Genomic DNA, 57,357 nt, shown 5'->3' on the forward strand with positions numbered 1-57,357 from the left:
CGAACTCGGGGAGTTCGACCGGCAACTCCTCGTCGGGGACCATGACGGGACCACACTCGGGGCAGTGGACGACCGGGATGGGCGTCCCCCAGTAGCGCTGGCGCGAGATCCCCCAGTCGCGCAGTTGGTACTGCGTGGTCCACTCGGCGCTCTCGACCTCCTCGGTGATCCGCTCGCGGGCCGTCTCGCTGTCCAGTCCCGAGTGCTCCCCGGAATTGACGAGCACGCCGTCGTCGGTGAACGCCGCCTCGCTCACCTCCGGCGCCTCCGGGACGGTCTCGCCGTCCCAATCGTCAGGTTCGGGGGCGATGACGGGCCGGATCTCGATGTCGTGTTTCCTCGCGAAGGCGTGGTCGCGCTCGTCGTGACCGGGGACGGCCATCAGCGCGCCCGTTCCGACGTCCGAGAGGACGAAGTCCGCGACGAAAACGGGGATCTCCTCGCCCGTGACGGGGTTGGTCGCGGTCAGCCCCGTCCCGACGCCGTTGGGTTCGTCGCCCTCGGGGTCGGCCTCGTGTTCGACGAACGTCCGGATCTCCTCGTCCTCCTCTGCCAGCCGCTCGCTGATCGGGTGGTCGGGCGCGAGCGCGAAGAAGGTCGCGCCGTGGATGGTGTCGACGCGGGTCGTGAAGGCCTCGACGCTGCCGTGGTCCTCGACCTCGAACTCGAGTTCCGTCCCGTCCTGGCGGCCGATCCAGTTGCGCTGCATCTGGCGCACGGAGTTGGGCCATCCCTCCAGGTCGTCGATCGATTCGAGCAACTCGTCGGCGTACTCGGTGATCTTCAGGAACCACTGTTCGAGTTCGCGCTGTTCGACGGGCGTCCCGCAGCGCCAGCAGAGTTCGTCCTCGCCCTCGACCTGCTCGTCGGCCAGCACGGTCTCGCACTCGGGACACCAGTTGACCTCGGCGTCCCGCCGCTCGACCAGCCCCTCCTCGTGGAAGCGCTCGAAGAGCCACTGGTTCCACCGGTAGTACTCGGGCGTGCAGGTTGTGATCTCGCGCTCCCAGTCGTAGCCGAAGCCCATCGACTTCATCTGCTCGCGCATCGTCTCGATGCAGTCGAACGTCCAGTCGCGGGGGTTGGTGTCGCGTTCCTTCGCGGCGTTCTCCGCGGGGAGGCCGAAGGCGTCCCAGCCCATCGGGTGGAGCACGTCGTCGCCGCGCATGCGGCGGTAGCGCGCGTAGGCGTCGGTGATCGTGTAGTTGCGGACGTGACCCATGTGGAGCTTTCCGGAGGGGTAGGGGTACATCCCGAGGACGTATCTCGGGTCCTCGACGTCGTCCGCCGTCCGATACGCGTCCGCCTCGGCCCACGCCTCCTGCCACCGGCGCTCGATCGCCGTGTGGTCGTAGTCCCGTTCGCTCATTATGTACGGATGAGCGAGAGCTCTCCCTATAGCTTTCCATCCGACTATTCGCCCGTTCCCTTCGGAACTCGGGTCCGAAAGCGGAGAGGACGTCGTCCGATCGGGAGTTCGCGTCCGACCGATCGACGACCGGACGACGACCGTTGTCCACGAAACCTCCCTTCATAGCCGCCGTATCGGTGACGCCAACCGGTTCACGGTTAACGGCCTTGCATTCTCCGGCCTAACCGTTCTCTGTTCGAAGGAAAAACGTTAGGTGAATCCCGCCGACGAATAATACATCTCATCGGTTCGGACGATGGAAACCGCGCTGTGAACGACTTGCTGGCGGCGACTGACTATGAACGCGATCACCTATGAGTGACGACGGACGAGCAACGAGACGAACGACCACCCGCCGAGGGGCGTTGGCGACCGCCGGTGCGAGCGCCGCGGGGCTGCTCGCGGGCTGTACCGAGAGCCGGGTCTTCGGCGGGGCGGCCGCGGGCTTCGACGAGGAATCGCTCATCGTCGGCTACCAGCCCTTCTACACCGAGTCGTGGTCGGCGCTGGTGATCCGCCACGCCGACCTCTGGGAGAAGTACCTCCCCGATCGCTACTCGGTCGCGAGTTGGGAGGTCGCCCTCCAGGGCGCGGTGATCGGAAACAAGATGATCTCCGAGCAGAACGACATCGGCTACACCGGCGACATGCCGACGATCACCGCGATCGCCAACGAGGAGACGGCGATCGACCTCGTCGCGCTCGCGGGCTTCTCGCGGGGCCAGCAGTGTAACCTCTGTTTCGTTCCCGCCGACGGCGACATCGAGGACCCGCAGGGCCTCGACGGCGGCGAGATCGGCGTCACCACCGGGACCTGCACGCACCGCTTCCTGCTCGAAGCGATCCAGGAGGAGGGCATCGACGTCGAACTCTCGGACCAGGGGATGCAGACGGTCGTGACCAACATCCGGGAGGGGAACCTCCCGGCCGGGGCCGGCTGGGAGCCCTCGCCCGCGCGCTCCGTCATCCAGGAGAACGACGCGCGATACCTCTTTACCGGCGCGGAGTACGACGCGAACGACGCCGCCGGACTCCTCATGCTGGACTCGCTGGTCGAGGAACACCCCGAGGCCGCGAAGGGCTGGCTCAAGGCCGAACTCGAGGCCAAACGGATCATGGCGACCGACCCCGAGCGGACGGTCGACCTGATCTCACAGGAGGGCCAGCTCCGTGACTACGACCGAGAGACGCTCCACGGGGTGCTCTACGAGAACATCGACGTCAACCCCGACGTTGAGCGGATGCTGTTCTACACCGACTACGAGGCCGTCGACGAGGCCGACCGCCTGATGCGCGAGGAGGCCCCCGAGTTCCTCTACGAGAACCAGGAGGTGATCTCGGGGGTCCCGCCCGAGGCGCGCTACCGGGCGGACGTCCTGCACGAGGCGGTCGCGGAACTCGAAGACGAGGTCGAGTGGAACCCGCTCCGGGAGGCGGAACGATGAGTACGAGCACGATCGACCGCCTCCAGCGCCGCTTCGGGGGCGAGGACCTCCCGACGCCCCCCAGACGGCTCCTCCAGGCGCTGTCGGTGGTGCTGTTCTTCGTCGCCTGGTCCGTGGCCGTCCGCGTCGGCTTCCTCGGGTTCGACAAGTTCGTCGGCCCCGAGACGGCCCTCCGGACGCTCACGGAGGCGCTGGCCGGGGCGTCGATGACCCAGGGCGGGGAGACGATCTACGAACACGCCGCCTACTCGGCGTTCCGGGTCGTCCTCGCGGTCCTGCTCGCGATGGCGAGCGCCATCCCGCTGGGGCTGCTCATCGGGACGAGCCGGCGCTGGGAGGACGCGCTGTTCCCGGCGCTCGAAGTGTTTCGACCGGTGCCGCCGGTCGCCTGGGTGCCGATCGCGCTGTTGCTGCTGCCGACGTTCCGAAGCGGCGTGATCTTCGTCGTCTTCGTCGGGGCGTTCTTCCCGATCCTCGTCAACACCATCGAGGGCGTCGAGACGGTCGAACGGGAGTACGTCCAGGCCGCCGCCAGCCTGGGCGCCGGTTCCCGGCAGACCTTCAGGCACGTGATCGTCCCCGCGACGATGCCCTCGATAGTCACGGGCGTCTCGCTGGGCGTGGGTCTGGCCTGGATCACGGTCGTCGCCGCCGAGATGATCGCGGGCGGCGTCGGCATCGGCTACATCATCTTCCAGGCCTACCGGCTGCTCGACACGCCGACCGTCGCGGTCGGCATGATCGCCATCGGCGCGCTGGGCTACGTCTCGGCCGCCGCCGTCCACCGCATCGGCCACCGACTCACCCGCTGGCAGGAGATCGACTGACTACACCACTACCATGAGCAACCAATCACGGACCACGAGAGAACGGACGGCCGAAACGGAATCGACTCCCGGCGCGACCGGCGCGATCGACATCGAGAACCTGACGAAGGTCTACGACCCCGAGGGCGAGAACGTCGTCGCGGTCGACGACATGGACCTCCACATCGGGGCCGAGGAGTTCGTCGCGCTGCTCGGCCCGTCGGGCTGTGGCAAGAGCACCGTGATGAACTGCATCGCGGGCTACCTCGACCCCACCGAGGGCGAGGTGATCGTCGACGGCGATCCGGTTTCCGGCCCCGACCCCAAGCGGGGGGTCGTCTTTCAGGAGAACCGCCTGTTCCCGTGGAAGACCGTCCAGGAGAACGTCGAGTTCGGCCCGCGGATGCGCGACGGCGTCGAGGAGGGCCGCGCCCGGGCGATCCTCGACGAGATGGGCCTCGACGGGTTCGAGGACGCCTACCCCTCGGGGCTCTCCGGAGGCATGCAACAGCGCGCGGAGCTCGCGCGCCTGCTCGCGAACGACCCCGACATCATGTTGATGGACGAGCCGTTCAGCGCACTCGACGCCCTCACGAAGGAGATCATGCAGAAGAAGCTGATCGAGGTCTGGGAGCGCGACAACCGGACGGTGCTGTTCATCACCCACGACGTCGAGGAGGCCATTCTCCTCGCGGACCGTGTGGTCGTCATGACCGCCCGGCCCGGCGGGGTCAAGGACGTCATCGACGTCGACCTCGACCGCCCGCGCGACCCCGAGGTCGTCACGACCGAGCGCTTCACCGAACTGCGCGAGCGCGCCCTCTCCGTGATCCGCGAGGAGGCCCAGCGCGCGCTCGAACAGGAGGAAGGGGCCAGATGAGGGCTCGCCAACGCCTCGTCCGGGCGGCCTCGATCCTCGCGGTCCCGGTCCTCTGGTTCGCGCTCGGTCGGTTCGGGATCGCGCCGGGACTGCCGACACCGCTGGAGGTGACGACGGCGTTCGCCGCCGAACTCTACCGCGCGGACTTCTGGATCTCGACGGTCCGCAGCACGATCCGCGTGCTCGCGTCGTTCGTCGTCGCGGCCGCGGTCGCGATCCCGCTGGGGCTCGCGATCGGCCGCTACACCGTCTTTGCGGACCTGACGTTCCCCGCCCTCGAGATGCTGCGCCCGATCCCGCCGATCGCGTGGATCCCGTTTACGATCCTCGTCCTCCCGGCGGCGGAGCTCTCGATCATGTTCATCACCTTCCTGGGGGCCTTCTTCCCCATCCTGCTGAACACGATCCAGGGCGCACGCGGCGTCGAAATCGAGTTCTCGCGGGCGGCCCAGTCGCTCGGCGCGACCCCGTTCCAGACGTTCAGACACGTGATCTACCCGAGCGCCCTGCCCGCGATCCACGCCGGCATGATCGTCGGGATGGGCCTGGCGTGGGTCAACCTGATCGCCGCCGAGATGGTCGCCGGCGGCACCGGGCTGGGCTTCCTGACGTGGTCCGCGTACACCAGCGGCTCCTATCCGGTGATCATCGTCGGCATCGTCACCATCGGCCTGCTCGGGGCGGTCTGCTCGGCGCTGGTGCGGCTGTTCGCCAACTGGCAGATCGGCTGGCAGGAGGTCGAGGCGGCGTGAGCCACTCCCGATCCCTCCCGCGACCCGCCCTCGAAAGCGCCGGGCCGGTGCTCGCGCTCGTGGGGTTCGCCCTCGCGCTCGGTGCTCTCGTCTACCGGACGCCGATCCGCGGCCCGCTGTATCGGCCGACGGTCCTGCCGAGCCGTCTCCCCCTCGAAGTCGCCGGGGCGGACCCCCTCGTGGTCCTCGCGTCGGTCGGGATCGGTCAGAGCTGGCTCTACCTCACGGGGCTGTCTGCGGCGCTGCTCGTGGCCGGCGTGCTCCTCGCGGCCGTCGGCTCCCGGCTCGGGACGGCGTTCGGCACCCTCCTCGCGGGCGGGGCGGCCGGCACGCTGGTCCGGGTGTCGGGCTGTCACTGCGGGGCCGGCTCGACGACGTATCTCTGGGAACTGCTCGTCTGATAGGCGTTATCGTAGACGTTCAGCGATTTTCTCTCCACGAATCGAACACCGGCCCCGGTTCGAGACGCGCCGTGTCTCCGGCTGGCTACGATGACCCCTATGAGCCGTGAGACCGGTCACACCCGTTCGTATCAGTAAAACAGCCGCGGCAGCGCGAGCGCGACGCCGTTGGTCCAGCCGAAGCCGTACTGAAGCGGGTACTCGCCGCCCAGTCCCTCGCCGGTGCCGCCGGTCACGTCGTACTTCTCGAGCATCTGGCCCGTCCGGTCGAACACCGCGCGGTTGAGGTCGAGCCACCGGCCCGCGATCCGTGTCGCCAGTTCCTCGTGGCCGTAGCCCGCCAGCCCGACGACCGCCATCCACTGAAGGGGGGCCCAGCCGTTCGGGGCGTCCCACTGCTCGCCCGACTCGGTGAGCGTCGTCACGAGGCCGCCCGGTCGGAGGAACCGATCTTCGAGGATTTCGGCGACCTCGGCGGCCTGCTCGGCGCTCGCCATCCCGGTGAACAGCGGCACCGCGGCCGCGAGCGTCCACGCGTCGCTTTGCTCGCCCTCGGCCCAGGCGTGATCGAAGTAGAACCCCGCCTCGGCGTCCCAGCAGTACCGATCGACCAGCGCCCGGCGTTCCATCGCGCGCTCGCGGTACTCCTCCGCCCGGTCGGCGTCGCCGGCCCGCTCGTGCCAGCCCGCCAGCGAGTACTCCATCCCGTAGAGGAAGGCGTTCAGGTCGACGGGGACCAGCCCCGTGGTGCGGATCGTCTCCATCCCCCCGCCGGCGAACCAGCGGCTGCTGAAGTCCCAGCCCGACTCGCAGGCCGCCCGCACGTCGCGGTACAGCTCCTCGGGCTCCCGGTCCGCGACCGCGGCGAGTTCGACGTCCTCGCGGTAGGACTCGACGCGAGGGCTCGGGTCGTCGTCCCAGTAGCGGTTGAGGACGCCCCCTTCGACGCCGACGACCCGGCGGTGGGCGTCGCCCGCACCGACCTCGGCGGCGCCGTCCATCCAGAAGTCGTACTCGCGTTCGAGCGCAGGGAGATGTTCGACGACTGCCTCGGGACCGCGCCTGTGCGCGAGCAGGTCGAGCACCCGGTGGAACAGCGGCGGGTTCGACCGGCTGGTGTAGTAGATCCGCCCGCCGTTCGGAACGAAGCCGAAGCGCTCGATCAGCGACGCGAAGTTCGCGGCGAGTTCCGCTATCAGGTCGAACCGACCCGTGACCGCGAGCCCCTCGGCGGCGAAGTAGCTGTCCCAGTAGTAGATCTCCCGGAAGCGTCCGCCGGGGATCACGCTCCGGTGCGGGAGTTCGAGGATCGTCTCGCCAGCGCGCGTCTGGACCGGATCGCGGATCAGGTGGTCCCACAGCTCGTCGATGTACCACTCCATCGAGACCGTCGTGGGGTCGCCCCCCGTGACGGGGTCCTCGGGGAGGACGAAGTGGTTCCTGACGAACCGTTCGAGGTCGAAATCGCCCCGACGGAACCGGTCGTCGATCACGTCGGGGTCGGTGGCGGGCACGCAGTCGACGAGCGTCTTCGAGTCGGGGAAGACGCCCTCCTGCTGGACCATCTCGAAGAGGGGACCGTCGAGTTGAGGATAGGAGGCATGAGATGGCATGGTTGGGGTTAATACGGGAGGCCGTTTTGTGTCTGTCGACTCTCCCTCGATCCTCCCGATCGGATCGGTAGTGATCCGTTCGGCCGTCGGCGGGTGCTACCCCGAGTCGCCGAGCAGCCCCTTCATGACGAACCCGTCGACCGCGTCCGTGACCGGCAACCCGCGCAGGTCGCCCTCGGCGTCGCGGTAGTCGTAGGCCGCGTCGTCGGGATCGAACCCGCCGAACACCCGGATCGACCCCCCCTCGCCGGCCCGCGCGAACGCCCCCCAGCCCTCGCGGTCGAACGCGACCGCCACCTCGTCGCCGTCGCGCTCGGCCCGCCGGGCGTCGTAGCGATCGCCCCCGGGGGTCAGCGCGTAGAAGCTCCCCCCGTGGATCGACTTGGCCCGATCGGGGATCGGGAACCGGACGACGAACTCGTCGTCGACCAGCGAGCGGTCGGTCGCCGCGCCGACCTCGGCGTCGACCCGGAGGATGCGGTTCTCGATCCGCGGGGCGACCCGACCCCGGCGCTCGACGTACTCCATGACGGCGGGTCCGAGCCCCGAGTCGGTCTCTCGAAGGACGTCGTTGTCCCGGAACGACTCGTAGCCCAGCGCGGTGTCCTTGACGTAGCCCGTCGTTCCGACGGTGTAGGTCCCCTCGGGGTCGAGTTCCTCGCCCGCCACGTAGACCTCGCCGACCGAGGCCTCCTCGTGGCCGCTCCACTCGTAGCTCAGCCCGCCGACCTGCTGGCGCTGGCGCGCGCCGAAGGGGTCCTCGGGGAGGTAGTCGATCCGGCCCTCGAGGGCCGAGCGGACCTCCTCGCCGGTCGCCTCGAAGGCGACCAGCGTGTCGGTAAAGGGCATGATCCGCAGGACGTCGTGCGCCGTCAACGTCCCCGGCCCGTAGGTGTTGTCCGTCCTGATTCGGCCGGCGGTCTGGAGGGCGATCTCGGTGTCCATCGTCTCGCGGATCGCGTCGGTGATGAGGTTGCCAAGGCGGCTCTCGCGGCCGTTGCTGGTCGTCCCCGAGGCGTCGAGTTCGACCGCCGTCTCGCCGACCTCGCGGGAGAGTTCCTCGTGGAGGTCGGCGTACTGGACGCGCATCCGGGCGTCGAACGCGGGGTCGGGTTCGACGCTCTCGTCGAGGTCGATGCGCTCCCACTCGACGAGGTCGCCCGCCGAATCCAGCGTCATCACGCCCAGGTGGGCGTAGGCGTAGCCGATCTCGCTGATGACCGTCCCGTGGTGGATCTCGGCCTCGTCGAACGTGATGTGCGAGTGCGAGCCGAAGATCGCATCGAGGCCGTCGACCGCCTCGGCGATCTCGTAGTGGGTGTCGTGGGCGACGTGCGAGGCCAGCACGATCACGTCCGCGCCCTCGGCTTCGAGACACTCGACCATCTCCTTCGCGGTCTCGACGGGGTCGCGCGCCTCGTACTCCTCGGGGTAGTTGGTGATGTTGTGGAATCCGCGGACGACGACGTTGAACACGCCGAGGGTGACGTCGCCGACATCGATCGTGATCCAGCGCTCGGTGCCCGGGATGGGATCGCCCTCCGGGGTGAACAGCGCGGAGTTGATCCAGGGGAACTCGCTGGACTCGAAGCGCTCGGTCGCGGTCTCGACGCCGTAGTCGAAGTCGTGGTTGCCCACGCCCGCGGCGGCGATGTTGAGTTCGTTCATGAACGCCACGTTGTGGGTCCCCTTCGTGAAAAACGAGACCGGCGAGGAGCCCAGTTCGTCGCCGCTGGTGAGGAAGACGGCGTCGTCGTGGGCGGCGAGTTGCTCGTCGATGACCGTCCGGTAGCGGGCGATGTTCGGCCCGTCGAGTCGGCCGATCCCGCTGTGGGTGTGGAGGTCGTGGACGATGGTGACCGTATCCTCGTCCCCGTCCGCCGCCCCGCGTCCCGCGAGCGCCGACCCCGCGAGGCCGGCGGCCGCCGCGCCCAGCACGGTCCGCCGGCTGGTCCGACCGCGCTTGCTGATCGTGCTGCGCTCGCGGGCGGGTTCGCCCCTTGTGGGTGCGTCCCGCTCGCACCCGCAGTCGTGGGACATCACCCCCACCAACGATCGCACGCTACTAGTATCTAGTACTTTCAGACGCCCGATTCTATGAGGCGTGCTACCACGATCCGAACTCGTCGTTCGGTTCGATCAGTACAGGACGTGTTCGGTGTCGTACGACCCGAGCCAGCGCGCCCACCCCTTCTGTGCGATCGACTCGATGCGCTCGAACGCCCGCTCGGTCCGTCCCTCGTACATGCCCGCCTCGCAGTCGATGTGAAAGAGGTAGTCCCCGAGGCGCTCGCCGCTGGGGCGCGATTCGATCCGCGAGAGGTTGATGTCCTCGTCGGCGAACGCCTCGAGCAGTTCGAGCAGGAGCCCGGGGTAGTTCATGCTCGGGTAGACGATAAAGGAGGACTTCCCGCCCGCCGCGGTGCGCTCGGCGGGCGGCGCGACGACGAGAAAGCGCGTGGCGTTCGAGTCCCGGTCCTGGATGTCCTCGGCGAGGATCCGCAGTTCGGTTCCGTTGCTCGAATTCTCGGGGTGGCCGATCGCCGCGACCGTGGGGTCCTCGCGGGCGAGTTCGACCCCGCGGGCGGTGCTCGCGACCGGTTCGAGGTCGGCGTCGGGGTACTCCCGGTCGAGGAACTCCCGGCACTGCGCGAGCGCCTGCGAGTGGCTCGCGACGGTCGAGAACTCCCCGTCCTGGGCGAGCAGCGCGTGGCGGATCGGCGTGACGATCTCCCGGACGACGCCGACCTCGTACTCGGCGAGCGCGTCGAGGCTCTCGGTGACGCTGCCCTCGATGCTGTTCTCGATGGGGATCACGCCCCGGTCCGCCCGGCCGGTCGCGACCGCCTCGACGATCCCCGTGACCGATTCGCGGAACTCGACGTCCCCGGCGACGGCGCCCGCCGCCCGGTGTGAGTACGTCCCGGCCGGTCCCAGCGTGACTGCTCTCATCGGGAGCGGGTTTCGCGGTCAGCGCCAAAAGGCCTCGGGTGGCGGCCCCCGTCCGAGCGCTTACGTCGGTGGGGCACGGCCTCGTGGGTATGGCGGAGTTCACCGACGCGACGCGGCGCTCGCTGCTGACGGCGACGGCGGGGCTGGCGCTCCCGCTCGCGGGCTGTCTCAGCGGCGACGAGGACCAACGACGGCCCGAGGAGGGCGAGGCCGCGGAGATCGAACCGGGCGGCGAGTTCGCGGTCGGGCTGCCGGGCGAACCCGAGGCGCTGAACCCGCTGACGGCGAGTTCGGCCCACACGAACGCGCTGCTCGACCTGCTCTACCAGCCGGGCGTCGTCGTCGAACCCGTGGGGTTCGAGGCGATGCCGTGGGTCTTCACCGACTGGACCGCCCGGGAGACCGACGGCGGAATGGAGGTGGACTTCAGCGTCCGCGAGGACCTCCGGTGGACCGACGGCGAGCCCCTGACCGTCGAGGACGTCCGCTTCACCTACGAGTACTACGTCGACCGGGGGCCTGAGCGGTTCTTCGCCGCGGTCGACCCCATCGAGTCGGTCCGGGAGGCAAACGGCGAGCACGACCTCACGCTCGCGCTCGACCGCGTCGTCGGCTCCTACGAGGTCGAACAGCTCTCGCTTCGGTTGCTGCCCGAACACGTCTGGCACGACGTCGAGGACCACGCTGCCCACGACCCCGAGGAACCGGTCGGCCTCGGCCCGGGCCGACTCGCCGCCGGTTCCGGTACGGAACTCGCGGTCGCCCTCGAAGCGGAGTGGCCGCTCGCCGCCCAGGGGTGGGTCGAGGACCACGACCTGCTGCTGGCGGGCGGCCCCTACCTCGATTCGATCCGGTTTCGGGTCCTCGAGACCGACGCCGCGGCCCACCGGGAGCTCCTGAACGGCGGGATCGACGCGATGTACGCGAGCGCGTTCGACGCCACGCGGGCCCGCGAGATCCACGACCGCGAGGAACTCGGCCTGGTCGAGGGGCGCGACGACGGCTACGCCCACTACACCCTCAACCTGCGGCGGCCGCCCCTCGACGACCAGGCGTTCAGACAGGCCCTGAGCATGGCGATGGACCGCCGCCAGTGGGTCGACGAGATCGCGCTGGGCTACGCCGTCCCCGGGAGCGTCGTCGTCCCGCCGGCGTTCGAGCACCTCCGTCCCGAGACGGCGGTCGGCGAGTCCGTCCAGCAACGCCCCGACGAGGCGGCCCCCGGCGCGACCCGGGCGCTGTGGTTCCGCGAGGCCGAGGGCGGCGGCCTCGACGTCGAGGCCGTCCGCGGTTTTCTCGAACGCGGCGCGGTCGTCTCCGGTTCCGGGGGCACCTACGCCGGACGCGAGTACCCCGGCAGCCTGAGCGACTTCGGCGAGACCGCCCGGACCGAGGCGGCCTACGACTACACGTTCGAGGAGGTCCGGTCGGACGTCCTCGAGGAGAACGGGATCGACCGCGAACTGTACGTCGACGGACGGACCGTCGAGGAGGTCCACGACGGCCCCCTCACGGTGCTCGCCCCGCCGGCCGACGAGCGCCCGCGGGTCCTCGAGTTCACCCGGGGCTACGTTCGGTCCCTCCGCCGATTGGGCGTCCCGACCGAACTGGCGGTCCTCCCCGCGAACTCGATCGCCGACCGGGCGTACCTCGACGCCGACTTCGACGTCTATCCGGGGGACTGGTCCGCCCTCTCGCCACACGGGACCTCGCTGTACGACCTCTTTCACAGCGACAACGCCCACGCCGAGGGGTCGGGGTCCACCTTCGCGTACAACGCCGCGGGCTACGGGCTCGACGGGTCGGCGGGGGCCGACGACGCCATCGCCGCGGCCCGCGCCGAACCCGACCGGGAGCGGCGAAACGAACTCGTCCGCGAGGTCGCAGAACGCATCTACCTCGAGGCGCCGACGCTCGTCCGCTCGTACCGGATCGAACAGTGGCCGGTCGATACGGCCGACTTCGCGGGCTTTCTGCCCGACGTTCCCGGCGTCGGGAGTTCGAACCTCTGGATGCAGTCGCTGAACGTCCACCGGCGATAGACCGATACGACCGCCAGGGGCGTCGGTTCCCTCCCGCCGAAAGACCACTGCCCGAGACGTGGGCTCTCGGGATCGGCTCGCGCTCGCGGCCATCCAGCCGCTCGTGTTCTCCCTCCTCTACCGGCGCCGATCCGAATCCACCGAATCCGGGCCGATGGTCCCCCACTCGGTATCCGGTACCACAGGGCTATCTCGCAGGGCCTCCAACCTCTAGGTCACTATGAACGAGAGCACCATCGTCCAGACCCGAATACCCGCGGATCGGTTCCTCCTGGCCGAGACGATGGCACGGGGACCCGATCTGGTGTACGAGGCCGAGCCGTTCGTCCTCTCGGACAGCGACCTCTTCCCGTACCTCTGGGTCCGGAACCACACGGACGTGGACTTCGAGGTCCACGCCGAGGGCGACCCCACCGTTCGCGCCGTCGAACGACTCGCGGCGTTCGATCACGAGATCCTCTACCGGGTTCATTGGAACCGACACGGGGGAGTCGGGGCCGCGGTGGAGGCGATCGTGGACGAGCCCTCGGCGGTGCTTCAGGCGTCCGGTCGGGACGGCGAGTGGGAGGTCAAACTCCGGTTCGATTCCAAGGCGGCCGCGTCGGCGTTCCACGACGCGTGCGCCGCCACCGACGTCAGGCTCCATATCTCGCAGGTGCACCGCGAGGACGGGCCGCGTACCAGCCAGTGGAGCCTGACCACCGGGCAACGCCAGGCGCTCGTTACGGCCCTCGAGATGGGCTACTTCGACGTCCCGCGGGGGGCGACCGCAGAGGAGGTCAGCGACGCGCTCGGGATCTCCGATGCCGCCCTCTCCCAGCGGCTGCGGCGAGCCACGACGAACCTCGTTTCGAACACGATCACGATCGGCGGGCCGACCGGGGTCGGCCATCCCGACGCGGCGGCCGACGAGCGAGCGGGTGGCTCGTGACGGTTCTCCGGACTACCGGTTGAGCGTGTGGATCGCGTGGCCCAGCGCGTTCTCGGCGGCCTCGTGGACCGCCTCCGAGAGCGTCGGATGGGTGTGGATCGTCGCCGCCACGTCCTCGAGGGTCGCTCCGAGTTCGATCGCCAGCCCGACCTCGGCGATCAACTCGGAGGCCTCGGGGCCGACGATCTGGCCCCCGAGGACGAACCCGCTCTCGGCGTCGGCGACGACCCGGACGAACCCGTCGGTGTGGCCCGTCGTGAGCGCCCGCCCGCTGGCGCGAAACGGCATCTGGCCGACCGCGGGTTCGAAGCCCGCTTCTTCGGCTTCGGTCTCGGTCATTCCCACCGTTCCGATCTCGGGCTCGGTAAAGACGGCCGCCGGTACCGCCTGGTAGTCCAGCGCGCTCGGCTCGCCCGCGATCACCTCCGCGGCGACCTGTCCCTCTTTCATTCCCTTGTGGGCGAGCATCGGCTCGCCGGCGACGTCGCCGACCGCGAAGACGTGCTCGAGATCCGTCCGCGCGCGGTCGTCGGTCGCAAGGAAGCCGCCCTCGTCGGGTTCGAGCCCGATGGCCTCCAGATTGAGGGTGTCCGTCACCGGCTGGCGACCGACGGCCACGAGCGCCTTCTCGCAGGCGTAGCTGGTCTCCTCTCCGTCCTCCGTTTCGGTGGTGACGCTCATCCCGTTCCCCGTCTCCTCCCACCCGCTTGCGGCCTCGCCGAGGCGGATCTCCACGCCGAGGTCCTCCATGGTGTCGACGACGGGTTTCGCGAGGTCGTCGGCGTAGCCCGTCAGCGCCTCCTCGAGCATTTCTACTACTGTCACGTCGGTGCCGAGCTTCGCGAACACACCTGCTAATTCCATCCCGATGTAGCCCGCGCCGACGATCACGAGTGAGTCGGGGACCGACTCCAGCGAGAGGGCGTCCCGGGAGCTCAGGACGTGCTCGCCGTCGAACTCGAAGCCGGGGATCTCGATCGGTCTCGAACCCGTCGCGACGATCGCGTGTTCGAACTCGATCGATTCCGACCCTTGGCCGTCGCCGCCGTGAGCGACCCGTGCCCTGTTCTCGCCGTCGAACTCCGCACGCCCTTCGACGAGGTTCACGCCGTTCGCCTTACACAGCTTCTCGACGCCGCCCGTCAGTTGGGAGACGACGCCCTCTTTCCACTCCATCATCCCGCCCATGTCGATGGCGGGGTCGGCGTGGATGCCCATCCCCTCTGCGTTTCCGGCCTCGTGGGCGACCCCCGTTGCCGTGATGAGCGCCTTCGAGGGGATGCAGCCGTGGTTCAGGCAGGTCCCGCCATACGCGTCCTTCTCGACGAGGGTCACGTCCAGATCGAGCTGTCCCGCCCGGATGGCGGCCACGTACCCGCCAGGGCCCGCGCCGATCACCAGTACGTCCGTGCCAGTTGCGATGTCTCCGACGACCATTGTTGTGTTACTCCAGCAGTAGCAGCGTTGGGTTCTCCAGGTACTCTATCACGCGGTTCGCGAACGCCGCGGCATCCGCGCCGTCGATCACGCGGTGGTCGATCGACAGCGACAGCGGCAGCGTGTGGGCGGCTTCCACCGATCCGTCCTCGACCACCGGCCGCTCGGCCAGTTCGCCCAGCCCCAGGATGGCGACCTCGGGGTGGTTGATGATCGGGGTGGCGTACTCGCCGCCGATCGCCCCGAAGTTCGTGATCGTGAACGTCCCGCCCTGCATCTCCTCCCGGGTTATCGAGCGCTCGCGGGCCTTCTGGGCCAGTTCGTTGACCTCCGAGGCGAGTTGCAGGATCCCCTTCTCGTCGACGTTTCTCACCACCGGCACCATCAGTCCGGCGTCGGTGGCGACGGCGATCCCGACGTTGTAGTAGCGCTTGACGACGATCTCCTCTGCCTCCTCGTCGAGGGCGGCGTTCATCTCGGGGAACTCGCGCAGGGCGGCGACCAGCGCCTTCATCACGAACGGCACGTAGGTCAGGCGAACGCCCCGCTCCTCGGCGCGGGCTCTGAGGTCCGCACGCGTCCCGACCAGCCCCTCCACCTCGGCGGTGTCGTGGTGGGTGACGTGGGGCGCGGTGAACTTCGAGTTCGCCATCTGTCGGCCGATCGTCCGGCGGATCCCGCGGTAGGGGACGCGCTCCTCGCGCTCCTCGCGTTCGCTCGGCTCCTCGGCGGCGACCGCCTCGGCGTCGGCGACCTGCGCCGCCCGTTGGGCCTCGGCGTATTCTCGCACGGCCTCCGGCGTGACGAACGCCTCGCCGTCGCGTTCCTCGCTCGCGGGCACCCGGTTCAGGTCGATCCCCTCCTCCTCGGCGAGCCTTCGGGTCGCGGGCGCGGCCAGCGTCCGCTCGCGGTCGGCGGCTTCGAGGTCGGCGGTGCCGGATGCCGGCTCGCCGCCCGACTCGTCCTCGCCGGCTTTTCGCGTGGCCGACTTGAGTCCCTCGTCGAGCCGTTTCGGTCCCTCCGCGTCCGTCTCGTCTCCCCCTTCCGCGGCCTCGCGCACGTCGCGTTCGGTGATCCGGCCGCCCGGTCCCGACCCGGAGACGCTCGCGATGTCGACGCCGAGTTCGCGGGCGAGTCGGCGGACGTTCGGCGGGGCGAAAGTCCGTCCTGCGGGCGTTTCGACTTCGTCGCTCTCCCCGTCGCCGATGTCCGCGGGCTCCTCGCCCACCTGCTCTTGGGACGCCGTCGGCTCCTCGGTGTCGGCGCTCCCGGTCGTCTCTTCTCCGTCCTCGCCCTCGACCGCGAAGGTGATGATGACGGTCCCGACGGGGACGACCTCGCCCTCGTCGGCGCGGATCTCCTTTACCGATCCGTTGACTGGCGAGGGCACTTCGACCACTGCTTTGTCGGTTTCGACCTCCGCGACGGGCTGGTCTTCCGTGACCTCGTCGCCCTCCGAGACCAGCCACCGGACGATCTCACCCTCCGCGACGCCCTCGCCCACGTCGGGCAGTTTGAACTCGCGGACCATCAGAACTCGATGGCCTCCCTGATGCCCTCCTCGATGCGGGTGGACTCGGGCAGGTAGTAGTCCTCGAGCGCGTACAGGGGAAACGGTGTGTCGAACCCGGTGATGCGCTTGACGGGCGCTTCCTGATAGACCAGCGCCTCCTCCTGAATCGTGGCGGCGATCTCCGCACCCAATCCCGCTGTTTTGGGCGCTTCGTGGACCACCGCGGCGCGTCCGGTCTTCCTGAACGACTCGACGATCGCCTCCTCGTCGAGCGGCGAGAGGGTGCGTAGATCGACCACCTCGACGTCGATCTCCCCCTCCAGATTCTCGGCGGCGTCGAGGGTCGCTCGGGTCATCGCGCCCCACGTGAACACCGAGACGTCCGAGCCTTCGCGCCGAACCGCCGCCTCGCCGAGGGGCACCTCGTAGGACTCGTCGGGGACCTCTTCCCTGAATGCCCGGTAGATGAGTTTGGGCTCGAGGAACACGACGGGGTCGGGGTCGCGGATCGCGCTCGTGAGCAGGCCCTTCGTGTCGTACGGCGTGCTTGGGACCACCACCTTGAGGCCGGGTTCGTGGACGTAGAAGGCCTCCTTCGACTCGGAGTGGTGTTCGGGCGCGCGGATCCCGCCGCCGTAGGGCGCACGGAGGGTCATCGGACAGGTGTACCGCCCGCGCGAGCGCGTCCGGAGGCGGCCCATGTGCGAGACGATCTGGTCGAACGCGGGGTACATGAACCCCGAGAACTGGATCTCGGGGACGGGTTTCAGCCCGTAGGCGGCCATCCCGATTGCGGTGCCGACGATCCCCGATTCCGCTAAGGGAGTATCGATCACTCGGTCCTCGCCGAACTCGTCGAAGAGCCCCTCGGTCGCGCGGAAGACCCCGCCGTTCTTGCCGACGTCCTCGCCCATCACCAGCACGTCGTCGTCGGCGCGCATCTCCGTCGCCAGTCCGTCTCTCACCGCCTGTACCAGCGTCAGGTTCTGTGTCTCGCTCATTCAGTGGTCCTCCAACAGTGCCGCGTCGCCGTGTGTCTCGCGGATCTCCCGGAACCATGCCAACTGTTCCTCCAGCCGTCCGGGCATCTCCGCGTAGACGTCCGCGAACATCTCCTCGGGGTCGGGTCGCTCGACCGACTCGGCGGCGTCGATCGCGTCCGCGACCTCCTCTTTGACTTCGGCCTCGATCGCGTCGACTCCCTCCGCATCGAGATAGCCGTTCTCGAGCAGGAACGTCTCCAGTCGCGGGATCGGGTCCTTCTTCTTCCACTGCTCGACCTCGCCCTCCTCCCGGTACACCGAGGGGTCGTCGGCGGTCGTGTGCGCGCCAAAACGGTACTGCACCGCCTCGATCAGGGTCGGCCTGCGTTCGCCCTCGCCGGGTGATTTCGCCTTCTCGACCGCGTCGCGGGTGACCTTGTACACCGCGAGGGGGTCCATCCCGTCCACCTGCACGCCCTCGAAGCCGTAGGCGCTCGCCTTCACCGCCAGCGTCTCGCTCGCCGTCTGGCGCTCCCTGGGGACCGAGATCGCCCACTGGTTGTTGTTACAGAAGAAGACGTTGGGCGTGTCGAACACCCCCGCGAAGTTCAGCCCCTCGTGGAAGTCGCCCTCGCTCGTGGCCCCGTCCCCGAAGTAACAGATCGCGGCCGTCTCCTCGCCTTTGAGCTTCGCGGCCCACGCGTAGCCGACGGCGTGGGGGATCTGGGAGGCGATCGGGACCGCGACGGTGAAGATGTTGGCCTCCTCGGGGATGGCGTTGCCGTCCTCGTGGCCCATCCAGTAGAGCAGGGTCCGCTCCAGCGAGAGGCCACGCACGAGGCCGGCGCCGTGTTCCCGGTAGCTCGGAAACAGCCAGTCGGACTCGTCGAGCGCGTGTGCGCTCGCGACCTGTGCGCCCTCCTGACCCGATAAGGGAGGATAGGTCCCCATCCGCCCCTGGCGCTGGAGGCTCACCGCCCGCTGGTCGAAATGGCGGGCCAGACGCATCTGGCGGTAGATCTCGACCACCTCCTCGTCGCCGATGTCGGGCACCGCCGCGTCCTCGAGGACCGACCCGTCGTCGGCGAGGACCTGTACGCGCGTCTCCGGATCGCGCTCTACCGTACTCATGAATACACTCTCCGCGGCATGCCACAACCGTCTCCCGCTCGGGTTATAGGATTTTCGTAACGATCGTTCTCCGGTTTTATTTCTCCCGATACCGATAGACGATACGTGTGTCAGACGCTGTCTCGCCGGTCGAATTCCGATCCGCTGCCGATAAAAGAACACGTTCGGTCGGATTAGACCGTTCTCGAATCCGAACGCCATACGTTCGTGGGAAACCGCCTCACTCGTCGGGGTCGTAGACCCAGACCATGTTGTTCTCGTGACCCCGCAAGGAACTGTCCTCGCCGATGACCACGCGGCCGTCGTCCATCACGACGATGTTGTCGGGGTTGGCGATCGTCGTCGAGGGGTCGAAGCCCTGCTTGGTGAACACGGTCTCGATCGTCTCCATGCCCCTGCCGACGACGCCCTCCTCGCTCTCCTTGGCGGGGTTGAACGAGCAGTCGGTGCAGACGGTGCTCTTCGAGTCGGGACGCGCGTCGTAGGGACAGCCCCCGCAGATGTTGGCGTTCGGGCCGCCGGTGACGACCGGCTCCATCCGGAGCAGGTCGTAGTCGTGCTCGGCGGTCCGGTCGCCACAGCGCTCGCCCTCGCCGTAGAGACGCATCCGGTAGACCGCGCCCCACTCGTCGCCGTTTACCTGGATGTGGTCCTCGTCGTCGTGGAACTCCTCGGCGGCCGCCTCGTTGGGCAGGAACGTCTGGTTGGTCTCGGACATCGCGACGTAGGCGTAGTCGCCGATCTCGGCGTCCCGACGGATGTTGACGCCCTCCATCTTGCGGAACTCGTCGGTCGCCCCGAGCGCGCCGGCCGCGCGGTTCGTCTCGAGGAAGGCGACCCGGTCGTCCTCGGCGTTCCCCACTGCCCACCGCTCGACCTCCTCGTCGGTGATGTAGCTGGTCTCGCCCTCGGTGTAATCCGCCTGGGTGACGTCGTCGTACTCGGCGATCCAGGACTCGATCTCCTCGTTGTCGGCGTGGCCGAGTTCGATCCACTCGAGCTGGAACCCGACGTCCGCGGGGTCGCCCCCGACCGGGCCCTGCTGGATCGCCTTCGCGGCGTACAGCGTTCCAGAGGAGAGGTCGCCCGCCTCGTCGGCGATGAACTTGTAGAACCCGCGTGCGGTGCCGTCCGAGGTGGTGTAGGCCGTTTTCTCGTCGGGCATCACGACCGCGTTCTCGTGGGTCGAGCGCCCGAGCGCGAACTGTTTCGTCGGGATCGGCTCCTCGGCGTGTGGCTCCTCGATCTCGAGGATGTAGCCGTAGCGATACGGGTTGGGGAACTCCTCGTCGTAGATCCCCTCGTCGTTGGGTTCGTAGCCGAGGTACTTCGCGATCTGTTCGATGTCGTCGGCGTTCGGGAACCCCTCCTTCTCGGGATCGTTCCACGCGGCCGTGTCGTCGAGGTAGTTCTCCTCCGAGGAGAGGGGCGTCTCCCACGGCGAGACGGTGCCGAAGCAGTTGAACAGCGTCCCCTCGACGGGCCGGAAGTCGACGTTCTGGGCCCCGAGCACCTGCCAGGGGCCGGTTCCACGCGAGACGACGTGAATCCGCGTCATCAGCCCGGGGAAGTCCTCCCAGTTGGTGAAGAGGTACCCCTCGTTCGTCTTTCCCTTCGAGGCCTCCTCGATGGGGATGTAACCGTTGTAGTCCGGGTTGATCCCCTCGGTCAACGCCTCGCCGCCGGGCGTCGTCGGGACGCCCAAACGCTCGCCGTCGCCGATGTCGGTGCCGCCCTCCAGAATCGGCTGATACGAGCCCATCGCCGTCTGGACCATCCGGTCGTAGGACTCCGGAGTGCCGTCGCCGTCCCCGTAATCGTCGTCGTCGCCCGCCGGGATCTGAACGGAGGGAAAGTCCCTCGGCAGGTCGTTGATGTTCAGTCCCCGCACCCCGCCGACGATGCCGGGTTCGTCCTCGCCGTCCAGATCCGTGTCGGGATGCTGGACGTTGAAGAAGAACCGTCCCTCGCGCGTGATGAACATCCCCGTCACCTCCGCGCCGATGATCGAGGTCGCAAACCGGTTGAGCGTCGGTCCCTCCTCGTCGTGGTCGTGGCCCTCGCCCTCTCCGTCGTCGGCCGCGCCGACGCCGGTGGCGCCGACCGCCGAAAGCGCCAGCACCTCTAGTGCCCGCCGCCGTGTGAGTTCTGTCAGAACCATGCACGTGGTATCTCGTGGCATCCCCATTTTTACTTTTATATTTCCAATATAATTTATATATTCTATTCCGGATTAGTATGTGGCCTATATAGATACGTCTCGGACGCCCCGGGGGTGGGGCTAGTTCCCAGCAGCCCGGGCCGCCCGGCGTGCGTCCTCGACGCTCGCTCCCTCCCGGAGCACCGCCTCGACGAACAGCTCGCCCGCCTTGTACGACGAGCGGACCATCGGCCCCGACGCACAGTACAGAAAGTCCAGTTCCTCCTCGGCGACGCGGCGCCACGTCTCGAACTCGTGGGGGTGGACGTACCGGGAGACGTCGAGATGGCTTCGGGAGGGCTGGAGGTACTGACCCAGCGTCACGACGTCGACCTCGGCCTCGCGCAGGTCCGAGAGCGTCTGGTAGATCTCGTGACTATGCTCGCCGACGCCCAACATGAGGCTCGTCTTCGTGTGGATCTCCGATTCCCCGCTGACCTGTTCGAGCACCGAGAGGCTCTGCTCGTAGCCCGCCCGCCGGTCGCGGACGGGGAACTGGAGTCGTTCGACCGTCTCGATGTTGTGGGCGATCACGTCGGGTTCGGCCTCGGTGATCTTCCGAACTAGCTCGGGTTCGCCCCGGAAGTCCGGGATCAGCACCTCGACGAGGATACCCGGATGGCGGGCCTTGATCTCCCTGATGGTCTCGGCGAAGTGGCCCGCGCCCTGATCGGGCAGGTCGTCCCTGTCGACGCTCGTGAGCACGACGTAATCGAGGCCGATCTCCGCGATCGCGCTCGCGACGTTCGCGGGCTCGTCCGGATCGAGCGGCTCCATTCCCCCCGTGGCGACGTCACAGAAGTTACAGCCCCGCGAGCAGCGATCGCCCATCAGCATGAAGGTGGCGGTGCCCCCGTCTCCCGACGCGCCACCACCCCAACACTCCCCGAGGTTGGGACAGTTCGCTTCCTCGCAGACGGTGTGGAGGTCGTGCTCGCGCAGGGTGCGTTTGATCCCGGCGAACTCCCGGCCCGACGGCGGGCGCGTCTTCAGCCAGTCGGGCTTGCGCGAGAGGCTCATTGGCGGTAGTGGGGAGCGCCACGCCAAAAACCTGCGGGGATCGTTCCGTCGAACGGACTAGAAACGCCTTTCCTTCGCCGGTTCCCCTACCCGATAGATGCAGGTCGCCGAGGCGCTCCCCGAGTTCGCGGAGGCCTTCCCCTTCGAGTCGTTCAACGCGATGCAGCGCGAGGCGCTGCCCGCCCTCTTGGAGAGCGACGAAAACGTCGTCGCGAGCGCGCCCACGGCCTCTGGAAAGACGGCGCTCGCGGAACTCGCCATCTGTCGCGCTCTCAGGGAGGACGGAACCGCGCTCTTCATCGCGCCGATGCGCGCGCTGACCAACGAGAAGGAGGGCGAGTGGGAACGCTTCGAGGACCTCGGCTACTCGGTGTACGTCGTCACCGGCGAGCGCGACCTCAACCCCCGCCGGGCGCGGCGCGCGGACATCCTCGTGATGACGCCCGAGAAGGCCGATTCAGCGACCAGAAAACACGAGTCTCGGCGCTACGACTTCGTCACCGACGTCGACTGCTGCGTGATCGACGAGGTCCACCTGCTGGATTCCGATCGGAGGGGGTCGGTGCTGGAGGTGACGGTCTCGCGGCTGCGGCGGCTCTGCGACCCACGGATCGTCGCGCTCTCGGCGACGATGCCCAACATCGAGGACGTCGCCGACTGGCTTGACGCGGGTCCCGAGACCACGTTCGCCTTCGGCGAGGAGTACCGCCCCGTCGATCTGCACGCCGACGTGAAGACCTACTCGCACGGCGAGAACACGTTCGCCGACAAGTACCGCCGGCTCTATCGCGCGCTCGACCTCGCCGAACCCCACATACGGGAGGACGGCCAGGCGCTCGTCTTCGTCGCCTCCCGACAGGACACCGTGCAGGCCGCGAAGAAGGCCCGTGACGAACTGGTCGAGCGCGACGTTCCGATGGGCGCACGCGGCGACTACGACTTCCACACCGAAACTCAGCGGTTGGAGAACAACACGCTCCGACAGTCGGCGCTCGACGGCGTCGGTTTCCACCACGCCGGCCTCTCGAAGAACGACCGGGACCTGATCGAAGGGTGGTTCAAGTCGGGGGAGATCCAACTGTTGTTCTCGACCTCGACGCTCGCGTGGGGCGTGAACCTCCCCGCTCGCTGTGTCGTGATCCGCGATACGAAGTACCACGATCCCCTCGAGGGCGAGGTCGACATGAGCCCGCTCGACGTGTTACAGATGCTCGGACGGGCGGGCAGGCCGGGGTACGACGACGTGGGGTACGGCTGGGTGATCTGCGACCGCTCGGAGGCCGACCGGTATCGCCGCCTGCTGCGGGAGGGAAAGGAGATCGAATCGCGCCTCGCCGAGGACCTCGACGCCCACCTCAACGCCGAGGTCGCGATGGGGACCATCGAGAGCCTCAAGGACGTGATGGACTGGCTCGAGACGACGTTCTACTACGTCCGCGCCAGAAGCAAGCCCGCCGAGTACGGCTTCGAGACGCTCCGCGAGCGCGTGCGCGCCACCCTCGACTCGCTGGTCGACCGGGGGTTCGTCGAGGTGAACGAGGACCTCTCGGTCGGGACCACGCCGCTTGGAGTGCTCGCCTCGAAGTTCTACCTCCGCCTCTCGACCGCCGCGCGATTTCACGATCTGGCGATCCGCGAGTCGATCGACGAGGCCGCCGTGCTGGAGACGGTCGCGCGCGCCAGCGAGTTCGACAGCGTCAGCGCCCGCCAGTCCGAGCGCGACGCGATCGACGCGGCGCTGGGCGGGCGCGGAAGCGACCTCGATGCGGGCGAGCGGAAGGTACTCGCCATCCTCCGGGGCGCGATGACCGGGACCACGCCCTCGGAGCTCTCGGGCGACGCGTGGGTGATCCGGCAGAACGCGCTTCGACTGCTCGCGGCCCTCCAGTCGTTCTGTGACCGCTTCGCCGACCCCCGGACGACCAACCTCGTCAGCCGGATCGCGGGCCGCGTCGAGTACGGCGTGAGCGACGACGCGGTGGGGCTGACCGCAATCACAGGGGTCGGCCCCGGTCGGGCGAGCAAGCTCGCGGGCGAGGGGATCACATCGCCGGGCGACGTGCGGGCGGCGGGCGTCGAGGGGCTGGTCGAGGCCGGACTGACCGAGAGCGTCGCCGAGCGAGTGGTGGACAACGCCGCTTCGTTGCCCGCCCTCTCGATCGACTGGGGCGCGTTCCCCGAGGAGATCGCCCGCGGCGAGAACGAGATCCGCGAGGTGACGATCGAGTCGACGGCGGGCGGGGCGAACGCCGCGGTTCGCGTCAGCGTCAACGGTATCGAGATGACCGAAAGCGAGACGTTCCTCGGCTCGACGACGGTCCCCGTGGGCGTGTTCGGCGGAGATGTCGAGAAGCTCACCTACACCGTCGAGGTGGTCTTTCCCGACCTCCCGCTCGGGTCCGTCGTCGAGAGCCGTTCAGTCCGCGTCACATAGCGCGAGCAGGCGCTCGCGCAGCTCGTCGGGACTCGAAACGACCTCGTCTGCGGCCGAGTGGTCGTGGTCGTCGTTGGTGGGCGTCTCGTAGGCGATCGTGTACGCGCCCGCCGCGGCGGCCGATTCGACGCCGTGTTCGGAGTCCTCGACGACGACGCAGTCTTCGGGCGCGACGCCCATCTCCCGGGCGGCGTGCTCGTAGACCGCCGGCTCGGGCTTGCCGGGCCCGTCGATGTCCTCGGCGCTGATTATCCCGTCGAACCCCTCGAGTTCGAACCGCTCGGTGACCGCTTCGATCCAGTCGGGCGGCGAGGAGGAGACGATCGCCGTTCGAATCCCGCCGTCGTGGAGGGCCGCGAGGAGGCCGCGAAAGCCGGGCATGAGTTCGGCGTGTTCGGTGTAGATCTCGTGGGCGAGCTCCTCGAAGCGCTCGATGTACTCCGCTCGATCGACCCGCGTCGTGTAGTTCGACTCGAGGTAGTCGTAGATCTCCTTGTAGTTCATCCCGGTGATCTCGCTCACGGGCACGTCCTCCTCGACGACCGCCGGCAGCAGTTCCTCGCGCTCGCGTTCGACCCAGTAGTTCTCCGAGTCGACGATCACGCCGTCCATGTCGAACAACACGCAGTCCATACCGGACCTGCCTGCTCCCGGGGGATAGTCCTGCCGGAGCGAAGGTTCATGTACGGGAATCGGACCATCGGAGCCATGCCCGCGCCCGATACGCTCTCCGTGTTCGCCGGAGACTGTCTCGTTTCCACGGACGACGGCACCCACCGCGGCGAGGTGGTCGTCCTGCTCAAACCCGACAACACCGTACTGGTCCACGATACCGACGGCTACCAGCCCGTGGCGTGGCTCACCCGGGCGGACTCGGTCGACCGGACCCGAAACGGCGGTTTTTCGATCACCGCGATCGCCGGCGGGAAGACGCTTCGCGTCGAGTCACAGTGCGCCTACGGCTTCGGCGAGTATCCCGGCTCGAAGGCGGGAATTCCCATCGGGACCTGTCCCGACTGCGAGCGCGCGCTCGTGCGTGCCGGCGGCGCGGTCTCCTGTCTCGGCTGTGAGAACCGCTACGGACTGCCCGACGGCGCGAGCGTCCTCGACGAACCCTGTGACTGCGGCCTGCCGAGGATGTCCGTCGCGCGCGGCGACCGATTCGAACTCTGCATCTCCCGCGAATGCGAATCGCTCGACGCGACCGTGAGGGAGCGGTTCGACAGCGAGTGGGACTGCCCGGACTGCGAGGGGGCCCTCCGGATCATCCGTCGCGGCGGGTTGCTCGCGGGCTGTGAGAACTACCCCGACTGCGAAGTGGGCTACGTGATCCCCACCGGCGTCGTGGTCGGTGACTGTGAGTGCGGCCTGCCGAGGTTCGAGACCCCCCGAGGGAGGCGCTGTCTCGATGCTTCGTGTGGCAGCGACCGGTGAGCCTTTGGGAGCGCTCGCGCAAGACCGGGCATGAACGAACCGCGGGGACGGGTCGAGAACGGGGTGATCCGCGTCGGGGGCGACGCCCGCCAGCGCTACTACGACTCGCGGGGATACGGCCGCCCGCTCGAGGGCAACGAGATCGCGCTCGCCCCCGTCGAGGCGGCCCACCTGCTCTATCGGGGCGATCTCGCCGTCGAGGGGCTCGACTTCCCGGCGTTCGTCCGGCGGGTCGAGGACCCGGGCTTCTTCGTCCGATACCTCGTCTACGCCGACCTCCGCGAGCGGGGGTTTTACCTCTCGCCCGCGCGCGCGGGCTGGGTCGCCGACCCGCCCGATGGGACCGACTTCGTCGTCTACGAGCGCGGCTCGGGGCCGTGGGACGACGACCGGCTCTACGAACTGCGGGTCGTCGGCGAGCGCGAGTCGATCCCCGCGGCGCTCGATGCGGGTGCGCTCGCCGTCGTCGACGAGGAGAGCGAGGTGACGTACTTCGAGGTCGAGCACCCCGCGATCGGGGGATCGTCGACCGATTTCTCGGGATCGGCCCGGGCGGACCTGCTCGCGGATCGGGCGATCGTCTGGAACCCTCCGGAGACGCTGTTCGCCGAGGCCTTCTACGGCCAGCCGCTGGCCGGCCGCGGGGGCGACGACGGCGGACCGATCCAGCTATCGTTGATCGAGGCCGCCCATCTCGTCCGCCGGGGTGCCCTCTCGATCGCCGATCCGGTTCTCGATCGCGGCCGGGCGGTCGAGGGCGAGCGCTTCGACCGCCGGCTCGCGGCCTACGGCGCGCTCCGCGAACGGGGCGTCGTCCCCAAAACCGGGTTCAAGTTCGGCGCGGACTTCCGGGTGTACGCCGACGTGGCGTCGGTCGACGATCTGGGCCACTCGGAGTACCTCGTCCGGGTACTGCCCCCCGGGCGCGTCCTCTCGCCGCGGGATCTCGCGCTCGACGTGCGCCTCGCACACGGGGTCAGAAAGCGAATGGTTTTTGCGCTGACGAGCGCGAACGACGGTACGGAGCCGACCTGGATCTCGGTCGGCAGACTCACACCATGACGGAGGAACCCATCGACGAACCCGAGGACGAACGCCGGGACACTGCGCCGGAGAGCGCCGACGAGACGACCCAAGCGGTCCCGCTTCCCGACGGCGAGGGATCGTGGACCCCTCGAGCAGACGGCGGAGCCGTCGACGACGTCGCGCTCGACCCGTGGGGTTCCTCGACGGTCGACGACTACCGGAACCTCTTCGAGCAGTTCGGCATCGAGGAGTTCGACGCGCTGCTCCCCGAGGTGCCCGATCCCCACTATCTGATGCGCCGGGGCGTGATCTTCGGCCACCGCGAGTACGACCGCGTGGTCCGCGCCATGCGCGAGGGCGAGCCGTTCGCCGCCCTCTCGGGGTTCATGCCGACGGGCGATCCCCACGTCGGCCACAAACTCGTCTTCGACGAGCTGATCTGGCACCAGGAGCAGGGCGGCGACACCTACGGGCTGATCGCCGACCTCGAAGCCCACTCCGCCCGTGGCCTCTCGTGGGCGGAGATCGACGAGCACGCTCGGGACTACCTCCTCAGCCTGCTCGCGCTCGGGTTCGACCCCGAGGAGGGCGAACTCTACCGCCAGTCCGACAACCGGAGGCTGCAGGACCTGGCGTTCGAACTCGGCAGCGAGGTCAACTTCTCGGAGATGGAGGCGATCTACGGATTCGGGGGCGAGACCTCCGTCTCGTACATGCAGAGCGTCGTCACCCAGATGGCCGACATCCTCTATCCCCAGTTGGCGGATCCGAAACCCACCGTGATCCCCGTCGGTCCCGATCAGGACCCGCACGTCCGGCTCGCACGCGACCTGGCCGCCCGAACACGGTACTTCGGCGTCACCGAGGCCTACGCCAGCTTCGAGGCCGACCCCGACGAACGGACGGTGCTCGCGCGCGCCTACGAGGAGCGAGGGGCCTTCGCCGATGATCCCGACCGGCCGCGGTGTGTCGAGGCGGCCGACTGGCTCGCTTCCCACGACACGCCATCGGACCTCCACGACCCTGGCGCGCTGGACTCGGCGATCGAGAAGCTTCGAGCGGCGGGCAAGGAGCCGCTTCGACCCCGGGTTCGGTTCCTCGACCGAAACGCCACCGACGACGCTTTCGAGGCGCTGATCGAGGCAATAGCGGGTGAAAAACGCGTCTACGAGGGCCACATCGACGCCTTCGAGCTATCCCATGAGAACGCCGAGGACCTCGCCCGCGAGGTCGAACTCGCTCATGGGGGATACGGCTTTCTCCCCCCCTCCTCGATCTACCACCGCTTCATGACCGGGCTGACGGGGGGAAAGATGTCCTCGTCGGTGCCCGCGAGCCACATCAGCCTGCTCGACGACCCCGAGACGGGCTACGAGAAGGTCAAGTCCGCGACCACGGGCGGGCGCGAGACGGCGGAACTCCAGCGCGAACTCGGCGGTCGTGCCGACGAGTGTCCGGTCTACGAACTGTACGCCTACCTGCTGGCGGGCGACGACGACGAGTTCGCAAAGGAGGTGTACGACGAGTGTGTCGGCGGCGAGCGACTCTGTGGCGACTGTAAAGAGCAGGCGGCGGTCCTGATGAGGGAGTTCCTCGCCGACCACCAGGAGAAACGCGAGGAGGCCGAGGAACTGCTCGCGGACCTCGACATCGAGTTCGACTCGGCGCGCGCCTAATCGAGGTCCGCGCCGACGGCGTCTTCTACCGATTCGTATCCGTCGCGTTCGAGCAGCGCGAGCAGCCCCTCGTTGATCTCGCGGGCGATCGAGGGGCCGCGATAGACCAAGCCGGTGTAGAGTTGGACGAGGCTCGCGCCCGCGCGGATCTTCCGGTAGGCGTCCTCGGCGGTGAAGACGCCGCCGACGCCGACGACCGGCACGTCGGTTCGCTTGGCGATGAATCGGACCGCCTCGGTCGACCGGGGTTCGATGGGTCGGCCCGAGAGCCCGCCCGTTTCGTTTCGATGCCGTCCCAGCAGGCTCTCGGGGCGCTCGGTCGACGTGTTGGTCGCGATGATCCCGTCGAGTTCGAGCTCTTCGACGACCCCGATCGCGTCCTCGATCGCCCCCTCGGTGAGGTCCGGCGAGAGTTTGACCAACAGGGGGTTCGCGCCGGCGTCCCGAAGGGCGGCGAGGATCCCCCTGAGGTGCGTTTCACCCTGGAGATCGCGGAGTCCGGGCGTGTTCGGGCTCGAGACGTTGACCACGAAGAAGTCGCCGTAGTCGGCGAGTCGGCGGTAGGTGTAGCGGTAGTCCTCGGGTGCGCGTTCGGCCGGCGCCGCCTTCGACTTGCCGATGTTCACTCCCATCGGTATCCCGGGGCGGTCGGTGGCTTCGAGGCGTGCGCCGATCCGATCGGCGCCGTCGTTGTTGAACCCCATCCGGTTGATGATCGCCCCGTCCTCGGGGAGACGGAACATCCGGGGCTTCGGGTTTCCGGCCTGTGGGTCGGCGGTGACGCCGCCGATCTCGACGTGCCCGAACCCGAGCGCCGCCAGCGCTCGCGGGAACTCGCCGTTCTTGTCGAAGCCCGCCGCAACCCCGACCGGGTTCGGGAACCGCTGGCCGAGGAGGTCGGTCGAGAGCCGTGGGTCGGAGATCCGGTATCGGTCGCGAACGACCGCCATCGCCGGCGTTCGCTGGGCGACGTTCAGCAGATCCGTGACGACGGTGTGGGCGGTTTCGGCCGGGAGACGAAAGAGCGCCGGTCGAAGGAGAGAGTAGAACGACATACGGGACTGTCTCGCGCGAATCAGGCCGTCAGAAGTCGTGTTCGACCTCGTCCTTGTCGGCCTTCTGGATGATGATCTTGTCTTCTCGAACGCGGACGAACACCTCGTCGCCGATATCCATCCCCGCGACGGCCAGTTCGTCCTCGTGGAGGTTGAGATGTACGTTGTGATACTGGCCCTGGTCGTCCTTGGCGCCACTCGGGCTCAGCTTCTTTTTGCGCACCATCGGGGTACTCTACCGAACGTTCAGCCCACGGCGTACATAAGTGTTTTCTCATCATACATCACGATCCGGTCTCGGCTGCTTTCGGGCACCGTTCCGAACCGACATATAAACGATCCGGCCGCCGGCACTCGATTTGGGGGATATATTTATTATGAGGGATGTGTTGAACTGACATGGAGCATTATCATGGTCCGCGAAGACGGTAAACGAAACTTCGCCCTGCGCGAAGACAGCGGTGACGAATCGAGCGTGTTCTCGGGCAACACCCCCCGACAGGCCGCCCTGAAGGCCGCCCGTCGGCTCGACCCCGCCCCGAGCGAGGACGAAGCGACCCGGACGACGATCCAACTCCGGGAGAAGGGGACCGACAAGGTCCACATCTACGAGGGCTGGGCGTGGGAGCAGACGGCCCCCGAGGACAGCCCCGACTGGATGCCGGGCGATATCACCGAGGCGAACGTCTCGAAACAGGGCATCGAACATATCGACGAGTAAGGTGCGAGGGTGAGAGGGGGTCGTTCTTTCCGGCCGATAGCCACGGGTTTCGCCACGTATACATCCTTCGCGGACGCACGTACGAACGCGCGGACACCACTCGGCCCGACCGACGGTCCACGGGCCACGGGATGACCAGCCGACCTCCATCCGCGCGATACCCCTCCGAGTGACGAGCCGTCGCTCTCCTGACCACGGAGTCCGACGGTTCCCGGGTTCGCCTTCGAACGTGGTACTTCCCTTCATGGTATCGCAAGACGAAGCGCCGATCGAACGACGGCCTTATATACGTACCTGCCATTCGAAGAGATGCGAAGGACGCCCCGGGCGGTATCGGGGCGATCCCCCGCTGGCGTTGCGTTCCAACGCCGGTGGGAATCCGACGCCCTTATACGACTCAGGGGCGTCGGATCGAACACCGCGAAGTCGACGCCGGTATCCGATTCCGGCGCCGATACCGATCCGACGCCCTTAAGTGGTTACGGGCATTCGGATGTGATGCGGAGAAAGAGACACAGTGATCGTAGGGCGTTCACAGCGTCCTACAGTCGCGGGCCTGCCGAGGGAGGATCGACGTCCTCTCTCGAGGAGCTTCGAAGGGTTTATGACCCATCGAAGCCAACAATCAGGTCCGAAGGAAATGAGGATTCCACCCCTGCGGTCCGCCGTACAGATGGGATCTGATGTTAGCCCTGGTAGTTCGGTGACACCCGGTCGAAGTACGGGGTCGGTCACCGAACTACGGACCATGCAATGTGTACACTTTGTGTACCCGCCTAACCCTGAGCATTCGCTCAGGACCATTCCGGTTGATCCTGCCGGAGGCCATTGCTATTGGAGTCCGATTTAGCCATGCTAGTCGCACGGGTTCAGACCCGTGGCGAATAGCTCCGTAACACGTGGCCAAACTACCCTATGGATCGGAATAACCTCGGGAAACTGAGGCTAATACCGAATACCGCTCTCACGTTGGAATTACAGAGAGCACGAAACGCTCCGGCGCCATAGGATGTGGCTGCGGCCGATTAGGTAGACGGTGGGGTAACGGCCCACCGTGCCGATAATCGGTACGGGTTGTGAGAGCAAGAGCCCGGAGACGGTATCTGAGACAAGATACCGGGCCCTACGGGGCGCAGCAGGCGCGAAACCTTTACACTGCACGAACGTGCGATAAGGGGACTCCAAGTGCGAGGGCATACAGTCCTCGCTTTTTCCTACCGTAAGGTGGTAGGCGAATAAGAGCTGGGCAAGACCGGTGCCAGCCGCCGCGGTAATACCGGCAGCTCGAGTGATGGCCAATATTATTGGGCCTAAAGCGTCCGTAGCTGGCCGAACAGGTCTGTCGGGAAATCCGCTCGCTCAACGAGCGGACGTCCGGCGGAAACCAGTCGGCTTGGGACCGGAAGACCCGAGGGGTACGTCCGGGGTAGGAGTGAAATCCTGTAATCCTGGACGGACCACCGGTGGCGAAAGCGCCTCGGGAGGACGGATCCGACAGTGAGGGACGAAAGCTAGGGTCACGAACCGGATTAGATACCCGGGTAGTCCTAGCTGTAAACGATGCTCGCTAGGTGTGGCACTGGCTACGAGCCAGTGCTGTGCCGTAGGGAAGCCGAGAAGCGAGCCGCCTGGGAAGTACGTCCGCAAGGATGAAACTTAAAGGAATTGGCGGGGGAGCACTACAACCGGAGGAGCCTGCGGTTTAATTGGACTCAACGCCGGACATCTCACCAGCACCGACAGTGTGCGATGAAGATCAGTGTGATGAGCTTATTGGAGCCACTGAGAGGAGGTGCATGGCCGCCGTCAGCTCGTACCGTGAGGCGTCCTGTTAAGTCAGGCAACGAGCGAGACCCGCATCCTTAATTGCCAGCAGTACCCTTGTGGTAGCTGGGTACATTAGGGAGACTGCCGTGGCCAACACGGAGGAAGGAACGGGCAACGGTAGGTCAGTATGCCCCGAATGTGCTGGGCTACACGCGGGCTACAATGGCCGGGACAGTGGGACGCCACCCCGAGAGGGGGCGCTAATCTCCTAAACCCGGTCGTAGTTCGGATTGCGGGCTGAAACCCGCCCGCATGAAGCTGGATTCGGTAGTAATCGCGTCTCAGAAGGGCGCGGTGAATACGTCCCTGCTCCTTGCACACACCGCCCGTCAAAGCACCCGAGTGAGGTCCGGATGAGGCCGCCGTACGGCGGTCGAATCTGGGCTTCGCAAGGGGGCTTAAGTCGTAACAAGGTAGCCGTAGGGGAATCTGCGGCTGGATCACCTCCTACTGACCGGGATCAGGCCGACGCGCCTGACCCACTGTAGGCGGTCCGTAGTTCGTGACCGTTCGTACTCCGATCGGGCACCTCAGAACTACCAGGGCTAACACCTCCCGAGAGGGACGGGCCCATAGCTCAGTGGTAGAGTGCCTCCTTTGCAAGGAGGATGCCCTGGGTTCGAATCCCAGTGGGTCCATCTCCGGAGGAGATCGAAACCGTGTCCCTTAAGTGGGGCACGCACCTTCGATCAAATCCGAACGAGACCGATGCACCGCCCCGTGCAAGCGCGGGTGGGAAGGGTTGATGCACGCACTGGCAGCCACCAGGCGTGCGGATGACGCCGTGTGTACGTGCGATTCAGACGTCCACTGGATCCGTTTACCGGGTCACAGTGACAAATCCAATATCAGCGTGGCTACTGTGCCAGCTGGTGGATGGCTCGGCTCGAGTGCCGATGAAGGACGTGCCAAGCTGCGATAAGCCCTGGGGAGCCGCATGGAGGCCAAGAACCAGGGATCTCCGAATAGGAATCCTCTCGCAATTGCCTTGCGCAATGGGGAACGCCGACAACTGAAACATCTCAGTAACGGCAGGAAGAGAAACCGAACGGGATATCGTGACTAACGGCGAGTGAAAGCGATACAGTCCAAACCGAAGCCTTCGGGCAATGTGGTGTTCGGACTGGCTCTCATCGTCGGATCGTCTGTGTGAAGTCTCCTGGAACGGAGCGCGATACAGGGTGACAGCCCCGTAACACGGACCAGTACGGCGTGCGTCAGCTCCAGAGTAGCGGGGGTTGGATATCCCTCGTCAATACGGCCGGCATCGACGGCCAAGACTAAACACTCCTCGAGACCGATAGCGAACAAGTAGCGTGAGCGAACGCTGAAAAGCACCCTCAGAAGGGAGGTGCAATAGGGCCTGAAATCAGTTGGCGATCGAGCGACGGGGCTCGAAAGGCCCCCTGGAGAACGAACCGGGTGCGAACCCGCAGTAGGACCCAGGGGGAGCCGGTGTTCCGTCGTGCGTTTTGAAAAACGAACCAGGGAGTGTACCTGTTTGGCGAGCCTAACCCGAGAACCGGGGAAGGCGTAGGGAAACCGACATGGCCGCAGTCTTACGACGAGGGCCGCCGTGTTCAAGCGCGGGGAGTCAGACGGGTACGACCCGAAACCGGACGATCTATGCGCATGCAAGGTGAAGCGTGCCGAAAGGCACGTGGAGGCCTGTTAGGGTTGGTGTCTTACAATACCCTCCCGTGATTTGCGTATAGGGGTGAAAGGCCCATCGAGTCCGGAAACAGCTGGTTCCAGTCGAAACATGTCGAAGCATGACCTCTCCCGAGGTAGTTCGTGGGGTAGAGCGACCGATTGGGGGACCGCACTCCGAGAGGAGTGCGCCCCCCTGTCAAACTCCGAACCTACGGACGCCGTCGACGGAGGGAATCCGGTGTGCCGGGGTAAGCCTGTGCACCGTGAGGGAGACAACCCAGAGCCGGGTTAAGGTCCCCAAGTGTGAGCTAAGTGCGATTGAAGGTGGTCGCAAGCCCTAGACAGCCGGGAGGTGAGCTTAGAAGCAGCTACCCTCTAAGAAAAGCGTAACAGCTTACCGGCCGAGGTTTGCGGCGCCGAAAATGATCGGGGCTCAAGTTCACCACCGAGACCTGGCCGTGCGCCTCACAGCGCAATCGTGTAGACTGGCACTCCGGTCGGATGGAAGCTCGGGCGAGAGCTCGCGTGGACCGATCGGTGACGAAAATCCTGGTCATAGTAGCAGCGTTAGTCGGGTTAGAACCCCGACGGCCGAATGAGTAAGGGTTCCTCGGCAATGCTGATCAGCCGAGGGTTAGTCGATCCTAAGTCCTCCCGTAATTCGAAGGGGACGAACGGGAAACTGGTTAATATTCCAGTACCGTTGTGCAGTGAAAGGTGACGCTTCGGGGCCGACCGAGCCGGGCACTCGCCCGGTCGAACCGTCAAAGTCCGTGGAAGCCGTAATGGCACGAAGCGGACGAACGGCGGGACAGCGAAAGTCGGTTCAACCTGGAGCCCGTGAAAAACCGAGCACAACGATCGTACCGAGATCCGACACAGGTACTCATGGCGGCGAAAGCCAAGGCCTGTCGGGATCAACCGACGTTAGGGAATTCGGCAAATTAGTCCCGTAAGTTCGCGATAAGGGATGCCTGCCCTGTGGAGGGGCAGGCCGCAGTGACTCGGACGCTCCGACTGTTTAGTAAAAACATAGGTGATCGCAAATCCGAAAGGACTCGTACGATCACTGAATCCTGCCCAGTGCGGGTATCTGAACACCCAGTACAATGGGACGAAGGACCCGTTAACGGCGGGGGTAACTATGACCCTCTTAAGGTAGCGTAGTACCTTGCCGCTTTAGTAGCGGCTTGCATGAATGGATGAACGAGAGCGTCGCTGTCCCAACGTTGGGCCCGGTGAACTGTACGTTCCAGTGCGGAGTCTGGAGACCCCCAAGGGGAAGCGAAGACCCTATAGAGCTTTACTGCAGGCTGTCGCTGGGACGTGGTCGCCATCGTGCAGCATAGGTAGGAGTCGTTACGCAGGCACCCGCGCCAGCGGGCCGCCGAGACATCATTGAAATACTACCCGATGGTGACTGCGACCCTCACTCCGGGAGGAGGACACCGGTAGCCGGGCAGTTTGACTGGGGCGGTACGCGCTCGAAAAGATATCGAGCGCGCCCCAAGGTTTCCTCATCCGGGTCGGACACCCGGAAAAGAGCGCAAGAGCATAAGGAAGCCTGACAGTGTTCTTCATAACACGGAACGCTGACGCGAAAGCGTGGTCTAGCGAACCAATCAGCCTGCTTGATGCGGGCGATTGCTGACAGAAAAGCTACCTTAGGGATAACAGAGTCGTCACCGGCAAGAGCACATATCGACCCGGTGGCTTGCTACCTCGATGTCGGTTCCCTCCATCCTGCCCGTGCAGAAGCGGGCAAGGGTGAGGTTGTTCGCCTATTAAAGGAGGTCGTGAGCTGGGTTTAGACCGTCGTGAGACAGGTCGGCTGCTATCTATTGGGGGTGTTTTGGTACCTGACGGGAACGATCGTATAGTACGAGAGGAACTACGATTGGTCACCACTGGTGTACCGGTTGTCCGAGAGGGCACGTGCCGGGCAGCTACGTGACACGGGGTAAGAGCTGAACGCATCTAAGCTCGAAACCCACCTGGAAAAGAGGTACCGTTGAGGCCGCTCGTAGAAGACGAGTTCGATAGACTCGGGGTGTGCGCACCGAGGCAACGAGGTGTTGAGCCCGCGAGCACTAACTGGTCGAAGCCACACAGTCATACCGCATTTGATCCGTGACCGGTAAACGGATCCAGGCGTTAACTGAATCGCACGTACACAACGGCACGCAACCGATGATGGCGCACTGTGGTTCGATTCCACAGATCGGCATTAAGGCGGCCATAGCGGCGGGGCGACTCCCGTACCCATCCCGAACACGGAAGATAAGCCCGCCAGCGTTCCCGCGAGTACTGGAGTGCGCGAGCCTCTGGGAAAACTGCCTCGCAAGAGGGGCCAAGTACGAACCCAGGAACGCAATCGGAAGTACACGCTGGGTCCGTCCCGGTGGAACCCGAGACCGTTCCGTTATAACGGTTCGCAACTGGTGGTTCGCCGCCTTCCACTCATATCAAAGCCCACGACCCTCCGGGGTCGTGGGCTTTTTTCATTTACCGACGAGCGACAGCGCTCCGGACCGCTATCCTTATGCCCGTAACACCGATAGTGCCAACCGTGCCAAGGTGGCAGAGTCCGGCCTAACGCAGCGGCCTGCAGAGCCGCCCATCGCCGGTTCAAATCCGGCCCTTGGCTCTCACACGTTTCCCTAAAGCCCAAGACGTAGTCGTCTTGGCAACACCTCCTATTTCGAGACGCTATGTATGGTTTCTGAGATGAATTTCCGAGAGAAGATCGTCTACTTCGAATCGGCGTTGGACTCATCGCTCACTTCAAGGATCTCCGCCGCTACGTCTTCCACGTGCTGCTGGTGGTCCGCCGACGTCTGTACGCTTTGGGCCGCATCGAGTTGATCGTTGACGACGGCGTTCTGTTGTGGTCCCCACGTCTCCGGCGGCTCTGATTTGATGTATTCGACCCAACGCTTGATGCCCTCGATGCGCTGCTCGCGGTTGCGTTCGTGCTTGGCGTCGAGATGCTCACGCGCGTTTGAGTCGCTCATATTCGTCTTCGACGTCGAGTCGCGTCACCCACTCTTCGAGGCGGGGCACACTAAGACTTTCCTCGAAAAGCGTGTAGAGGTGGACTGCATCCTCGACGTCCTTCTGCGCGCCGAGGTGGAGTTTGTACGCGATCTGGAGCTCTAAGGGACCTATCGGAATCGTCTCGCCACCGATTTGGGCCGTGATAGCGTTTTCGAGGGACGCGCGGTCGAACTCGTCGCGCGCGAACTTGACTTCGAGGTGCGGTGTGACCTGATCCGTTGGCCCGACCCAGATGTTATCTCCGTTGTCGAGCATCTCGTACATCGAAGAGAGCGGCATTGCCGGCCCCCAGAACCCCTCCTCGTCAAGCGTCTCCGCGAGTTCGTCTGCAGTCTCCTCGTCGATCCGTTCGATGAGAACGTCAACGTCTTCGGTGGATCGTGCCCGACCAGCGAGTATGGAGACGTATCCCGCGATGTAGACGTGCGCGATGTCAAACTGACCGAGAATCTCGGAGAACCCGATCGCCAACTCGTCGAGCTGATTCGGTTCACGCTCGACGACGAGTGTTCTGTTCCGCAACTCGATACCGCCCATAGAGCTTCGTTTGCAGGTGGGCGCATAAATCGTTGGGAATCCAGGGTTCACCAAAACTGACCCTGATTCCGGTAGTGGGCTCCTCGCTCCAGGAATCGTTCGGTACAGTGTGAGCGAATCTTTTCCCAGTTGGGATACTTGACCGTCATCGTCGCTCTTCGAGGTCGTCGATCGCACGGTAGAACTGCTCGCTGTTGGCTGGGTGCTCCGACATCGCCTGTTCTTCCAGCACGCTCCTTGAGTGACGAGCGAATCCGAGAAGGGTTCGCCGCGATGACGACGTTCGAAACGTTCGGAGCCCCGGTGGTTTCCGGGTCCCGATGACGGGTATAGCTCGAACGACCGTGTATACCCTTCCGTCCTACGATGGGAGGACGAGCACCGGACGGTCGGTCTCGGTGATGAGCGAGTAGGCGGTGTCCCCGGTCAGGAGATTCGCCCAGCGACTCGACTCGCGCGGTACGAAGACGATGACGCTCGCGGCCTCGTCGTCCGCCCCGTCGAGGATCGTCTCGGTCACGTCCGTCCCGTAGAGGATGCGGTGTTCGACGTCGACGCCGGTCCCGCGGCAGTGTTCGTCCACGACCGCGAAGATCGCCTCGGCGTTCTCCTCTCGCTGTTCGACCGGGGCTTTGTCGATCCCGCCGCCGGCCTTCTCGACGACGTGGACCGCGACGATCGTCCCGATCTCGTCGGCCCGCTCGAACAGTCGCCGACAGGTCGTCGCCGCGTCCTTCTCGCTCGCGACCGGAAGCAACACGCGATCGAACAGCCGATCAGCCATGACGCTCCTCCGGATGATGATCCGATTCGTGGGACGATCTCATGGTCGGAGTTCGGCCGCAGCGCTCTTAATAGGTCGGGCGCGAGGAAAAGTAACTTCTATAGCCCCGGGACGACACCCCTGGGGTATGCAACGACGCGCTGCCGCGACCTACGCGGCGTTCTTCGCGCTGATCGCCCTCGCCGCGTGGGCGGCCGGCTCGTTCGGACTCGTTTCGAACCAGACGGGCCTGCGGTGGATCTCCGTCCTCAGTGGCATCACCGTCTTCCTGCTCGTTGCGCTCTCGTATCTCCCGGTCAGGGGCTGAGTTGTCGCCTGCGAGTGAAGATACAGGTATCTCTCACGCAACTCACCGGTCGGGTCGAGTCACTCACACAACCCTGACGAACGACGAACTCGATCGGATCATCCCGGAAGTAGTGCTCGAAATGTACCCCTAATCCAGGCAAAGTAAATCGCAAACTCCACCCTCAAAACGCACCGACGACACCTCTGCTTATACTATCGGTCATACCTGCGCGAACCGTTGATGGCACGAACGGGTCCTCCGTGGTCCGAAAACGGATGAATTCAAAACAAAATAGACCGTTCTTCGCGCATATTTTGTACCCCGAGGTAGAGGATGATCACGCTCATCAGCAGCGCACCTCCAAGGAGGAGCGTCAAACTAAGCGTATGCAGCAGTTCTATATCGTATGTATGGCTGATAGTTTTGCTGGCCACCGAGATACTTCCGATCAGTAGCATAGCGCCGAAGGTCGTCCTGAGCTCCGCGTCGTCGAGATGGTCGGTAAGAACGGAACCGATACGAGTTCCGACCGTACTGCCGACGAGCAACGGAACCAACATGGCGAAATGAATCGCTCCCTGCTGGCCGTAGACGAATGCCCCGTACGCACTGGAGATAGTAATCTGAAAGATGTCCGTACCGACGGCGACGGCTCCCGGCATCGCCAAGCCGTACATGAGCGCGGGGACCATCAAGAATCCGCCACCGACCCCGAGGAATCCGGACAGACTTCCGACTACCAACGCGATCGGAAGCACCACCCAAACGGAGAGGGTAACGTCATTGTGAAAGGTGACCGTTGGCGGGATGGTGACTCGTTCGAGGTGGGCGGAGAGAGACGACGGGTTCTCGATAGAACTCTCGTCTTCGATCGCGGGGTGTCGTCCGTCGCGGATGACGAACACACCGATTGACGCGAGGAGGACGACGTAAAGGAGACTGACAACGAGATCCGCGAGTCCGACGTCCGCCAGCAGCAGTAATGCCCGTTTCCCGATCTCGATGCCGACCGTCGTTCCGAGAATCAGCAGGAAACCGAGTCGATAATCGATATGCTCGAGGCCGCGATGCGTAATCGTCGCAGTGAGTGATGTCCAGAAGACGAACGCGAGCCCTGTTCCGACAGCAGTAGGGGCAGAATGTCCGAGAACGAGAAGCGCAGGGGTAACGAAGAAACTCCCACCCATCCCGAAGAACCCGAAGAGGATACCGACAGTCAGTCCAAACACGACAAATAGGACGATGAGTGGAATACCCGCTTCGAAAGGGCTCATACACTACTCTACGGTTGCGATCGCTACAGTTGTTACTCTCACCATTCGTCCGCAATTGTGGAGTGATCTCACTCCCACAAACCCCGGTAATTCGAGCGTTTTTATTCCATCGACAAATGTGGCTGCTCGTCGGTACCCCCACCGACCGGCGGATAGATTACGACGAAGTCGCCCGGCGTGAGTGTCGAGACCCGTTCGGTCAGTTCCTGGAGTTCCGGTCGCCAACCGATGGTGTTTCGGCGAGCGCTCGCACACATCACGAGATCCCCCGCCGTCACGTCTTCGGAAAGAACCCGAATCAATCGGTCCCAGTCGTCGATGTATTCTCTCTCGATAGGCGTGTTCGATTCGAGTTCTTCGAACAACGGCTCGTAACGAACCTCGGATTCCTCGACGACGAGTGCTCGTATCGGCGCTCCGGTACCCGCTGCAATCCGTTCGACCGTCTGTCCGACCGCGTAGAAGTTCGGATCGTGTGACAGCTCGGGTGGGAGCACGACGACGATTCGGGAGACGGTGTTGAGCGGTTCCCGGATCCGGGAGACGAGAACGAGTTGGTCAGTCCATGCGAGAACCTGCCGCGTAGTCCGACTGAAGAGAGGTTGTCTGTAGAGCCGCATCCCGTCCCAATCGAGAAGGATCGTCGTGATCCGGTTTTCGACGGCTGCGCGAGTGATCCCGGAGGCGATGTTGTGATCGACGCGCGTGTGAAACGATACCGGTACCTCTGCGCCGGCAGCGTACTCTTCCGTGTGTGCGATCGCTGCATCGGCGGTCGCAACCTTTTGCTCCGTTTTCGGTCCCGGGTGGACGACCGCCAGCGTGTGTAACGGTTCGGTGGATCGTTCCTCCCGGATAGATAACGCTAGATCGAGCAGCGATTCGTGATACCTCATCAGCTCCTCGTGGTGCTCGGGGACCGGAGTAAACAGAATGAGGATCCGTTGGCGAACGTCGGCCGGCTCGCGTTTCCCTCGCCGCTCTTTCGTCACGACTGCTCGACCGTATTTCTCGACCACGATCGGACTGACCAGACTCACGACGAGGATCATCGACACCGCGCCGTTGATCATATCCGTATCGAATCCGGGAATACCTGCCTCGAACGCGATGAGCACGATCGCCAACGCTTCGGCCTGTCCGACCGATAGCCCGAACATGCTTCCGATCTGGTCGAGATCGTACGCGTACAGCAAGCCGGTAAGCCAGGACGCGACGAACTTCGTGACGAGTGTGAGGCCGATCAACGCCCCGGCGAGCAGCAGCGACTCGTGGCCCCCAACGATCAAGGTCACATCGACGAGCAATCCTATCGAGAGGAGAAAGAACGGGATGAACAGCGCGTTGCCGACGAACTGGACGCGATTCATCAACGGCCCTCGATCGGGGATGAGCCGGTTGAGCGCCAATCCCGCCACGAGCGCTCCGATAATCGGTTCGGCTCCGACTACTTCGGCGAAAACCGCTGAACCGAAGAGGGCAGCCATGACGAACAGGAACTCGAAGTAACTCTCTTCGGCGAGGCTCCGAAAGAACCGGCGACCGAGCCACGGAACGAGATACCAGATCCCGGTGAAGAGCAGCGTGAGGCCGAGCCCGAGTTCCACCCAAAACAGCCAATCGAGGGGAGCTTCCGCCGAAGCGACGACGATGACGAGAACGAGCAGTGCGAGTACGTTCGTGAGCACGGTGCCGCCGATGGTCGCCGTGACGGCGTCATCGCCGACGATCCCGAGTTGACGGGCGACGGGATATGCGAGCAGCGTATGCGAGGCGAAGATAGCCGCGAACAATAACGCCGTCGACAACGAGAATCCGAACGCCCACATCCCGAAAACGGTACCGACTCCCTGAGGAATGAGGAACGCGAGAACGCCGAAGACGATGCTCTGGTCGATGTTGTCAAAAAACCTGTTGAGGTCGATCTCGACGCCGGCGAGAAACATCAGATAGATCAGTCCGACCTCCCCGAGGAGAACGATCGCATCCCCTCGCTCGATCATACCGGCTGCGTTCGGACCGATCGCGGCCCCAGTGAGGATGATTCCGATAATACCGGGCAACCGATGGCGTTCCAAGAGGAGTGGTGCGACGAGAAAGATGACCATCGCCAACGCGAAGATCGTTACCGGATCGTCAACAGGAATGGTTTGAAAAAGTGCCACTAGGGGTTCACCGTCGATTAAAACGTCATACCACTGCTTCACCTATCCTCTCTCCGATCGTTTTCAGCGGAATCTCTGTGTAACAAATCGATGAGAGTCGGATTCTACGGCGAAATAGAGGACTGTTTATCAGACTTCCCGAATTGATAGCGGCTGGACGAATCACTCTCTTACGTAGATGAGAAGATCGTTTTGCTGGAGTTCGAAATCGGGATCGGGTGCGAGGTACAACTCCTCATTTCGAGTGACACCGATGATACGGTCGATGTCGAGCGCTGCGCGTTCTACGTCCGGGTCTCTCAGACGGGTGAACAGGATATCACCGTCGGTACCGCTAACGGGCTCGTCGAGGACGGCAGCAGCGACCATCTGTCCGGAGATATCCGATAGCTCGAGTACGTAGTCAGCGCCTGCTCGCTCGACTCGTTCGACTGCTTCGCTCTCCGTCACTCGCACGAAAATATCGACTGTAGCATTCACCTCGCGGGCGAGTAGCGTTGCGTACAGTGCTTGTCTGTCTTTCGGAAGCGAAATGATGACTGCGTCTGCATTCTCTACGCCCGCCTCTTGGAGCGTCTTCGTAGTGGTTGCGTCGCCGACGACGTCCACGTGTTCGTCCTCGTGGATGTCCACGACGGTCGGATCCGCACCCCAGGTTTCCAACGCCGACCGAACAGTACTGCCGACCGTTCCGTGACCGAGGATGATGATTCGATCGGACGGGATTCCCGCGCTCATCGCGTAGTGCGTGGCGAGCGCTTGCCCGATGACCTGTCGTGGCTGTACGACGTACTCGACGCCGGCCGAGTGCAGATACTGTCGGAGTGTCGAATCCTCGAGCGTTGCGGTTATCGGGACCGTCGGAGCCACGTCGCGGACGGCGAGCGCAGCGTTCAGCGTCAACTGATCGTCGCCAGCGACGACCGCTGCCTGTGCCTTCTCGACCGAGGCTTTCCGGAGGTCAGATTCGGATTCTGGGTCTCCGTGTAACACGGTGTGTCCGAGGTCGCGGAGTTCTGCTGCGCGATCTTGGTCTGTTTCGATGATCACGTAGGGGTGTTGATGAGCGTGTGACTCGATTTCGGTGATGAACGTGTGGACGAGCGGCGTGTGTCCGGAGATTACGACGTGATTTTCGAGTGGCTCGACGGTATCGAACCGTCGTTGCTGGATGAATTGACTAAACCAGGGCACGACGAATAGTGGCAGGAGGAGAAAGAGGAGCAGGTGCCGGTGAATTGCATCAGAATCGTGAACAGGTTCATGATCGTCGTTTCCCACGGTGCGTCTTGCCCGTATCCCGTGGTCGTTAACGACTGGACGACTGTCTGGAGGGCGCCAGCGAGAGAGAGGTTGCGGTCCTCGTATACGGCCATACCGTACCAGTAAAAGGCCGTGTAGACGCTCATGATGACGGCCACGACGATGACATACACTGCGATGCGATAGCCGATGCTCAGCCGCGTTAACCGACGTGTCGTCTCCGTTGGCCAGCGATCGGGTCTCATCCCCATTTACCTATTCTCGCCATAACCGAAGACTGCTGGGTCTTCCATCAAGGTGGGTGCTACTCGGTTCCCTTCTCAGTCCTCGGGATTGAAACCGAGAACGACACACCGGCGAAACCCGAGACTCCCGAGAAATGCGTCGGTATCGACGTAGGGATCTTTCCTACACTCACGATTCGGACGGATTCTCGGTCGGGTCATTTGATCTTTCCGAGGGACTCGAGCGCTTGGAGCGAGAACAACGGAATCTCTCGGGGAAAGATCATGGGCCGAACAACTACGAGCGCCAACGGCGACGAGTGGCGAAGTGCCACGCCGACCTGAAATGGACGGCGAATTCGCTCGCAGAACGCACGCAATTTCGACTCGACGCTTGCTGGCGAGCACTCCGTACTCCGTTACGCTAGCGCAGAAAGCGGGCCGGGCGCGATTTGAACACGCGACCGTCTGATTAAGAGTCAGACGCTCTGCCGGACTGAGCTACCGGCCCTCACGAGGGAGTCGCCGGCCCACGGACATAAGCGTTCAGGATTCGACCCGAACCCCTAAGCCCGCGCTCGACGATCCACGCCCATGACCGCCGATGCGGACCGACGGGCCTTCGTCGAACGCCTCCTCTCGTTCGACACGACCGGCGGGGACGAAGCCCCCGCACAGGGCTGGCTCGAGGGGCGACTCTCCGATTTCGGCTTCGAGACGTATCGCTGGGAGGCGGATCCGAAGCGCCTCGCAGCCCACCCCTCGTTTCCCGACGACCCCGAGGCGATCGAGACGGCGGGCCGGCCCAACGTCGCGGGCGTCCTCGAACTCGGCTCCGGCGAGGGTCCGACCCTGCTCCTCAACGGCCACGTCGACGTGGTCCCCGCGGAGGCCGAGGGGTGGTCGTCCGATCCGTTCGACCCGACGTGGAACGGCGAGGAACTGACCGCCCGCGGCGCGGCGGACATGAAGTCCGGATTGGCCGCCTGCGTCTTCGCCGCTCGCCGACTCTCCGATGCCGGCCTCGACGGGCGCGTGGTCGTCGAGAGCGTCGTCGGCGAGGAGGCGGGCGGGATCGGCGCGGCGAGTTCGGCCCGCGATCCGCCGTACCCCGCTCCCGACGCGGCGATCATCGCCGAACCGACCGACCTCACCCCCGTCATCGCCACCGAGGGGACGCTGATGAAGCGACTCACGCTCACGGGGCGGTCGGCCCACGCGGCGACGCCGTGGCACGGCGAGGACGTCCTCCCGCACTTCGAGCGGATCCGCCGGGCGCTCGCCGACCTCGAAGCCGAGCGCGCCCGCGAGGTGACACATTCGCTCTACGAGGGCTTCCCCACCCCGTGGCCGATCGTCGCGGGCACCGTCCGCGCGGGGTCGTGGGCCTCGTCGGTCCCCGCACGGCTCGAAAGCGAGTTCCGCATCGGCGTCGCCCCCGGCGAGAGCGTCGATTCGGTCGAAGACCGGGTCGACGCGCTGCTGGCCGAACTCGTCGCCGACTCCGAATGGCTCACGGCTCATCCTCCGGCGTTCGAGCGCTTCTCGGTGCAGTTCGAACCCGCCGAGATCGGTGCTGACGAACCCATCGTCCGTGCCGTTCGGGACGCGCTCGACTCCGTGGGACGGGATTCGACGGTGCGGGGAGCGACGTACGGGACCGACGCGCGCCACTACATCGAGGCCGGGGTTCCCACCGTCGTCTTCGGGCCGGGATCGATCCGGCAGGCGCACTTCCCAGACGAGACGATCGACTGGGGGGACGTCTCTACCGGAATCGACCTGCTCGAATCGGCCGGAAAACGGTTTCTCACTCGAAGTACTCGGTGAGCGCCCGGTCGACGATCTCGCCCGGTAGGACGCCCTCGAAGGCGGCCTCCCGGCGGAGTTCGCGGTAGCTCTCGATCGGGAGTCGAACCGTGAGTTCGCCGGCGGTGACGCCGTGGGCGGCGAGCGCCTCCTCGGGGGTCGCCCCGTCGTTGATCGCGCTCGCGATCGCCCGGACCTCCCTGACGGTGAGGTCGTTGTCGACGGTCGCCCACGCGAGCTGGAACCGGGCGTCGCCCGCGACGCGGGCGATGTGTTTCGCCGCCGTCGGCGCGATGTGGCCCATCGCGACGTGTCGTCTGACCGACTGGGGCAGGTCGTGGACCCGCGCCCACTTGCGGATGAACGCGACCGAGGCCTCGCCGCCGGCGCGCTCGGCGGCGGCCTTGTACGACCCCTCGCCGCGAACGAGTGCGGCACACGCGGCGGCACCGCGCAGCATGTAGATGTTGTCCTCGCTGCCGGCGGTGTTCTCGGCGAAGCGCCTGACGGTCTCGGCCGCCGTGGCGAGGCTCTCGGGGTCGTCGGGGTCGAACTGGACCGCCTCGCGGGCGCGCTCGCCGGTGATGGCGGCGTCGCCCCTGACGACCGGTTTCCCGACCGGCGACTCACGGTCGCTGCGCGGGTCGCCCGGTCGCTCGGTGGTCATGGCTGTCCCATTAGGCCCGATACGCAAAACGTCGTCGTTAGTCCGCCTCTTCGCGCTCGCGCCGCTCCGAGAGGTGCTCCCAGATCTCCGTGCAGCCCGCGCCCTCCTCGATATCCGCGAGGTGGGCGTCGTCGCGTTCCTCGTCGCTCATCTCCCGCCCTCCTCGTACAGTTCCGGTGCGACATCCGCCGGGGCGTGCTGGCGTTGTTCGTCGCGGTTCCGTGTCATCACTCCCCCGTTCGTGTGGCCCACCTATAGGCTCGCGTGCAGGGACAAGCCCTACCCCAACTCCCGTTTACCGGAGGTTCTTGTCCCTATCTCGGTCGGGCATACGACCAGGTATCCGGGCGCAGTCGTGCGATCCCTCCCTCGTTGCCCGTCATCAGGGCCGGTACGCCTTGCGAGAGGCGACGGGCTAAGGTCCCGGCGGCCGTAGGACCGGTATGGACGTTCCGGTTCGGATCCTCGACGACGGGGCGTGGATCAGCGTCGACGACTCGCGTGAGGTGGGCGTCAGCGACCTCTGGCGGCTCTCCGAACACGAGTTCTGCGAGTGTGGGACCGCCGACGTACTGCTCGAAGCCTTCTTCGAGGTCCGCCCGAACGGCGATCGGATCGAGACGCGGGCGGTCGGCCACTGCATCACCTGCGGCGAGCGCGGGTCGATGGGATGGCTCACCATCGGCCGCGTCGAGGACGGCGTGTTCGTCCCCGCCGACCCCTCGCGTGAACACCGCGTCACGCCGGCGTAGCGCTCGCAAGAATCTCCGGTACCGATGAACACCGGCCACCGTTGACGAGAGGGCGGGGCGTTTAGGTGTCGGACCGTAACGGGCGGGTATGCCAAGCGACGTCGAGGAGTGGAAAGACGAGGTCTACGGCACGGACATCCGTGCCCACATGGAGCGGTTCGCCGAGGAGGGTTGGGACGCGATCCCGGAGGACGAGCACGACGCCTGGTTCGAGCGCTTCAAGTGGTACGGGCTGTACCACCAGCGCGCCGGCCAGGAGAGCTACTTCATGATGCGGATCGGCCCGCCCAACGGCGTGCTCGAACCCGGTATGTTGCGGACGATCGGCGAGGTCGCGAAGAAATATTCGACGGGCCCCGCCGAGAACCCCGAGTTCGGCAACGGCTGGGCCGACTTCACTACCCGCCAGGCGGTCCAACTCCACTGGATCAACATCGAGGACGTCCCCGCCATCTGGGACGAGCTCGAGGAGGCGGGCCTCTCGACGCTGCAGGCGTGCGGGGACTCCTGGCGCAACATCGTCGGCTGTCCGGTCGCCGGCAAGGACGAACACGAACACGTCGACGCCCTGGAGACCATCTACGAGCTCCACGACACGTTCAAGGGCGACGACGATCACTCGAACCTCCCCCGGAAGTGGAAGGTCTCCGTTACGGGGTGTGACGAGGGCTGTGGACAGGGCGACATCAACGATCTGGGCTTCGAACCCGCCGAAAAGGAGATCGACGGCGAGACCGTCACGGGCTTCAACGTGCGGGTCGGCGGCGGCCTCGCGCGCAACGAGCCGCGCTTCGCCCGCGACATCGACGTGTTCGTCACGCCCGAGCGGGCGGCCGACGTGGCCGGCGGGATCAGCGCGCTCTTCCGGGACCACGGCGACCGCGAGAACCGCTACAACGCGCGGATCAAGTTCCTCGTCGACGAGTGGGGCCCCGAGAAGGTCCGCGACGTCCTCCAGGAGGAGTACGTCGACTTCGAGATGCACACCGCGGGCGACGATCTCCGGGAGCACTACTCGTACAACGCCGGCACCGCCGACGGCCACGCCGACCACGTCGGCGTCCACGAGCAGAAGGACGGGAACTACTACGTCGGGCTGAACGTCCTCGTCGGGAGGATGGGCGCCGACGAGGTGATCGAACTCGCCGACCTCGCCGAGGAGTACGGTTCGGGCGAGGCACGGCTCACCCAGCGCCAGAACGTCGTCCTCACGGACGTCCCCGAGGAGAACCTCGACGCGCTGTTGGACGAGCCGCTGCTTTCGGAGTACAGCCCCGATCCCCACCCGTTCCAGCGCGGCTCGATCGCCTGCACCGGCACCGAGTTCTGCTCGCTGTCGATCGTCGAGACCAAGAATAGACAGGTGCGCTTCTCGCGTTGGCTCGTCGAGAACGTCGACCTCCCGGCGGGCATTGAGGACTTCCACATCCACCTCTCGGGCTGTACCGCGTCGTGCGCCCAGCCCCAGATCGCCGATGTCTCGCTGCGGGGGATGAAAACGCGCAAGGACGGCGAACCGGTCGAGGCGCTCGACATCGGTCTCGGCGGCGGCCTCGGCGAGAACCCCAACTTCGCCGACTGGGTCACCCAACGGGTTCCCGCGGACGAGGTACCCGGCGCGATCGCGAACCTGATCGAGGGCTTCGCCGCGGAGCGCTCGGAGGGCCAGACCTTCCGCGAGTTCGTCGTCGAGCGCGACGAGGAGGAACTCGCCGCGCTTTGTGAGCCCGAGGAGACCTCCTACACCGATCCCTACATGCACAACACGAAACAGACCTGGTACCCCTACGCCGAGGACGACGACCTCGACTCGAGCCCCGCGCCGGCGTACCCCGACGACACGCCGATGTCCGCGGACGACTGAGGTACTACCGGTCTTTCTCTCTCCTTTCACGCCTTCTTCCGTTCGAGCGGCGGCGCTGGCCTTCAGCCGTCCTCGCGCACCTCGTGGAGAGCGTTCCTGACCGCGCCGTGTTCGGCGGCGTGCGGGCGGCCGTCGGCGTCGCCGTAGCCGCCCAGCATCCGGTTGCGGTTGAGACAGAGCTTCGTGAACGTCGGCTTCAGCAGGTCGAACAGCTCGAAGCGCTCCTCGAGTTCGTGGAACCGGTCCTGATAGGCGAGGATCTCCTCGCGAACCCCGCGGTAGAACCGTTCCTCGGGGTAGTCGTGGTGTTCCTCCGCGATCTCGGCGACGTAACGAAACACGCCGACGAACAGCCCCGCGAATACGAACTGGCACAGTCCCTCGGGCGGCTCGGTGCGCAACACCGCCCGAAGCTCCTCCGGCAGCGCCTCCAACTCGGGGAGCGGGTACTCGCTCACGTTGACGTCGTCGACGAAGTCCTTGAGCGCGAGTCTCGTCGGGACGCCGTCGCGCACCACGAGGATCGTGTTCTCGCCGTGTGGCGAGAAGACGGTGCCGTACCGATAGAGGTAGTGCAACAGCGGCGGCAGCAGCGTCGAGAACAGCTCGTCGAGCCACTCGTCGAGGTCGAGCCCAGAGCGCTCGACCAGCCGCGAGAGGACGGGAGTTCCGGTCCCGTCGACGTGCAACAGCGCCGACAGCGTGATCGGGCGCTCGTCCTCCTCGATCAGGTCGTGGACGCTCTCGCGCCAGACGCAGCCCAATAGTTCACGATACTGGTAGGGTGCCCCGTCGAGGCGGTCGAACTCGGGGTGGGCGACGTTCACGCCGGCGACCTCGCCGGGCAGGACGAGTCGGTGTTCGTCGCGCAGGAACGGGTCGTCGTCGCGGATCCCCTTCAGGTACTCCGTGACCATGGGGGCGGCCTCGGTGCGCTCGCCGGGCAGCCCGCGCCAGACGAGCGTGTTGAGGATCTTCATGGGGAGTTTCACGTTGTGGCGCTCGGGCCGGTCGACGTTCGCGAACGTCCGGATCGACTGCATCGGGAGGTACTCGTCGGGCCCCTCCCCCAGCGGGACGATCGCGTCGGTCGCCACCTCCCTTGCGAACGCGCCGACGATCGCCTCGTCCCACTGCCACTCGTGGACGGGCACCAGTCGGTAGTCCTCGGGGTCGAGCCCCTTCGATTCGAGTCGGTCGGCGAACCCTTCACGGTGTTCGCCCAGCTCCACCTCCAGAAGCGCGTCGTACTCCACCCCCTCCGCCGAGACGAACGTCGCCAGCTCGCGAGAGACCGCGAGCCACCGTAATCTCACGGGCTCCTGGCACTCGGGGGCGTACCGGCGGTAGTCGTCGTAGCCCCATCCGATCCGGCCCTTGTTGTAGGTGATCCACGGGTGGCCGGCCATCTCACCCTCGACGTCGGCGTACGAGAGCTCCTCGAAATCGAGCCCGGTGTTGCGGCGCTTTCGGGCCTCGATGTGGGCGTCCGCCAGCAGCGTGTTGCGGTACTCCCGGACGAGGTGGCCGGCGGTCATCTCGTCGACGCCCATGCGCTCGCGGGCGTCGAACAGGAACTCGATGGGGTCGGTGGCGGGCTTCCATTCACCCTCCTCGTCCCCGTCGGCGCGCCGTCGGATCGAGTCGGCCTCGACGCTGTAGCTGTCGAACAGCCGCTCTCTCGCGTCGAACTCGTAGGTGGCTCCGTCGAACTCGAGCCGGTAACCACTCTCATGAGGCTCGGGCTCGATCAGCTCCTCGTAGGCGAACTCCTCTAGCATCTTGCCGAGCAGGCGGCGCTCGACGGTCCGCCAGATCTCCGGCGTCAGCGCGTCCGTATCGGTCAGGTCGGTCGTATCGGGCGTCTCGGTGTCGTAAACGGATGTGGGCGTGATCATGGTGTTTAGTCCTCCCGCGTGAGGGGTGCGCGCGGCTCGTCGAGCACGCGCGCGGGGGCGTGGTTCGCGAACTGTTCGACCGAGAAGTCCTGAAAGACGGTGTCCTCGCCGACGGGGTAGACCTCGCGGTCGCACACCGCGTTGGCGATGACGGCGTTGCGGTGACAGCCCAGCCCCAGGTCCGGCGCGCCGACGCCGTGGGTGTGGACCTCGGCGTTCTGGACGAACACCTCGCCCGGAAGCCCCTCGCCTTCCAGTCGGTAGTCGCGGCGCACGTCCAGGCGTCCGCCGGTGGTCTCGATTCGATCCTCGATCGGGGCGAGGAAGTCGGGAAACGGCCGCCGGTAGCCCGTCGCGAGCACGACGACCTCGCTCTCGTGGTCGAATCGCGTCCCCTCCTCGCGCTGCTCGCAGCGCAGCCGGTAGCGTCCGTCCTCCAGCGCGTCGATCCCCCGCACCTCGCTGTTCGCGAGCATTCCGACCTCCGGCGAGGAGCCGATCGAGCGCTCGTAGAGCAGGTCGTAGATCTCCTCGCTCGTCCCCGGGTCGATCCCCTTATAGAGCAGGTCCTGCTCGTCCAGCAGATCGGCCTTCGTCCCCCGCGGCAGGTCGTAGAAGTAGTCGACGTACTCGGGGGTAAAATGTTGAAGACCGAGTTTCGAGTACTCCATCGGGAAAAAGCCCTCCGAACGGGTGAGCCAGTCCAGGCGATAGTCGCCCTCGGGCTGGGCATCCAGCAGGTCGAGGAAGATCTCGGCGGCGCTCTGGCCCGAACCGACGACGGTGATCCCCTCGGCGTCGAGGCAGCGTCCGCGCCGGTCCATGTAGCGCGCCGAGTGAAAGATGTCCTCGTCGGAATGGCCCCGCAGCCCCTCGGGGACGTGCGGGCGGCTGCCGATCCCGCTGACGACGTTCCGCGCCCGGTAGCGCTTTTCGTCGCCGGTTTCGGGATCGCGTGCCTCCACGAGGAAGGCGTCGCCGTCGTCGGCGACCCGGGTGACACGCCGGCCGAACCGACAGCTCCCGAGGCGTTCCGCGGCCCACGTACAGTAGGCGTCGTACTCCTCGCGGGGGATCTGGAACGTCTCGTAGAAGTAGAACTCGTAGAGACGGCCCTGCTCCTTCAGGTAGTTCAGGTAGCTGTGAGGGCTGGTCGGGTCGGCCATCGTCACCAGGTCCGCGAGGAACGGCACCTCGAGGGTCGCCCCGTCGATCAACATCCCCTCGTGCCAGCCGAACGACCCCTCCTGTTCGAGGAAGAGCGGGTCGACTCCCTCGACCCCGTCGAGCAGCGCCGCCAGCCCCAGGTTGAACGGGCCGATCCCGACCCCGACCACGTCGTAGGGCTCGCTCATCGGGACACCTCCCCTTCTGAGCGCTCGCAGACGACGAGCAGCGCCTCCTTTTCCTCCTCGTCGAACTCGAACTCGAAGCGCGGCTCGTACCCGCACGCCTCGAAGGCGGCGATGGCCCGCTCGTTGCGGGCGTCGGGTTCGGCCACGACGCGCTCGACCTCGGGGTGGGCGAACTGGAGGGCCGTCATCTCGCGAAGCAGGGGGACGGCGTAGCCCTTCCCCAGATACTCGGGCGGGCCGATCAGCAGGTGGAGCCCGCGATCCGAGGGACGCGCCTCGTAGTGGTTCACGAGCGGGTCGTCGGCCGCCCAGTAGGCCTCCCAGTAGCTCATCGGGACGTGATCCAGACAGCCGATATACGGTACCAGGTGCTCGTCCGCGAGCTTCCCCTCGAGCGCCCGCGCGAAGGCGGGCAGAGGCTCGTCGAGTCCCCAGTACGGCAGCACGTGCTCGCCGTTCAGCCAGCGGTGCAGCCGTCCGAGGTCCCGCTCTGTCGTCGCGGGCCGGAACGATATCGTGCGGTCGATGCGGCCGTCGTAGACGTGGTGATCGTAGGCCGTTCGGATCGTGCGTGGATCGGTCATGCGCGCACCTCCAGTTCGGTCACGAGCGGGTTGGGGACCTCCGCGTACACCGACTGGTCCTCCAGATCGCCGACGAGTTCGTCCATGCCCTCTGCCCGCGTCAGCAGGTTCGCCTTGCAGGGCAGGCGGCGCTCGGAGAGCAGGCTCTCGAGCAACGAGGACTCGGGCCGGTCGAACTCCCGGAGCGACTCGAGTTCCGCACGCAGTAGCGAGAGCACCCGGCGCTCGTCGACGAGGCCGGCGACGCCGAGGGCGTTGATCACGCCGAAGGCGTCGTTCAAGACGACGTAGTAGCGGATCCGCTCGTCCGCCACCGCGTCGGGGACGAGCGTGTCCGCGCGCTCGCCGACGCCGGGCAGCATCTCGTCGACCGCCGGGTAGGTCGACTCGGCGAAGTAGTAGCCCTGGTTGTCGCGGTAGTAGAACGCCTCGGGATACCCCTCCTCGACCGAGAGGACGGCGTTCTGCTGGTGGGCCTCGAGGCCGATCCCGTGGGTGAGATACAGCCAGAGGACGGGCCGGATCGCGGTCGCGAGATACCGGCGGAACCACTCCTCGGCGGCGGCGTCGTTCGAGATTCCCTCGCGCTCGGCGATCCTCTCCACGAGTCGGGCGAGCCGCGACGGGCCGTCGATCCCGTCCTGACAGAGGTCGACCACGGGCGCGACGTTTCTCGCCTGCCCGCTCCGGAAGGGGTTCTTCCGGAGGACGACCTCGAAGCCCGACTCCGCGCCGTCCATCAGATCGCCGCCGAGCGTGAGGTAGGCGGGGTCGCGCACGACCTCGAAGTCGGGAAAGCGCCGCTCGAGCTCCCGGCCCAGCCCGGCGTCGAGCAGCTCGGCGACCGCGACGCCGCGTTCGAGTTCGGGGCGTTTGTTCGTCCGCACCGAGTTGGTGATCCGCACCGCGAGCGAGCCCTTGACCATGAACGGCGCGTCGGGCGCGTAGAGCGTGCGGACCGACGACGTCGGGTGGAACTCCCGACCCACCTCGCCGAGGAACTCCACCCGTCCGTCCTCGACCAGACGCCGGACGCGGGGCCGTCGCCGGAGGTGGTCGGCCTGCCAGGGGTGCAGCGGCACCAGCGCGTCGTCCGTTTCGGCGAACCCCTCTGGAACGTGGGGGTCCTCGTGGAGCGCCCGGCGGACCCACGCGCTCGCACTCTCCTCGCGGGCCGATCCCTCCTTGAGCAACGCCGGGTCGGCCCGGACGTACGACAGCGGGAACGAGCCCCGGAGCTCGGGTGCGTACCGCGGGGCGTCGTGGGGCGCGATCCCCTCGCGGCTCTTGGGCGTCGGGTGCAGCAGGTGGCCGAAGACCAGCGACTGTTCGGCGTCGCGGAAGGTCCACTCCGTGGCGTCGAGGCGGTCGTCGCCCGCGCGGGCACGGACGAACCGCTCGATCGCCCGCCGGCTGTCGAGGGCGTGGTACAGCAGGTCGTCGGTCGCCTCGGCGCCCCGCGAGCGCGCGACCTCCGCGGCCGTCAGCGCGGCGAGCGTGCCCAGATCGAGGGCGAGCCACTCCCCGCCGGCCCGGTAGTACGCGGGAAGCGAGAAGCGGTGGCGGCCCGTCGGCGACCGGTACGCGAGCGGCGCGAGCAACTCGGTCCCCCGTTCGGGGAGCTCGCAGGCGATCGCGCGCTCGGCAGCCGTGTCGACCGAGGTGTCGTCGAGTTCGATCACCTCCCCGTCGCCGGTCTCGCGCAGGTAGCAGTTGAGGTAGGCGTGGACGCTCGCCGCCTCCGCGACCTCCGAGGGGTTCACGCCGCCACCCCCCCGGCCTCGATCCGAGTCCCGTGTTCGCGGATCGCCGCCATGATCGCCTCGACGTCCCCGAGGGTCGTCCGCGGGTTCAAGAGGGTCAGCTTCAGGCTCGTCACCCCGTCGACCGCCGTCCGCGCCACGATCGCCTCGCCCGAGGCGAGCAGCCGTCTCCTGACCTCCCCGTTGATCCGGTCGGTCCACTCCTCGCGGGAGGCGTCGCCCGGAATCCCTGTGGGTCGGTAGCGGAAGACGACGGTGTTGATCGTCGGCTCGTGGAGGAGTTCGAACGCCGGGTCGGACGCCAGCCGCTCGGCGGCGGCCTCCGCGAGGTCGAGCGTGTACTCGATGGGCTCGGCCAGCCCCTCGCGCCCGAGCGCCCGGAACGTCACGTAGGGCTTGAGCGCGTCGAACCGGCGCGTGGTCTGCAGCGACTTCGAGACGAGGTTGGGAACGCCGCGCTCGGCGTCGCCCTCGGGGTTGAGATAGGCGGCGTTGCGGCCCATCAGCTCGAAGTCGTCCCCGTCGCGGAGCAGGAACGCCCCGCAGCTGATGGGCTGGTAGAACAGCTTGTGGAAGTCGACCGCGATCGAGTCCGCGCGCTCGATCCCCGCCAGTTTCCCGCGGTGCTCGTCGCTCAGCGCGAGCGCGCCGCCGTAGGCCGCGTCGACGTGGAACCACGCCCCGTACTCGGCCGCGCGCTCGGCCATCGCCTCGAGCGGGTCGATCGCGCCGAAGTCCGTCGTCCCGGCGGTGGCGACGAGCGCGAACGGGTCGAGGCCCCGGTCGTAGAGGCCCTCGAGAACGCGATCCAGCGCCTCGACCGACAGCTCCCCCGCGTTCGTCGGGACGCTCACGACGCGCTCCTCGCCGAGGCCGAGCTGGGCCGCCGCCTGCCGGACGGTGAAGTGGGTCGCCTCCGAACAGACGATCCGCAGCGCGTCGGCCTCGGGGGGTAGGCCCTCCTCGCGCGGCGAGCGACCGAACGCCTCCCGACAGCGGCGCTCGCGCGCGAGCAGCAGCCCCATGAGGTTGGACTGGGTGCCGCCGCCCGTGAAGACGCCGTCGCCGCCGTCGTACCCGAACAGCCCGCAGAGCTCGTCGATCATTCGTTGCTCGAGGAGCGTCGCGGCGGGGCTCTGATCCCACGAGTCGAGCGACTGGTTCAGCGCCGTCGCCATCGCCTCCGCGGCGAGGCCGGGGACCGCCGGCGGGCACTGCAGGTGGGCGACACACCGCGGGTTCGAGGGGTCGACCGACCGCGAGAGGACGTGTTCGCCGACCTCCTCGATCACCCGTCGAAGGCCCCGTCCCTCATCGGGCAGCGGGTCGAACCCCGCGAGGCGCTCCTCGTGGTCGTCGGGCCCGTCGCCACTGTAGGGCGCGGCGCGTCCGGTCGCATCGAGGGCGGCCTCCGTGGCTCGCTCCATCGCCTCGCGGTAGGCCGTCGCCCCCGCCTCGCTCCCGAGGAACAGTTCGGCCGGATCGCGTCCGTCGGGCCTCATCGCGCCACCTCTGCCGTCTCGTTCTCGGCGGCGAGCGTCGCCTCCTCGAAGATCCCCGCGATCTCGTCGACCTCCTCCCTCGAGACGGTCAGCGGCGGGAGGAACCGGACGGTCTCGCCGCGTCGCCCGCCGCGCTCGACGATCAGCCCCCGGTCGAGACACTCGCGCTGGATCCGCTTCGCCGCGCCGGGATCGACCGGGTGACAGCCCAGGGCGTCCGTTTCTGCGGTCGGGTCGACGACCTCGACGCCGAGCATCAGCCCCCGGCCGCGGACGGCGCCGATCGCGTCGCTCCCGCCCCCGGTCCGTTCGAGCCCCGCCCGGAGGCGCTCGCCCATCTCTGCGGCGTGTTCGTCGAGATCGCCTTCGAGGACGTGCTCGATGGTCGCCCGGCCGGCGGCCATCGCGAGCTGGTTGCCACGGAACGTCCCCGCGTGCGCGCCGGGCTCCCAGACGTCGAGCGCCTCGTCGTAGACGACGACCGCGAGCGGTAGCCCGCCGCCGATCGCCTTCGAGAGGGTGAGCACGTCGGGGGTGATCCCGCTCCGCTCGAACCCCCACGGCTCGCCCGTTCTCCCCAGTCCCGTCTGGATCTCGTCGACGATCAGCGGGACGTCGCGCTCGCGGGTGATCCGGCGCACCTCGCGGAGCCACTCGTCGGGGGCGGGCACGACCCCGCCCTCGCCCTGGACTGGTTCGAGGATCATCCCCGCGGGGTCGACGATCCCGCTTCCCGGATCGTCGAGCAGGCGCTCGACGTACCGCGCGCCGACCCGCTCGCTCTCCGTGCCCCCGATCCCGAACGGACAGCGGCGCTCCCGGGGGTAGGGCAGGTGGTGGACGTCGGCCATCAGCCCCGGAATCGGTTCCTTGGGCTCGGTGTCACCCGTGAGGCTGAGCGAGCCGTGGGTCATCCCGTGGTAGGCGCCCCGATAGGCCAGGACGCTCCTGTTCCCGGTCGCGGTCTTTACGAGCTTCAGGGCCGCCTCGACCGCGTCGGTGCCCGCGGGCCCACAGAACTGTATCCTCGCGCGTTCGGCGAATTCGTCGGGCAGCGACTCGAACAGCCGGTCGACGAACGCCTCCTTCTCGGGGGTGGTGACGTCGAGGGTGTGCATCGGTCCCTCCCGATCGAGCACGCGCTCGACCGCCTCGCACACCTCGGGGTGGTTGTGCCCGAGCGCGAGCGACCCCGCGCCCGCCAGACAGTCGTAGTACGCGTTCCCGTCGACGTCCTCGACGACGGTCCCGCGCGCCCGGTCGAGCGCCAGCCGCAGGTGACGCGGATAGGTCCGGGCGTTCGACTCCCGTTCGGCCTGCTGGCGGAGCAACGCCTCGTTCGAGCCCGTTTCGCCGTTCATCCGTCCGTCACTCCCGTCGTGCCGCGCCGGTTCGTTTCGTCGTCGAGCATACGATCTTTTAGGCTGACCTAAAAGTTGTAAACGTTTCGATTTTAGGTGAACCTAAAGAATCGCGTCCGTCGTGGTCGCGCCCCTCGGACCGACGCGGAGGCGACCGAGTCCGCGCTCGCTAAGTGGTTCGGTCGTCTCTCCTCTCGTATGCCGGACCGCATCATGAAGGTCAACGCCTACACCACGTTCGACCTGCTCGACGGCGAGGCGACGGGCCACGGCTGGAGCGACGAGGCGCTCGCCGTACTGAACGTCACCGCGCCCCGCGAGAACCCCGATCACGTCTCGCTCAAGCTGGAACTCGACAACACGGATCTGGAGAACCTGCCCGCCCACGCCGACTCGGTGACGCTGTCGGCCGAGCAGGCCAGGACGCTCGCCGCCGAGCTCGAGAAACAGGCCGACCGGGTCGACGGGGCGAGTCGGTAGCCCGACCCGCGGAGGCGTACGTTCTTAACCGTCCGGGCGCTACTCGTCCACGATGGCCGAGTGGAAACGCGACCTGGGAAGCGGGCTCGTCGTCCTCGTACCGCTTTTGGTGACGCTGTACGCCATCGCGTGGCTGTTCTCCTTCATCGCCGGCCTGCCGCTGGTCGGCGTGATCGAGGAGCCGCTCGTCCGGGTCGTCGTCACCCTCGCGGTCTTCGCGGGCGCGCTCGCGCTCGTCGGGACGGCGACACGCACCGCCGGAGGCGCGCTCGCCAGCGGCTGGCTCGACACCGCGATCAACCGGGTCCCGATCCTCCGGGTGGTCTACAACGCCTCACAGCTGGCCGTCGAGACCGCCGTCTCCGGCGACGCGGAACTCAAGGAGC

General features: G+C 66.3%; 44 protein-coding genes, 3 tRNA genes, 3 rRNA genes and 1 pseudogene (2 of these 51 running past the window's edge). 24 read left to right on the plus strand and 27 right to left on the minus strand.

Translation table 11 applies throughout. The features are described 5' to 3' along the window. A protein-coding gene (leuS, locus tag QRT08_RS13700; RefSeq protein WP_286046526.1) for a leucine--tRNA ligase crosses the window boundary here: on the minus strand, positions 1-1,369 show its 5' portion. Its footprint begins 1,289 nt before the window's first position; the window shows 1,369 of its 2,658 coding nt (coding positions 1-1,369); its start codon is at positions 1,367-1,369; its stop codon lies off the left edge, out of view. A gap of 356 nt (positions 1,370-1,725) precedes the next feature. Here leuS and QRT08_RS13705 point away from each other — a divergent pair, with 356 nt between their 5' ends. From QRT08_RS13705 to QRT08_RS13725, 5 genes are read left to right on the plus strand one after another with little or no spacing between them, the layout of a single operon-like run. Beyond that, positions 1,726-2,856 carry an ABC transporter substrate-binding protein gene (locus tag QRT08_RS13705; RefSeq protein WP_286046527.1) on the plus strand — a complete coding sequence of 377 codons (1,131 nt, stop codon included), beginning with the start codon at positions 1,726-1,728 and terminating at the stop codon, positions 2,854-2,856. Further along, complete coding sequence (locus QRT08_RS13710) at positions 2,853-3,683, plus strand: ABC transporter permease (protein ID WP_286046528.1); 831 nt, start codon at positions 2,853-2,855, stop codon at positions 3,681-3,683. Before QRT08_RS13705 ends, QRT08_RS13710 begins: the two co-directional genes overlap by 4 nt. 13 nt (positions 3,684-3,696) lie before the next feature. Then, on the plus strand, positions 3,697-4,542 hold the full coding sequence (locus QRT08_RS13715) for an ABC transporter ATP-binding protein (RefSeq protein ID WP_286046529.1): 846 nt from the start codon (positions 3,697-3,699) through the stop codon (positions 4,540-4,542). After that, a complete protein-coding gene (locus QRT08_RS13720) occupies positions 4,539-5,294 on the plus strand; it encodes an ABC transporter permease (RefSeq protein ID WP_286046530.1) in 756 nt (251 codons plus the stop codon). Before QRT08_RS13715 ends, QRT08_RS13720 begins: the two co-directional genes overlap by 4 nt. After that, a complete protein-coding gene (locus QRT08_RS13725) occupies positions 5,291-5,695 on the plus strand; it encodes a hypothetical protein (protein WP_286046531.1) in 405 nt (134 codons plus the stop codon). Before QRT08_RS13720 ends, QRT08_RS13725 begins: the two co-directional genes overlap by 4 nt. A gap of 131 nt (positions 5,696-5,826) precedes the next feature. Here QRT08_RS13725 and treF read toward each other — a convergent pair whose 3' ends face one another. The 3 genes from treF to pheA form a co-directional block, all read right to left on the minus strand. Beyond that, on the minus strand, positions 5,827-7,308 hold the full coding sequence (gene treF / locus QRT08_RS13730) for an alpha,alpha-trehalase TreF (RefSeq protein ID WP_286046532.1): 1,482 nt from the start codon (positions 7,306-7,308) through the stop codon (positions 5,827-5,829). Positions 7,309-7,404: 96 nt separating this feature from the next. Next, positions 7,405-9,348 carry a bifunctional metallophosphatase/5'-nucleotidase gene (locus QRT08_RS13735; protein ID WP_286046534.1) on the minus strand — a complete coding sequence of 648 codons (1,944 nt, stop codon included), beginning with the start codon at positions 9,346-9,348 and terminating at the stop codon, positions 7,405-7,407. Positions 9,349-9,447: 99 nt separating this feature from the next. After that, positions 9,448-10,260: a prephenate dehydratase gene (gene pheA, locus QRT08_RS13740; RefSeq protein ID WP_286046535.1), complete on the minus strand. Its 813-nt coding sequence runs from the start codon at positions 10,258-10,260 to the stop codon at positions 9,448-9,450. 89 nt (positions 10,261-10,349) lie between these two features. On the opposite strand from pheA, the gene QRT08_RS13745 reads away from it, so the two are divergent. Then, positions 10,350-12,302, plus strand: coding sequence for an ABC transporter substrate-binding protein (locus QRT08_RS13745; protein WP_286046536.1), 1,953 nt, complete (start codon positions 10,350-10,352; stop codon positions 12,300-12,302). A 220-nt stretch (positions 12,303-12,522) separates the two neighbouring features. Continuing rightward, the gene (locus QRT08_RS13750) at positions 12,523-13,233 is read left to right on the plus strand and encodes a helix-turn-helix domain-containing protein (protein WP_286046537.1); all 711 of its coding nucleotides are present in this window, start codon (positions 12,523-12,525) and stop codon (positions 13,231-13,233) included. 12 nt (positions 13,234-13,245) lie between these two features. Here QRT08_RS13750 and lpdA read toward each other — a convergent pair whose 3' ends face one another. The 6 genes from lpdA to lipA form a co-directional block, all read right to left on the minus strand. After that, a complete protein-coding gene (gene lpdA / locus QRT08_RS13755) occupies positions 13,246-14,670 on the minus strand; it encodes a dihydrolipoyl dehydrogenase (RefSeq protein ID WP_286046538.1) in 1,425 nt (474 codons plus the stop codon). Positions 14,671-14,677: 7 nt separating this feature from the next. Further along, positions 14,678-16,201 (minus strand): 2-oxo acid dehydrogenase subunit E2, encoded by a 1,524-nt coding sequence (locus QRT08_RS13760; protein ID WP_286046539.1) that lies wholly within the window; start codon positions 16,199-16,201, stop codon positions 14,678-14,680. Further along, positions 16,201-17,184: an alpha-ketoacid dehydrogenase subunit beta gene (locus QRT08_RS13765; RefSeq protein WP_286046540.1), complete on the minus strand. Its 984-nt coding sequence runs from the start codon at positions 17,182-17,184 to the stop codon at positions 16,201-16,203. The genes QRT08_RS13760 and QRT08_RS13765 overlap by 1 nt, the downstream gene beginning before the upstream one ends. Continuing rightward, complete coding sequence (gene pdhA / locus QRT08_RS13770) at positions 17,185-18,297, minus strand: pyruvate dehydrogenase (acetyl-transferring) E1 component subunit alpha (protein ID WP_286046541.1); 1,113 nt, start codon at positions 18,295-18,297, stop codon at positions 17,185-17,187. Positions 18,298-18,517: 220 nt separating this feature from the next. Continuing rightward, the gene (locus QRT08_RS13775; protein ID WP_286046542.1) at positions 18,518-20,458 is read right to left on the minus strand and encodes an alkaline phosphatase PhoX; all 1,941 of its coding nucleotides are present in this window, start codon (positions 20,456-20,458) and stop codon (positions 18,518-18,520) included. A gap of 120 nt (positions 20,459-20,578) precedes the next feature. Continuing rightward, positions 20,579-21,517 (minus strand): lipoyl synthase, encoded by a 939-nt coding sequence (lipA, locus tag QRT08_RS13780; RefSeq protein WP_286046543.1) that lies wholly within the window; start codon positions 21,515-21,517, stop codon positions 20,579-20,581. A 97-nt stretch (positions 21,518-21,614) separates the two neighbouring features. Between lipA and QRT08_RS13785 the strand changes: the two genes are divergently transcribed. Beyond that, complete coding sequence (locus QRT08_RS13785; protein ID WP_286046544.1) at positions 21,615-23,951, plus strand: DEAD/DEAH box helicase; 2,337 nt, start codon at positions 21,615-21,617, stop codon at positions 23,949-23,951. Here the strand turns inward: QRT08_RS13785 and QRT08_RS13790 are convergent. Further along, on the minus strand, positions 23,934-24,584 hold the full coding sequence (locus QRT08_RS13790; protein WP_286046545.1) for an HAD family hydrolase: 651 nt from the start codon (positions 24,582-24,584) through the stop codon (positions 23,934-23,936). The genes QRT08_RS13785 and QRT08_RS13790 overlap by 18 nt on opposite strands. Before the next feature lie 75 nt (positions 24,585-24,659). Here QRT08_RS13790 and QRT08_RS13795 point away from each other — a divergent pair, with 75 nt between their 5' ends. The 3 genes from QRT08_RS13795 to QRT08_RS13805 are packed head-to-tail and all read left to right on the plus strand — an operon-like array spanning position 24,660 to position 28,087. Beyond that, the gene (locus tag QRT08_RS13795) at positions 24,660-25,385 is read left to right on the plus strand and encodes a DUF91 domain-containing protein (RefSeq protein WP_286046546.1); all 726 of its coding nucleotides are present in this window, start codon (positions 24,660-24,662) and stop codon (positions 25,383-25,385) included. A 30-nt stretch (positions 25,386-25,415) separates the two neighbouring features. Beyond that, positions 25,416-26,447 carry a tRNA-intron lyase gene (gene endA / locus QRT08_RS13800; protein WP_286046547.1) on the plus strand — a complete coding sequence of 344 codons (1,032 nt, stop codon included), beginning with the start codon at positions 25,416-25,418 and terminating at the stop codon, positions 26,445-26,447. Then, entirely contained in the window at positions 26,444-28,087 is a 1,644-nt protein-coding gene (locus tag QRT08_RS13805; protein WP_286046548.1) for a tryptophan--tRNA ligase, read from the plus strand. The genes endA and QRT08_RS13805 overlap by 4 nt, the downstream gene beginning before the upstream one ends. On the opposite strand, the gene QRT08_RS13810 is transcribed toward QRT08_RS13805, so the two are convergent. Together QRT08_RS13810 and QRT08_RS13815 are read right to left on the minus strand one after the other, a co-directional pair. Next, positions 28,084-29,142 (minus strand): quinone-dependent dihydroorotate dehydrogenase, encoded by a 1,059-nt coding sequence (locus tag QRT08_RS13810; RefSeq protein ID WP_286046549.1) that lies wholly within the window; start codon positions 29,140-29,142, stop codon positions 28,084-28,086. The genes QRT08_RS13805 and QRT08_RS13810 overlap by 4 nt on opposite strands. 28 nt (positions 29,143-29,170) lie before the next feature. Next, entirely contained in the window at positions 29,171-29,368 is a 198-nt protein-coding gene (locus QRT08_RS13815) for a hypothetical protein (RefSeq protein ID WP_008419196.1), read from the minus strand. A gap of 186 nt (positions 29,369-29,554) precedes the next feature. Between QRT08_RS13815 and QRT08_RS13820 the strand changes: the two genes are divergently transcribed. From QRT08_RS13820 to QRT08_RS13845, 6 genes are all read left to right on the plus strand, one after another. Continuing rightward, complete coding sequence (locus QRT08_RS13820; RefSeq protein WP_286046550.1) at positions 29,555-29,863, plus strand: non-histone chromosomal MC1 family protein; 309 nt, start codon at positions 29,555-29,557, stop codon at positions 29,861-29,863. An 802-nt stretch (positions 29,864-30,665) separates the two neighbouring features. Beyond that, positions 30,666-32,139: ribosomal RNA gene (locus tag QRT08_RS13825) — 16S ribosomal RNA — on the plus strand. 117 nt (positions 32,140-32,256) lie between these two features. After that, positions 32,257-32,328, plus strand: a tRNA-Ala gene (locus QRT08_RS13830). A 210-nt stretch (positions 32,329-32,538) separates the two neighbouring features. Beyond that, positions 32,539-35,456: ribosomal RNA gene (locus tag QRT08_RS13835) — 23S ribosomal RNA — on the plus strand. Positions 35,457-35,571: 115 nt separating this feature from the next. Next, positions 35,572-35,685 (plus strand): 5S ribosomal RNA (gene rrf, locus QRT08_RS13840). The 16S, 23S and 5S rRNA genes sit together here with 2 tRNA genes alongside, the layout of an rRNA operon. Positions 35,686-35,914: 229 nt before the next feature. Continuing rightward, positions 35,915-35,990 (plus strand) — tRNA-Cys (locus QRT08_RS13845). Positions 35,991-36,093: 103 nt separating this feature from the next. Here QRT08_RS13845 and QRT08_RS13850 read toward each other — a convergent pair. The 3 genes from QRT08_RS13850 to QRT08_RS13860 all read right to left on the minus strand — a co-directional run bounded on the left by QRT08_RS13850 (position 36,094) and on the right by QRT08_RS13860 (position 37,721). Then, positions 36,094-36,357 (minus strand): DUF8150 family protein, encoded by a 264-nt coding sequence (locus QRT08_RS13850; RefSeq protein WP_286046551.1) that lies wholly within the window; start codon positions 36,355-36,357, stop codon positions 36,094-36,096. Beyond that, complete coding sequence (locus QRT08_RS13855; protein ID WP_286046552.1) at positions 36,335-36,937, minus strand: hypothetical protein; 603 nt, start codon at positions 36,935-36,937, stop codon at positions 36,335-36,337. The genes QRT08_RS13850 and QRT08_RS13855 overlap by 23 nt, the downstream gene beginning before the upstream one ends. A gap of 361 nt (positions 36,938-37,298) precedes the next feature. Next, positions 37,299-37,721 carry a universal stress protein gene (locus QRT08_RS13860; RefSeq protein ID WP_286046553.1) on the minus strand — a complete coding sequence of 141 codons (423 nt, stop codon included), beginning with the start codon at positions 37,719-37,721 and terminating at the stop codon, positions 37,299-37,301. 127 nt (positions 37,722-37,848) lie between these two features. Here QRT08_RS13860 and QRT08_RS13865 point away from each other — a divergent pair, with 127 nt between their 5' ends. Then, positions 37,849-38,028 (plus strand): hypothetical protein, encoded by a 180-nt coding sequence (locus QRT08_RS13865; protein ID WP_286046554.1) that lies wholly within the window; start codon positions 37,849-37,851, stop codon positions 38,026-38,028. Between the two features lie 263 nt (positions 38,029-38,291). On the opposite strand, the gene QRT08_RS13870 is transcribed toward QRT08_RS13865, so the two are convergent. From QRT08_RS13870 to QRT08_RS13880, 3 genes are all read right to left on the minus strand, one after another. After that, complete coding sequence (locus tag QRT08_RS13870; RefSeq protein ID WP_286046555.1) at positions 38,292-39,284, minus strand: sulfite exporter TauE/SafE family protein; 993 nt, start codon at positions 39,282-39,284, stop codon at positions 38,292-38,294. Positions 39,285-39,385: 101 nt separating this feature from the next. Beyond that, entirely contained in the window at positions 39,386-41,392 is a 2,007-nt protein-coding gene (locus tag QRT08_RS13875; protein ID WP_286046583.1) for a cation:proton antiporter, read from the minus strand. Between the two features lie 219 nt (positions 41,393-41,611). Then, positions 41,612-42,730, minus strand: a complete 1,119-nt coding sequence (locus QRT08_RS13880) for a potassium channel family protein (protein WP_286046556.1) — start codon at positions 42,728-42,730, stop codon at positions 41,612-41,614. A gap of 299 nt (positions 42,731-43,029) precedes the next feature. Between QRT08_RS13880 and QRT08_RS13885 the strand changes: the two are divergent. Continuing rightward, positions 43,030-43,283 (plus strand): annotated as a pseudogene (locus QRT08_RS13885) (transposase); the annotation flags it as partial. Between the two features lie 90 nt (positions 43,284-43,373). On the opposite strand, the gene QRT08_RS13890 reads toward QRT08_RS13885, so the two are convergent. Further along, positions 43,374-43,447: transfer RNA gene (locus tag QRT08_RS13890), tRNA-Lys, on the minus strand. Between the two features lie 83 nt (positions 43,448-43,530). On the opposite strand from QRT08_RS13890, the gene QRT08_RS13895 reads away from it, so the two are divergent. Next, on the plus strand, positions 43,531-44,766 hold the full coding sequence (locus QRT08_RS13895) for an ArgE/DapE family deacylase (RefSeq protein WP_286046557.1): 1,236 nt from the start codon (positions 43,531-43,533) through the stop codon (positions 44,764-44,766). On the opposite strand, the gene QRT08_RS13900 is transcribed toward QRT08_RS13895, so the two are convergent. Further along, positions 44,747-45,412, minus strand: coding sequence for a DUF7119 family protein (locus QRT08_RS13900; RefSeq protein WP_286046558.1), 666 nt, complete (start codon positions 45,410-45,412; stop codon positions 44,747-44,749). The genes QRT08_RS13895 and QRT08_RS13900 overlap by 20 nt on opposite strands. A gap of 443 nt (positions 45,413-45,855) precedes the next feature. Here QRT08_RS13900 and QRT08_RS13905 point away from each other — a divergent pair, with 443 nt between their 5' ends. Together QRT08_RS13905 and QRT08_RS13910 are read left to right on the plus strand one after the other, a co-directional pair. Beyond that, a complete protein-coding gene (locus tag QRT08_RS13905) occupies positions 45,856-46,164 on the plus strand; it encodes a DUF8134 family protein (protein ID WP_286046559.1) in 309 nt (102 codons plus the stop codon). Between the two features lie 88 nt (positions 46,165-46,252). After that, positions 46,253-48,028, plus strand: coding sequence for a nitrite/sulfite reductase (locus tag QRT08_RS13910; RefSeq protein ID WP_286046560.1), 1,776 nt, complete (start codon positions 46,253-46,255; stop codon positions 48,026-48,028). 62 nt (positions 48,029-48,090) lie between these two features. Here the strand turns inward: QRT08_RS13910 and QRT08_RS13915 are convergent, their stop codons facing one another. From QRT08_RS13915 to QRT08_RS13940, 6 genes are read right to left on the minus strand one after another with little or no spacing between them, the layout of a single operon-like run. Further along, a complete protein-coding gene (locus QRT08_RS13915) occupies positions 48,091-49,926 on the minus strand; it encodes an IucA/IucC family protein (protein WP_286046561.1) in 1,836 nt (611 codons plus the stop codon). A 5-nt stretch (positions 49,927-49,931) separates the two neighbouring features. After that, positions 49,932-51,281 carry a lysine N(6)-hydroxylase/L-ornithine N(5)-oxygenase family protein gene (locus QRT08_RS13920; RefSeq protein ID WP_286046562.1) on the minus strand — a complete coding sequence of 450 codons (1,350 nt, stop codon included), beginning with the start codon at positions 51,279-51,281 and terminating at the stop codon, positions 49,932-49,934. After that, on the minus strand, positions 51,278-51,865 hold the full coding sequence (locus QRT08_RS13925; RefSeq protein WP_286046563.1) for a GNAT family N-acetyltransferase: 588 nt from the start codon (positions 51,863-51,865) through the stop codon (positions 51,278-51,280). Before QRT08_RS13925 ends, QRT08_RS13920 begins: the two co-directional genes overlap by 4 nt. Beyond that, positions 51,862-53,628 (minus strand): IucA/IucC family protein, encoded by a 1,767-nt coding sequence (locus tag QRT08_RS13930; protein ID WP_286046565.1) that lies wholly within the window; start codon positions 53,626-53,628, stop codon positions 51,862-51,864. The genes QRT08_RS13925 and QRT08_RS13930 overlap by 4 nt, the downstream gene beginning before the upstream one ends. Beyond that, the gene (locus tag QRT08_RS13935; protein ID WP_286046566.1) at positions 53,625-55,130 is read right to left on the minus strand and encodes a pyridoxal phosphate-dependent decarboxylase family protein; all 1,506 of its coding nucleotides are present in this window, start codon (positions 55,128-55,130) and stop codon (positions 53,625-53,627) included. The genes QRT08_RS13930 and QRT08_RS13935 overlap by 4 nt, the downstream gene beginning before the upstream one ends. Next, entirely contained in the window at positions 55,127-56,491 is a 1,365-nt protein-coding gene (locus QRT08_RS13940; RefSeq protein ID WP_286046567.1) for a diaminobutyrate--2-oxoglutarate transaminase, read from the minus strand. Before QRT08_RS13940 ends, QRT08_RS13935 begins: the two co-directional genes overlap by 4 nt. A 198-nt stretch (positions 56,492-56,689) precedes the next feature. Here QRT08_RS13940 and QRT08_RS13945 point away from each other — a divergent pair, with 198 nt between their 5' ends. Together QRT08_RS13945 and QRT08_RS13950 are read left to right on the plus strand one after the other, a co-directional pair. After that, the gene (locus QRT08_RS13945) at positions 56,690-56,971 is read left to right on the plus strand and encodes a DUF6360 family protein (protein ID WP_286046568.1); all 282 of its coding nucleotides are present in this window, start codon (positions 56,690-56,692) and stop codon (positions 56,969-56,971) included. Between the two features lie 52 nt (positions 56,972-57,023). Further along, positions 57,024-57,357, plus strand: the 5' portion of a protein-coding gene (locus tag QRT08_RS13950; RefSeq protein ID WP_286046569.1) for a DUF502 domain-containing protein. 248 nt of this gene lie beyond the right edge of the window; only the first 334 of its 582 coding nucleotides appear in the window; its start codon is at positions 57,024-57,026; the stop codon falls past the right edge of the window.

The sequence above is a fragment of the Halalkalicoccus sp. NIPERK01 genome (assembly GCF_030287405.1).
GTDB lineage: Archaea > Halobacteriota > Halobacteria > Halobacteriales > Halalkalicoccaceae > Halalkalicoccus.

Excerpts from the sequence above, each read along its gene's own strand:
- QRT08_RS13705 (WP_286046527.1), top strand. The coding sequence starts at position 1,726 with ATGAGTGACGACGGACGAGCAACGAGACGAACGACCACCCGCCGAGGG.
- QRT08_RS13710 (WP_286046528.1), top strand. The coding sequence starts at position 2,853 with ATGAGTACGAGCACGATCGACCGCCTCCAGCGCCGCTTCGGGGGCGAG.
- QRT08_RS13715 (WP_286046529.1), top strand. The coding sequence starts at position 3,697 with ATGAGCAACCAATCACGGACCACGAGAGAACGGACGGCCGAAACGGAA.
- QRT08_RS13720 (WP_286046530.1), top strand. The coding sequence starts at position 4,539 with ATGAGGGCTCGCCAACGCCTCGTCCGGGCGGCCTCGATCCTCGCGGTC.
- treF (WP_286046532.1), bottom strand. The coding sequence starts at position 7,308 with ATGCCATCTCATGCCTCCTATCCTCAACTCGACGGTCCCCTCTTCGAG.
- QRT08_RS13735 (WP_286046534.1), bottom strand. The coding sequence starts at position 9,348 with ATGTCCCACGACTGCGGGTGCGAGCGGGACGCACCCACAAGGGGCGAA.
- pheA (WP_286046535.1), bottom strand. The coding sequence starts at position 10,260 with ATGAGAGCAGTCACGCTGGGACCGGCCGGGACGTACTCACACCGGGCG.
- QRT08_RS13745 (WP_286046536.1), top strand. The coding sequence starts at position 10,350 with ATGGCGGAGTTCACCGACGCGACGCGGCGCTCGCTGCTGACGGCGACG.
- QRT08_RS13750 (WP_286046537.1), top strand. The coding sequence starts at position 12,523 with ATGAACGAGAGCACCATCGTCCAGACCCGAATACCCGCGGATCGGTTC.
- lpdA (WP_286046538.1), bottom strand. The coding sequence starts at position 14,670 with ATGGTCGTCGGAGACATCGCAACTGGCACGGACGTACTGGTGATCGGC.
- QRT08_RS13760 (WP_286046539.1), bottom strand. The coding sequence starts at position 16,201 with ATGGTCCGCGAGTTCAAACTGCCCGACGTGGGCGAGGGCGTCGCGGAG.
- QRT08_RS13765 (WP_286046540.1), bottom strand. The coding sequence starts at position 17,184 with ATGAGCGAGACACAGAACCTGACGCTGGTACAGGCGGTGAGAGACGGA.
- pdhA (WP_286046541.1), bottom strand. The coding sequence starts at position 18,297 with ATGAGTACGGTAGAGCGCGATCCGGAGACGCGCGTACAGGTCCTCGCC.
- QRT08_RS13775 (WP_286046542.1), bottom strand. The coding sequence starts at position 20,458 with ATGGTTCTGACAGAACTCACACGGCGGCGGGCACTAGAGGTGCTGGCG.
- lipA (WP_286046543.1), bottom strand. The coding sequence starts at position 21,517 with ATGAGCCTCTCGCGCAAGCCCGACTGGCTGAAGACGCGCCCGCCGTCG.
- QRT08_RS13785 (WP_286046544.1), top strand. The coding sequence starts at position 21,615 with ATGCAGGTCGCCGAGGCGCTCCCCGAGTTCGCGGAGGCCTTCCCCTTC.
- QRT08_RS13790 (WP_286046545.1), bottom strand. The coding sequence starts at position 24,584 with ATGGACTGCGTGTTGTTCGACATGGACGGCGTGATCGTCGACTCGGAG.
- QRT08_RS13795 (WP_286046546.1), top strand. The coding sequence starts at position 24,660 with ATGCCCGCGCCCGATACGCTCTCCGTGTTCGCCGGAGACTGTCTCGTT.
- endA (WP_286046547.1), top strand. The coding sequence starts at position 25,416 with ATGAACGAACCGCGGGGACGGGTCGAGAACGGGGTGATCCGCGTCGGG.
- QRT08_RS13805 (WP_286046548.1), top strand. The coding sequence starts at position 26,444 with ATGACGGAGGAACCCATCGACGAACCCGAGGACGAACGCCGGGACACT.
- QRT08_RS13810 (WP_286046549.1), bottom strand. The coding sequence starts at position 29,142 with ATGTCGTTCTACTCTCTCCTTCGACCGGCGCTCTTTCGTCTCCCGGCC.
- QRT08_RS13815 (WP_008419196.1), bottom strand. The coding sequence starts at position 29,368 with ATGGTGCGCAAAAAGAAGCTGAGCCCGAGTGGCGCCAAGGACGACCAG.
- QRT08_RS13820 (WP_286046550.1), top strand. The coding sequence starts at position 29,555 with ATGGTCCGCGAAGACGGTAAACGAAACTTCGCCCTGCGCGAAGACAGC.
- QRT08_RS13850 (WP_286046551.1), bottom strand. The coding sequence starts at position 36,357 with ATGAGCGACTCAAACGCGCGTGAGCATCTCGACGCCAAGCACGAACGC.
- QRT08_RS13855 (WP_286046552.1), bottom strand. The coding sequence starts at position 36,937 with ATGGGCGGTATCGAGTTGCGGAACAGAACACTCGTCGTCGAGCGTGAA.
- QRT08_RS13860 (WP_286046553.1), bottom strand. The coding sequence starts at position 37,721 with ATGGCTGATCGGCTGTTCGATCGCGTGTTGCTTCCGGTCGCGAGCGAG.
- QRT08_RS13865 (WP_286046554.1), top strand. The coding sequence starts at position 37,849 with ATGCAACGACGCGCTGCCGCGACCTACGCGGCGTTCTTCGCGCTGATC.
- QRT08_RS13870 (WP_286046555.1), bottom strand. The coding sequence starts at position 39,284 with ATGAGCCCTTTCGAAGCGGGTATTCCACTCATCGTCCTATTTGTCGTG.
- QRT08_RS13875 (WP_286046583.1), bottom strand. The coding sequence starts at position 41,392 with ATGGTCATCTTTCTCGTCGCACCACTCCTCTTGGAACGCCATCGGTTG.
- QRT08_RS13895 (WP_286046557.1), top strand. The coding sequence starts at position 43,531 with ATGACCGCCGATGCGGACCGACGGGCCTTCGTCGAACGCCTCCTCTCG.
- QRT08_RS13900 (WP_286046558.1), bottom strand. The coding sequence starts at position 45,412 with ATGACCACCGAGCGACCGGGCGACCCGCGCAGCGACCGTGAGTCGCCG.
- QRT08_RS13905 (WP_286046559.1), top strand. The coding sequence starts at position 45,856 with ATGGACGTTCCGGTTCGGATCCTCGACGACGGGGCGTGGATCAGCGTC.
- QRT08_RS13910 (WP_286046560.1), top strand. The coding sequence starts at position 46,253 with ATGCCAAGCGACGTCGAGGAGTGGAAAGACGAGGTCTACGGCACGGAC.
- QRT08_RS13915 (WP_286046561.1), bottom strand. The coding sequence starts at position 49,926 with ATGATCACGCCCACATCCGTTTACGACACCGAGACGCCCGATACGACC.
- QRT08_RS13920 (WP_286046562.1), bottom strand. The coding sequence starts at position 51,281 with ATGAGCGAGCCCTACGACGTGGTCGGGGTCGGGATCGGCCCGTTCAAC.
- QRT08_RS13925 (WP_286046563.1), bottom strand. The coding sequence starts at position 51,865 with ATGACCGATCCACGCACGATCCGAACGGCCTACGATCACCACGTCTAC.
- QRT08_RS13935 (WP_286046566.1), bottom strand. The coding sequence starts at position 55,130 with ATGAGGCCCGACGGACGCGATCCGGCCGAACTGTTCCTCGGGAGCGAG.
- QRT08_RS13940 (WP_286046567.1), bottom strand. The coding sequence starts at position 56,491 with ATGAACGGCGAAACGGGCTCGAACGAGGCGTTGCTCCGCCAGCAGGCC.
- QRT08_RS13945 (WP_286046568.1), top strand. The coding sequence starts at position 56,690 with ATGCCGGACCGCATCATGAAGGTCAACGCCTACACCACGTTCGACCTG.